A 55,980-nucleotide genomic window follows, 5' to 3' on the forward strand; every position below is an offset into this window, starting at 1 on the left:
AGGACGACTTCTCGGACGGCGCAGGGGACGAGTAGCGCACCGGAGGCCGTCGCCCCGCGGCCGGTTCCGGAGTCGGTCCCGTATTTTCAGCACGAGCCGCTGAACCACTGTTTTCCGGGCGAGACGCTACGCGGTTCGAGCGTATTTCGCGGGCACGAACGCGGGGACCCGCTCGTCCGCGGACGGCTCACTCGTCGTCGCGTTCGATGATAATGGTCCGCCCGGTGAGTCGGTCGGGGACGAACCGGTAGAGGTCGATGTCGAGGTCGGACTTCCCGTCGGCCCAGATCTCGAAGAGGGGACGGCGGGTCTCCCCGTACTGCGCGATCGTCTCGGGCGTGAGCTCGTCGAGGTCGACGCGGCGGAGCGTCCCGACGCCGACGACGCTGCCGTACTCGTCGCCGTCCTCTTCGTACACCACGATCCGCGCCTGCGGGTCCGAGGCGAGGAACTCGCGCTTCTCGCTGTCGGGCGTCGACACCAACCGGAGGAAGGCGTCGCGCGACTCCTCGTCGAAGCCGTAGGAGACGGGGATCGCGTACGGGGTCTCGTCGCGTGCGAGCGAGAGCACGCCGGTCTCGTGGCGCGAGAGGAACGCGTCGACCTCCGCGTCGGTCATCTCGACCTCGCTGTTCGTCGCCATACCCAGGGAGTTGGCGTACGCCGGGATAAAGGACACGAGACGGATCGGTCGCTCGGGGGGCCGCGGGAGCGATCGACGACGGGGATCCCTACGCGGTCTGCGGGTCGGCGATGTCGCTCTCGGAGACGGGCTCCCCGCAGACGACGCAGCCGACGTCGAGCAGCGTCGCCCGCATGGCGTCGTCCACCTCGATCGACCGACGGCACTTCGGGCAGACGAACGTGTGGGTCCCAGGACTCGTCATGGCCTCAGGTACGACACAAACACTCATGAAGGATGGTTCGGATTCTTGAAGTTTTAAAATCCGGTCAACGGGAGCGCCGGGCCGCCCCCGCTCAGTCGAGCAGCGTCGAGAGCAGCTTCCGCTGTGCGGCCGCGATGTGCTCGCTGAACGTCGAGCGGTCGATGCCGAGCGACGCGGCGACCTCGCCGGCGTTGGCCCCCTTCGGGTGATCGAAGTAGCCGGCGTCGTAGGCGGCCGCGAGCACCTCCCGCTGGCGCTCGGTGAGGTCGCTCCGGTCGACGGTGACCAGGTCCGACTCCTCCGGCGTCGACGACGACTGCAGGAGCCGCAGCACCTCCATCCCCGGAGAGCACTCTCGGAACGCGTCGAGCACCGACCGGAGCGTCGGGAGGTCGGTCGCGTGGAAGGTGAGGAGGAGGCGTCCGTCGCGGATGGTCGTCTCCGACACCGGGAGCCCGTAGCGGTCGAGCACCGCGAACGGCGAGTCCTCCTCGCAGTCGGTCTCGAACCGGTAGGCCGCCTTGGCGCCGTAGTCGAAGACGACGTCGACACCCTCGGGGACGGACAGGTCGGCGTCGGCGATGAACTCGAAGACGACCGTGCCCGCGCTCTCGTCCGGCGAGCTTCGCGCGACGCTGTAGATCGGCGTCGACCCCTCGGCGACTCCCTCGAACGGCGACGGCGCCCCCGCCGGGAGCGAGACCTCCGCCCTGATGCCGGATCCCATCTGATCCGTTCGTGGCCGTCCCCGGGCAAAACGTTGACGCCGTGGGCCCGTCGGGAGTCCCGGCCGCCGGCCTCGGAGCCCGCGGCGCACCGGCGGGCGTCCCGCCGCGTGGTGCGGGAAGAGATTACGCTTCGTGTAATGTGAGGCCACGCGTCGTGTAATGAGAGCCCACGCCGCGTGCGGTAAGCATTCACGTCTCGTGTGGCAAGATATTGCGGCACGTGTGGTAAGAGATAGCGACGCATGAGGGCCCGAGACCGGCGAATCCGGCACCCCTTATAAAACACCCCTCATATGCAGGGGCGATGTTGGGGTGACTGGAGCCGGTACCTACATCCATGAAGCGACAGGCCTCGTACGCGACCGGACCGACGACGGCGACCGAGGGAGACGAGACGCTCGACGCGACCTTCGACGTCCTCTCTGACTCCGACTGCCGGGCGATCCTCGGCGCCGCCGACACGCCGATGACGACGAGAGAGCTGGCCGACGCGTGCGACATCGCGCTGTCGACGGCCTACCGGAAAGTCGAGCGCCTGAGCGAGACGCCGCTTCTGGTCGAGGGCGTCCGCTTCGATCCCGAGGGAGACCACGCCGCGGAGTACAGCCGCGGCGCCACCGACGCGGCGATCGAGCTCGGCGACGACGGCGTCACGCTGACGGTCGAGGACGCGGCGGTCGACTCGCTCACTCCGGCCGCAGAAACGACCGGAATCTCGGCCGACTAACCGGACGAACGGTTTTTCCCTCGTGATAATCGGGCGATCAGCCTTATATACCGGCTGGCGAACCCGTTCCGTATGCGCGACGGACCGGACCCTGAAACCCTCTTGGACCTGGCTCAGGACAAGGTCGTGGTCCTCGACGAGGACGGGGTCTACCGTCACCTGAACGCGGCCACGGCCGACGTCATCGGGTTCGACCCGGACGAACTCGTCGGAAGGAACGCGTTCGATCTCGTCCACCCCGACGACGAGGAACGGCTCCGAGAGGCGTTCGCCGCGATCGTCGCCGGCGGGACAGCGCCCGACGAGCCGCTCGAATACCGCTACGGCACCGCCGACGGCGGGTGGACGTGGCTCCGAACGCGAGTTCACGCGCCCGCCTCGACGGGGGTCGACGGCTACGTGTTGACCTCCCGCGACGTGACCGACGAGGTGGAGTCGCGGCGGCGGCTGGAGACGATCGCCTCGGTGTCGCCGGACGTGTTCTGGATGTTCTCCGCGGACTGGTCGGAGCTGCTGTTCGTCAACGACGCCGTCGAGCGGGTGTTCGGCGTCTCCGAGGAGTACCTGGAACGGAACCCGGAGAGCTTCCTCGACGCGGTCCACCCCGACGACCGGCCGTACGTCGAGCGGGCGATGGAGCGGCTCTCCGCCGGCGAGTCGACGGTGATCGACTACCGGCTCGGAACGGAAGACGGGGCCACTCGGTGGGTTCGGGTCCCCGGCGACCCGGTCGTAGAGGGCGGCGAGGTGGTCGCAGTCACCGGGTTCGCTCGGGACGTCACCGACGAGTACCGCCGGGAGCGGCAGCTCGCCGTGATGGACAACCTGCTCCGGCACACGATCCGCAACGACATGAACATCGTCGACGGGACCGCGGAGCGGATCGCCGACCGCGCGGTCGCCGCCGAAGCGTTCGACCCGGAGGCGTGGGAGATCGACGGGGCGGAGGCAGCGCTCGACGGTCCGGCCGAGCTGGCGGAGCTCGGCGCGGAGCTCGCGGAGGACGCCGAGACGATCCGGCGGGTCGCCTCCGATCTGTTGACGAGCGCCGAGAAGCAGCGGGAGGTCATCGACCTGCTGCGCCAGCGCGGCTCGCCGCAGTCGGTGGAGGTCGCGCCCGTCGTCGAGGAGGCGCTCGACATGGTCGTCGACGACTGCGACGGCCGCGGGGAGATCGACATCAGCTACCGCGGACCGGCCGACGACGGATCCGCCGCCGACCCGACCGCCGACGAAGCGCCCGGCGACGATCCGACCGACGACGAGTGGCGAGACGACAAATCGGGAGACGACGAATCGCGCGACGACGAATCGCGCGACGACGGCAACCCCACAGCGAGCGTCTCCGTCTCGTACCCGCGGAACGTGGAGGCGTTCACGCATCCGGAGCTGGACTACGCGATCGCCGAGCTCGTCGAGAACGCCATCGAGCACGCGGAGTCGACACCGCGCGTCCGGGTCGACGCGACCGAGACCGACGGAACCGTCGAGATCTCGATCCGCGACAACTGCCCGCCCATCCCGGCGGAGGAGCGGTACGTCATCACCGACCGGTGGGAGATGGACGACCTGCGCCACACGGGGGGAATGGGTCTGTGGCTCGTGTACTGGGTCGCGAACCGGTCGGGCGGCAACCTCTCCTTCGACACCCATCCGAACGGGAACGTCGTCACGCTCAGCGTCCCGACCGCCAGCCGGGAGGCGGCCGAGGGTCTCTCGGCGCCGCCGGCCCGACCGCGAACGGCGGTGGGACGCGCGAACGGCGGGATCGACGCGGGTGAACGTGGCGGAGCGGACCCGGAAGTGGGGGCCGGGACGGAGACGGACTGATAAGGGAGAGACGGACTGATAAGGGAGAGACGGACTGATAAGGGGGAGACGGAGGGCGCGGATCTGTCGATCCGAGCGGTCGCGAGCCGGCGAGAGGAGATCCACCGATCGAACCGGCCGACTCCCGACCGATCGTTCGTTATTGACTCGGCTACCGAAAACGCTCCCACGGATCTTAAGCCACCGGTTTACGTAGGACAATAGTGATGGGTACGCTCAACGAGCTGTTCGACCCGGATCGGGTCGCCGTCGTCGGTGCGACCGCCCGCGAGGGAGCCGTCGGTCGCGCCGTCACGTCGAATCTGCTCGACGACTTCGACGGCGACACCGTTCCCGTCAACCCGAACTACGACGAGGTGCTCGGGACGCCCTGCGTCGACGAGGTGGCCGACGCCGACGCGGACGTGGCCGTCGTCGTCGTGCCGCCCTCGATCGTGCTTGACGCGATCGAGGCGTGCGGCGAGGCGGGCGTCCGGAACGTCGTCGTGATCACCGCCGGGTTCGGCGAGACGGGAGAGGACGGGGCGGCGAGGGAGCGGCGCCTCGCGGAGATAGCCGACGAGTACGACCTCAACCTCGTCGGCCCCAACAGCCTGGGGATCATGTCGACCCCCTCGGGCATGAACGCGACGTTCGGACCGGAGAACGCCCTTCCCGGCGGGCTCTCCTTTATGAGCCAGTCGGGCGCGTTCGTCACCGCGGTCCTCGACTGGGCCAACGACAACGGGATCGGCTTCAAGGACGTCGTCTCGCTCGGGAACAAGGCCGTCCTCGACGAGACCGACTTCGTCGACCACTGGGGATCGGACGAGGAGACCGACGTGATCATCGGCTACCTCGAGGGGATCGAGGACGGCCGCGAGTTCATCGAGGCGGCCCGCGAGACGACGCAGGACACCCCGATCGTCGCCGTGAAGTCGGGGCGAACGAGCGCCGGCGCGCAGGCCGCCTCCTCGCACACCGGCACCCTCGCCGGCTCCGATAAGGCGTACGAGGCCGGCCTCGACCAGGCGGGGGTCATCCGCGCCGAGTCGGTCGACGAGCTGTTCGACTCGGCCGGAATCTTAGGCAGCCAGCCGCTCCCCGACACCGACAGCGTCGCCATCGTCACCAACGCCGGCGGCCCCGGCGTGATGGCGACCGACGCCGTCGGCGACGCCGACCTCGACATGGCGTCGTTCACCGGCGAGACGACCGACGCCCTCGCCGAGTCGATGCCCGGCGAGGCGAACATCCACAACCCCGTCGACGTGATCGGCGACGCCGACGTGGAGCGCTTCCGCGAGGCCTTGGAGATCACCGTCGCCGACGACAACGTCGGGGCCGCCCTCGTGCTGGCCGCGCCGACGGCGACGATCGACTTCGCGGACCTCGCGGACGCCATCGAGGCGGTCAGCGAGGAGATGGACGCGCCCGTCGCCGCCTGCCTGATGGGCGGCGACCGGACGCGCGAGCCGAAACAGCAGCTGCAGGCGCGGGGGATCCCCTGCTACTTCGACCCCGCCCGCGGGATCGAGAGCGTCGCGACGCTCGCGCGGTACCGCGACATCAAGGAGCGCGAGTACGCGGCGCCGATGTCGTTCGACGTCGACCGCGAGCGCGCCGCGGAGATCCTCGGGACGGTGCGCGACCGCGACGACAACCGCCTCGGCGTCGAGGCGATGGAGCTGCTCGACGCGTACGGGATTCCCACGCCCGCCGGCGAGATCGTCGACTCGCCCGAGCGCGCCGCCGAGGTCGCGGCCGGGATCGACGGCGACGTCGTGATGAAGATCGTCTCGCCGGACATCCTGCACAAGTCCGACATCGGCGGCGTCGCCGTCGGCGTCGAGGACGCCGAGGTGGCGGACACCTACGAGGACCTGATCACCCGCGCGCGCAACTACCAGCCGGACGCGACCCTGCTCGGCGTGCAGGTGCAGGAGATGGTCGACCTCGACGACGGGGTCGAGACGATCGTCGGCATGAACCGCGACCCGCAGTTCGGCCCGCTGCTGATGTTCGGGCTCGGCGGCATCTTCGTGGAGGTGATGGAGGACACCACCTTCCGCGTCGCGCCCGTCTCGGAGCCGGAGGCCCGCGAGATGACCGAGGAGATCCAGTCGGCGCCGCTGCTGCGCGGCGCCCGCGGCCGCGACCCGGTCGACGTCGACGCCGTCGTCGAGACGATCGGTCGGCTCTCCCAGCTGGTCACCGACTTCCCGGCCATCTTGGAGCTCGACATCAACCCGCTCGTCGCACTGCCCGACGCCGACGGCGGCACGAACGCCGCCGCCGTCGACGTGAGACTCACCGTTGACCCGGAGGAACTCGACTCATGACAGACACCACCACGACACTCGTCACCGCGACCGGAGAAGGCGCCGGAAAGACAGCGATAACCGTCGCGCTCGCGCGGCTCGCCGCCGACCGCGACCGCAGCGTCGGCTACATGAAGCCGAAGGGGACCCGGCTGCAGTCGAACGTCGGCAAGACGCTCGACCAGGACCCCATGCTCGCCCGCGACGTGCTCGGCCTCGACTCCGAGATGCACCAGATGGAGCCCGTCGTCTACTCGCCGACGTTCGTCGAGGGCGCGATCCGCGGCACCGAGGACCCCGACGCCCTCAGCGACCGGATCCGCGAGGAGTACGAGGAGCTCGCGGCCGACCGTGACCACATGTTCGTCGAGGGCGCCACCAGCTGGACCACCGGCGGCGTCGTCGACCTGACTGACGTCGACATCGCGGAGCTGCTCGACGCGCGAGTGGTGCTCGTCGCGGGGTACGGCTCGCCGAACGACCTCGACGACGTGCTCGCGGCCGCCGACGCCTTCGGCGACCGGCTCGCCGGCGTCGTCTTCAACAAGGTCTCCGACGACGCGTTCGACTCGCTGGACCAGGACGGGATCCCGTTCCTCGAGTCGCGGGGGATCACCGTCTTCGGCGCGATCCCCCACGAGAAGGAGCTCGCCGGCGTCACCGTCGGCGAACTCGCCGACGAGCTCGGCGCCGAGCTGCTCACCGACGCGCCGACCGACGGCTTCGTCGAGCGCTTCCTCGTCGGCGCGATGGGCGGCGACGAGGCGCTGCGGTACTTCCGGCGCGCCCGCGACGCCGCCGTCATCACCGGCGGCGACCGGGCCGACGTCCAGACCGCGGCGCTCGAGGCCTCGGGCGTCGCGTGTCTCGTCCTGACCGGCGGCCACCGCCCCTCCGGCGCGGTGCTCGGGAAGGCGGCCGACGCGGGCAAGCCCGTGCTCGCGGTGAACACCGACACCGTCACCGCGATCGACCGCGCCGAGGGGATCGTCCGCAGCGGGCGGACCCGGGACGCGCGCACGGTCGACCGGATGGCGGAGCTGCTCAACGCGAACGTCGACATCGGCGCGCTGGTCTAGGCGGGGGTCCCGGTGTCGGTCGCGGCGACGACGCTCCCGACCCGCCTCGTCACCCCCGCTCCGTCCCCCGCCGCGGGCGAACGTCTGACATACTGTTTTCAGGGAGGACGACGTAGGCCGCGTATGACCAGTCTCTCGGAGGCGTACGGCGGACGGGGGCGCTCCGAGGTCGACCCGCGTCGGCTGTACCTCGGCGTGGGCTCGTTCGTCGCCGGAACCCTCCTGCTCGTCGTCGGGCTCCTCGTCGCCGCGGAGGTCACTCTCCCGAGCGGCTACAGCTCCGGCGAAGCGCGGCGGCTCGGCGGCGTGCTCGGCGGCGTGGGCGTCCCGTTGGTGTTACTCGGCGTGATGACCGTGCTCCCCGCGGACCGCAACACGCGCGTCGCGGCCGTCGTCGGGGCGAGCGTGATGTGCCTCGGCGTCGCGCTGTTCGCGTACGCCTACCCATACCACTGGGTCAGCGGGCCGCGGCCGGAGCTGACCGACCTCACGCTGCCGACCGCGGGGCTGTACTTCGTCGGCGCCGCGACGACGCTGTGGAGCGTGTTCATCGGCGTCGCCAACTTCAAGACGCGAAACGACCCCGGCGGCACCGTCACGATGGAGGTGACCCACAAGGGCGAGACGAAGATCATCGAGGTCGGCCGCGACCAAGTCGAGGGGATGGGCGGCGTCGGCCTCCTCGGCGGCACGCCCGACGGAGACGTCGAGACGCAGACGAACCGACCGGACCGCGACGATCGGACCGCCGCGCCGACCGGGAGCGGCCGCTCCGCCGGCAACGGGTCGACACCCGGGAACGGATCGCCGGCTGGCTCGGGAACGGGGACCGGCGTCGGCACGGGCTCGTCCGCGAACGTCTCGGGCGACCGCGGCGGCCGGAGCGCGCGAGGGAGCGGTGCCGCCGGCGTGAGCGACGGCGGCGAGGCCGGGACCGATATCCGTTCGCCCATCAACGACGCGGGAAAAGCGGCCGGACCGTCCGGACCCGCGGGGACGGGATCGGAAGGGCAGGCCGGCGGCGAGGGCCCCGACATCTCGCCCGGCGTCGACGCCGCCGCCCGCGACGGCCCCGGCGACACCTACTGCGGGAACTGCGCCCACTTCGACTACGTCCGGACCGATCAGGGAATGCAGCCGTACTGCGGCCACTACGACGAGCTGATGGACGACATGGACGCCTGCGAGGAGTGGACGCCGCGGTAGCGCCCCGGACGCCTTTTAAATATCGCCGCGCCGACTAGCCGCTCTTCCGCTCGCCGACGCCGGCCGTCGACGGGAGCTGCGACTCCGCGACGGCGAACGCGAGCGTGCTCAACACGGCGGTGAGCGTCCCGGCCGCGAGCGCCATCGCGAGGTCGGAGAGCCCGAGCGACGTGACGCCCTGCGCCTCGGGCAGGAAGAAGCCGGAGACGGCGTACAGCACGACCGCGATGGAGAGCACGTAGAAGGGGGCGTTGAGGTACCGCCACCGGAACCGCCCGCCGAGGTACTCGTCGGTGATCTGCCCGAGGCTGGAGGTGACGCCGGCGACCGCGAGCCACTGGACGAAGCCGTGGACGAACGCGGCGAGGGTCACGCCGGCCGTGATCGACCCGCCGCGGACCGCGGTGACGGCCTCGATCGTCTCCATTCCCTGGACGCCGCCGACCACGATCAGCGCGAGCGCGACGACGTAGGTAACGAGGGTCACCCGCCCCGTGTAGAGGACGTTCCGCACCGTCGAGGCCGCCCCGTCGACGGTCTCCTCCAGTCCGAGCCCGCGGAACAGCGAGTAGAGGCCGACGATGCCGGAGAGGATCCCGAGGACGGCCGCGCCGGCGACGTCGAAGAGGTTCGCGACGACGACCAGCGGGTAGATGAGGAGGAGGACGCCGAGCGGCACCAGGATCGTCCCGCGGGTCTCGGGGTCCGCGAGCACCTGCTTGATCGTGTAGTAGAGCGATTCGAGGTCCTGCGCCTGTCGGACGACGACGCGACGCATCCCGTCGATCGGCATCCGCGAGCGGATCACCGGGAGGACGGACTCGTCTTGCGCGCCGTCGGTGATCACGACCGCGGAGACCTCCTCGCCGGTCGACAGCTCGGCGAGGACGCGGTCGACCTCCTTGCCGACCGCGCGGTTCGCCTTCACGTCGGAGCCGTCGACGCCGGTGACGGCGGCGACCTCGACCGCCTCGCCGCCGGCCGCCAGCTCGTCGTGGACGTTCACTCCCTGGAAGAGGACGTTCACGTCCGAGTCCTCCGGGTCGGCCGTCGCGAGCGCGACGGCGGCCTCGGTGACGTCGTCGGCGCCGATCACCGGGGTGGGGATCCCCGTCTTCCGGCCGAGGTCGTCGTCGAGGTCGACACAGAGGACCAACAGCATTACGCGACGCTAGGCGAGGGGCCGTCATATGTTTTCGGCTCGGGGCGGCGGCGCACCGGGCGGGAGTGTCCGGCCCGTGTGCCGGCCGCGTCTCCTCGACCGGCTCCGCTCAGTCGCCGTCCGACGCCGGCTCGTGTTCGATCCCGTTCATCATCTGGCGGACGTTCTCGCCGTCGCTGAAGGTGGTCGGGTACGCCGCGAGCGGGAGGACGAAGTCGTCGCCGGCCGCGACCGGCTCGCCGATGTGGAGCTCCAGTTCCGTGCTCGCGCCCGTGCCCTCGATCTCGGCGTCGGCCGTGTACACGACGACGTCGGCCTCGGCGTCGAGGACCGTCGTCGAGTACTCCGAGCCGCGTTCCAGATCGCCGACGTTCTCGTAGCGGCTCAGGATGATCTCGGCGCGCTCGCGGGTCCCCATCTCGGCGATCGGATTGAGCGCCCGTCCGAGGACCTGTATCTGCGGCGTCGTCACCGCGGCAAAGACGGCGGCCTGGTAGCGCTGGCCGAACAGCTCGACCGCCTTGTCGTACTCCGCGACGGTGTTCGTCACGCGGACCTCGCGCGTCTGGCCGGCGACCTCGACCTCTCGGGCGAGCGTCTCGTCGGTCACCTCGTTGAGCTCGTAGCCGCTCTCCGAGAGCGTCGCGTCGGCGACCGTCGCGGTCCCGGCGGCGAACTCCGCGGGCTCGTCGCCGCTGACCACGTCGTACGCGGTGCAGCCGGCGAGGCCGGCGAGCGCGACCGCGCCGCCGGCGGCGAGGGCGCGACGGCGAGTGAACGACTCCGCGTCGGCTGACTCGGCTCTCTCGTCTGCGGTCGGCTCTCTGGTCATGCCCGTCCTCGCGCGGGCGGCGGTACATACTTTGTGTTCGTTTCGGGGGCGGAAACGGCGGGGGCGCCCCCGCGGAGCGCCACTGTGAGAACACCATCGTGAGAACACCACCGTGAGAACGCCTCTCCCGGGAGCGCATGGTTCGGACGCTTTTTCAGGCCGCGGCCGGTATGGACGGGTAGATGATCTCCAAGGGCTGCGAACAGTGCGCCAAAGGCGGCAAGATGGTGCTGTTCGTCTACGGCTACTGCGACCAACGGGACTGCTTCTACTGCCCCCTCGGAGAGAACCGGAAGAACGTCACCGACGTGTACGCCAACGAGCGGAAGGTCGAGTCCGACGAGGACGTGATCGCGGAGGCCAAGCGCATGAGCGCGCTCGGCACCTCGATCACCGGCGGCGAACCGCAGGAGGCGATGGCGAAGACGACGCGCTACCTCGAGCTGCTGAAAGACGAGTTCGGCGAGGACCACCACACCCACCTGTACACGGGTATCACCGGCGGCCGCGAGAACATGCGCCGGCTCTCGGAGGCGGGGCTCGACGAGATCCGCTTCCACCCGCCGCTGGAGCTGTGGGGCGACATGCACGGGACCGAGTGGGAGGAGATCCTGTACATCGCCCGCGAGGAGGGGCTCACGCCCGCCTTCGAGATCCCCGGCATCCGCGCGGAGCCGGAGTTCCTCGACTTTTTGGACGAGGGCGCCGCGGAGTTCTGTAACATTAACGAGTTCGAGATGTCCGACGGCAACTACCGCCGGATGCAGGAGGAGGGGTTCGAACTCCAGGAGGGGCACATGTCCGCCGTCGAGGGGTCGAAAGACGACGCCATCGTCTCCGAGATGGCGAGCCACGAGAAGGTGTACTTCTGTACGTCCGTCTTCAAGGACGCCGCCCAACACCGGAACCGGCTCAAGCGGATGGCGGAGAACATCCGGCGCGAGTTCGACGAGGTGACCGACGACGGCACCCTCGTCTACGGGAAGGCGTTCGCCGACCCCGACCGCTTCGAGGCGCTCGGCGTCCCCGAGCAGTTCTACACCGTCAAGTCGGACCACGTCGAGGTCGCGTGGTGGCTCCTCGAGGAGATGGTCGAGGACGGCGACCTCGCCCGCGGCGAGATCGTCGAGCAGTACCCGACCGCCGACGGCACCGTCGTCGAGCGGACGCCCGTGGCCTGAGTCGGGCCGTTCTCGTCGGTGTTGCGTCGACACAGGGCGATTCACGGCTGTCGTGTGTCGGGTTCACGTACCACACTTATGAGGGAGCGGCTCGTACCGCCCGCACATGGCCTCCGAAGAACCCGTATTCGCCGACGTGAGCATCGGACAGACCGTCTACGACGAGGACGGGGACCAGCTCGGGACGGTTCGCGGAGTCGACGACGACGGCTTCTACGTCTCGTCGCCGTCCGGGTCGGAGCCGCTGACGCTCACCGACGCCCGCGACGTGTTCGGCACCGCCTACGTGATGTGGCGCTGCTGGGAGTGCGGCGAGATGGGCGAGATCGGCAAGGAGCTCCCCGAAAACTGCCCGAACTGCGACGCGCCGCGCGAGGAGCTGTACTACTGGGCGGAGGACTGACCGGGAACATCGAAGGGGGGAGCGAGCGGCTCAGAGAGGCGGTGCGGGATTTATGCCGGGGGTGAACCGTTAGCGGGTGGTGTTTATAAGCTGTCGACAACTCTGCGGTGAACACTGCCAAAAGCCCCAGCCGCTCGCTTATAATAGCTGACTACAGATCGGTGGGGACCACCTCCAAAGCCCCAGCCTCGCGGTTCGCGCTCTCCGAGCGCTCACCGCGTCCCTCGCGCGGCGCTCCTCGCGGCCGCCGAGGGCGGCCGCTCGGAGGCGCGCGCCACCGCCTCCTTATTTATAAGCGATCGTCGCCGTCGCGCTCGTCTTTCTGCCTCGGTTCGTCCTCCACCTTCTCGCGGAGTCGTTCGACCTCCGCCTCCAGCTCCGCGATGCGGTCGGCGTCAGCCTCCTCGCCGTCCGAGCGCAGTTTGAGGAACAGCACCGCTCCAGCGATGACGACGAGGGGAACGCCGAAGAGGAGGACGGCGATTAGCATGATGATCACGAGCTCTGGGCCGGCGGGGACGCCGCCGAACGCGGGGACCGTTGGAACCATGCGCCACCCACTCGGCGCCGCGACTAAAGCGCTCGGGCGGGGTCGTTCCGCGGTGTTTGCCGTCTCACCCGGCGTCGACGAAGTCGCCGAGGTTCGCTTGGAGCCCGGCGGCCATCGTCGATTTTCTGCGGAGGCGACCGAGCGAGACCGGGAGGTGCTCGGCGACGCCGCGGACAGCCTCGCCGAACGTTTCGGCGGTGCCGCGCTCCCCCTCGAAGGCGTTTCGGACGGCCTCGCGCACCTGCCAGACGCCGACGGGACCCCAGTAGTCGTCGGAGACGTGGCGCAAGACGAGCGCCTTCGCCTGTCGCCCGCGATCGTCGAGGTGTTCGAGGACGCCCAGCCGGGCCGCGTAGTAGGCGCCGGCGGTCTCCTCGACGTAGCCGGTCCGCCCCTCGCGGCCCTCGCTGGCGGCCGAGAGGGAGACGCCCGCCTCGGGGTCCGGGTTCCAGATGGAGCCGGGCGACTTCATCTCGACGAGCTCGTACTCCCACCGCCCCGGCACCAGAACGACCCAGAAGGCGTTGCCGAGGTACTCGTTCCGGTGGACCTCGACCCGGTCGACCGTCGGACTGTCGCGGATCGACCCGCGGAGGAACTGGCCGACCGTGTCGTCGACCGCCGTGATCGACCAGCGCGTCGGGACGAGTCGCCGGTTCTCGCCGCGGCCGAGCGCGCCCGCCGAGAGGATCGTGTTGATCTCGTACACGTCGAAGCCGCGGCGGTAGAGGTACGTCATCGCCCCCTCCGCGCGCCAGTCGTCGTCTTCGAGGGTCTTCTGTACGGGTCGCGGGACGTGCGGGTTCTCCCCGAGTTCGGCCGTGCGGGCGGCCGCGCGCGGTCCGGTCGGCGTCTTGATGTCCTGCGTCCCGACGTCGAAGTCGAGGTCCGGCCGCCCGTCGAGCCCGATCTCGACGTCGACCGGGCGGTCGGCGATCGCGACCTCGCGCTGGACGCCGAGCCAGCCGTCCCACGCGTCGTGGACGCTCGCGGCGGGACCGCTGCTGCCCCCGATCGACTTCACCCCGCCGGTCGCGCCGGCGTCCCTCACGTCGACTCCCTGCGCCGAGTTGAGCAGACTCGTCCGGCGGTCGAACACGTCCGCGATGGAAACGCCCTCGTCGTACCACGCCGCGGAGGTCTCGAACGCGTCCGCCCGCTCCTCGCGGCCGACCGGCGAGAGCAGCCCGGTCGAGACGTTCGGGTAGTCCGAGCGACCGACGAAGATGGAGGGAGAGACGCTACCGACCACGGCGTCGTCGGAGACGTGCTCCTCGAAGCGCCGCTCGAAGGAGTCGAGGTGGTCGAGGATACCGTAGTCCTTCTCGGCGGCGAGGCGCCGCCGCTCGGCGCGCTCGTTCGCCTCGAACTCGATGAACTCGTCGAGCCGCATTCGACCGAACGTTGACGGCGCGGCGGCTTGAACGTTGCTGGCGAGCGAGCGGATTAAAAAGAGTCCGGAGCGGAGAGAACGACCGAGTCGGCGGCGCCTAGCTGTGGATCCCCATCGCTTCGATCTGCTCTTGGTACCGGTTGCGGATGGTGACCTCGGTCACCTGCGCGACGTCGGCGACCTCGCGCTGGGTCTTCTTCTCGTTACAGAGCAGGGAGGCCGCGTAGATCGCTGCGGCCGCGTACCCGGTCGGGGACTTCCCGGAGAGGAGCCCCTGCTCGGCGGTCGTCTCGATTATCTCGTTGGCCTTCGACTGGACCTCCTCGCTCAGATCGAGCTCGGAGGAGAAGCGGGGGACGTACTTCTTCGGGTCGACCGGACGCATCTCTAAGCCGAGCTCCTGAGAGATGTAGCGGTACGTCCGGCCGATCTCCTTGCGGTCGACCCGGGAGACGTCGGAGATCTCCTCGAGCGACCGGGGGATCCCCTCCTTGCGACAGGCGGCGTAGAGCGCGGCGGTGGAGACGCCCTCGATCGAGCGGCCGCGGATGAGGTCCTCGTTCAAGGCCCGTCGGTAGATGACCGAGGCGACCTCCCGGACGGAGCGCGGCACCCCGAGCGCGCTCGCCATGCGGTCGATCTCCGAGAGCGCGAACTGGAGGTTGCGCTCGCCCGCGTCCTTCGTCCGAATCCGCTCCTGCCACTTCCGCAGCCGGTGCATCTGTGACCGCTTCTTCGAGGAGATAGAGCGGCCGTACGCGTCTTTGTCCTTCCAGTCGATCGTCGTCGTCAGCCCCTTGTCGTGCATCGTCTTCGTCGTCGGGGCGCCGACGCGCGACTTCTCCTGGCGCTCCGAGTGGTTGAACGCGCGCCACTCCGGGCCGGGATCGATCTGCTCCTCCTCGATGATCATCCCCGTCTCCTCGTGTATCAGTTCCCCGTCGGCCGTCCTCGTGAGCTCCTCCGGATCGAAGTCTTCGGGGTCCAACTCGTCCGCGTCGACCCCCTCGGCGTCGGTTTCGGTCTCGTCGGCGTCCTCGTCCCGCACACGCTGCCGGTCGTGATCCCGTTGCCGGGTTGGCCGTGTCATCGCATTTATATACTATCCAAATGGTTTGACTTAAAAGTTCGTGAGTATGCGGGTTTGTAGCACGGAGTCGACGACCTCCGTTCCGAGGTCGGAGAGACGCGATGACGGCCCGGACGGACAGCCCTTTGTCCCGCGAGCGCGGAGCCCGACCGAATGCCGACGATCGACTGTGATCCGGCGACCGCGCGGGCCCGTCTCGAGGACGCCGGCGTTCGGATCGAGCCGGGGAACACCGCCCACGAGCGGTGGCGCGCCGAGCGGGAGGGGGCCGTCGCCGTCGCGTACGACGACAAGGTCGTGGTACAGGGAAGCGACCCGACGCGGCTGACGAACGTCATCCGCGAGGGGGGCGGCCGCGCGCACGTCTACTTCGACGGCGCGTCCCGCGGGAACCCCGGCCCGGGCGCGGTCGGCTGGTGTCTCGTCACGTCCGACGGCGTCGTCGCCGAGGGCGGCGAGCGGATCGGGCGGGTCACCAACAACCAGGCCGAGTACGCCGCGCTGATCCGGGCGCTCGAAGCCGCCGATGAGTACGGCTTCGACGAGATCGACGTCCGCGGTGACTCCGAGCTGATCGTCAAGCAGGTACGCGGGGAGTGGGACGCCAACGACCCCGAGCTGCGAGAGAAGCGGGTCCGCGCCCGGGAGCTGTTGGAGCGGTTCGACCGCTGGTCGATCGGCCACGTTCCGCGAGAAATAAACGCGCGCGCCGACGATCTGGCGAACGAGGCACTCGATGACGCGAACTAACGACGAACCCCCGGAGTGGGCGAAGGAACGGGCGCGGGAGATGATGGCCGCCGAAACGGCCGAGGGCGACGCCGCGGCCGACGATGCCGGGGGCGACGAGACGGGTGACGGCGACGGCGCCGAGAGCGGCGACGACGACGACCGCGTCCCGGACGTGCCCGTCGACGTCGTCGACGAGGCGGAGCGGCTCACGCGGCTCGCCCGGCGGACCGAGGACGACGCGGCCGCCGCGTTCTACCGCGAGCGACGCGACGAGCTCGTCTCGGGCCACGACTACGTCCCGCGGCTCCGCGAGGACGACGACACCCTCGTGTTGTACCCCGACGAGTGGATGGCCGACGGGACGGTCCAGCTCGACCGGATCGAGACCACCGACCGGGCCGTCGAGGTGTCGCTGTCGGGGCCGGGCGACGCCGACCGGTACGACGAGATCGCCGCCTACAACGAGGCGGTCGCCGACGCGGTCGCCGAGCGCCACGACGCGGTCCACGCCGACACCGCCCGCAGCTTCGCGGCGTTCATGAGCAACCACTACGTCCGCGCGGTCGACGACGCGACCCTCGAAGTGCGCGAGGAGTTCCGCGAGGAGTACCTGCCGCGCAACGGCTGGCCGACCGACGAGCAGCTCGCCGTCGTCGAGGAGTCGCTGACGGTGATCGAGTCGGTCGCCGCCGACGTCGACGGACCGGAACAGTCGTAGTCGACGGACCCGAGCCGTCGTAGTCGACGGAGCGGCGGCTCAGCGGGTCGAAGTGCGCGGTTTTCACCGCGCGTGTGTGCCAAAAATCGCGTCGGTTTCGCGTCGATGCGTCCCGCGGTGTCCTCGGAAGTTACTCGTCGAGGAGCGCCCGGATCTCGTCGGCGCGCGCCTCGTCGGTGACGAACCGGTCGAGGACCCACTCCAGCTGGCCGAGGACCGCGTCGTGCCCGGCCTCGGTCAGCTCGTACTGGTTCGTCCGCTTGTCGAGCTCGCTCTTCTCGACTAACCCGTCCGCGACCAGGTCGTCGAGGTTCGGGTAGAGCCGGCCGTGGTTGACCTCGGAGCCGTAGTACGATTCGAGCTCGCGCTTGACAGCGAGCCCGTACATGGGTTCCTCCGAGAGGATTGTGAGGATGTTCTGTTGGAACGCCGTCAGTTCCGCCGCCGACCGCGGTGCCTCCGCATCAGTGACTGTTTGTGCCTCTGACATAGATATCTGAAGGGTAGCCGAACTTATAACCTTTCTCAAGGTTCATCAGTATTTAAATATCAAACTCTCCCGGAACCCCCGAGCAGTTGCCGATATCGGAGACTACGGCGACGAGACCGGAGATTCGGGCAAAGGGCCGTATTCGACTGATTACCGATTGAGACGGCAAATACGTGACGATTCGTCGGAAATGCGGTGGTTTTCGAACAGGATGTGACACCCGGTCAACCGGTTGATCTCGCCGAAAGCGGTCGACAACGTGGGGGAGACGCTCGGCGCGCCGCCGCTTCGTCGGCGCCGAGAACCCGAAAGGACTTTGCTACCCATGGACCGAATGTCGGTCACATGGTCAACCTCTGGGAGGAGCTCGAAACGGGGCCGGACGCGCCCGACGAGATCTACGCGGTCGTTGAGTGCCTCAAGGGCGAGCGGAACAAGTACGAGTACGACAAGGACATTCCCGGCGTCGTCCTCGACCGCGTGCTCCACTCGAACGTCCACTACCCGTACGACTACGGATTCATCCCGCAGTCGTACTACGACGACGGCGATCCGTTCGACGTGATGGTGCTCGTCGAGGACCAGACGTTCCCCGGCTGCGTCGTCGAGGCCCGCCCCGTCGCGCTCATGAAGATGGACGACGACGGCGAGCAGGACGACAAGGTGATCGCGGTGCCTACCGAGGACCCCCGCTTCGACCACATCGAGGACCTCGAGGACATCCCCCAGCAGATCCGCGACGAGATAGACGAGTTCTTCTCGACCTACAAGAACCTCGAGCCCGGCAAGGAGGTCGAGACCCTCGGGTGGGAGGACAAGGCGACCGCCAAAGAGGCGATCGAACACGCGCAGGACCTGTATGCGGACGAGTTCGGCGAATAACTCCGAGACATACCCGTCGGCGGACGGGATGCGTTATGCCCATGGGTAATTTTTAGTCGGGTCGTCGCCTACGCGTATACAGAGCCATGAGCGCGAGCACCCCCTCCGTCGGCATCGACCACCCGACGGTCGTCCCCGCCAACTTCGACCGCGACGCCGAACCGGACGACGCTACCGACCGCGACGCCGGACGAGGTGACACTCCCGACGGCAACGAGGGCCAATCGGACGCGTAGTCGGTCGAGCGTGACAAGCGGAGTGTAACAGGCGGAATGTAACAGGCGGAATGTAACAGGCGGAATGTAACAGGCGGAGCGTAGCGGCCGCCGAATCAGGCGTTCTCGAGGACTGCGGACAGTTTCCGAGCCTCGGCCACGAGCGACTCGAACCGGTCGTCGACCCACTCGACCACCGTCGAGTCGGTGGACTCCAGCACGCACCGGGGGTTGTTCCGCCGGTCGTACGCCGTCACGCAGGCGACGTCGTCGCGCCTGAACAGCCCGTACTCGACGGGGTCGGGCGAGACGTACACCGTCGCGTCGTCGTCGTCGAGCGCGCGGTCGGTCGCCGGACCGAAATCGGAGATCGACGCCTCGACCACGTCGCGGTCGATGACGAGTTCGACCTCCGCGCCGGCGTCGAGCGCGGCCGCGGCCGCGCGGTTGAACTGCTGGATGACGATCGGCGAGACCGCGCGGATCTCGGTGCCACAGCCCTCTCGGAGGAGCTCGGTGATCCGGTCGACCGCGGCGAGCGGATTCTGGTCGCTTGCGACGGTCAACTTGCCGGCGTCGACCGCCTCCGCGGGGAACCCGGCGTCCACGCGCTCGAGGTCGGCGGCGAACCCCCCGTACCGGTCGGCCAGTTCCACCTCGTCGAGCAGGGCCTCGTACGCGTCGTGAACGCGTTCCCCCGTCGGCGTCACGTGGTAGGCCGCGTCGCGCTTGACGACCCAGTCGCGCTCGCGGAACCCCCCGAGGATCCGCTGGACCGTCGTCCGGGTCGCGTCGACCGCGTCCGTCAGGTCCGCCGGACGGCGCGGCTCCCGCCGGAGCGCCCGGAGGACCGCGACCCGGACCGGCGATCCGGCGAGGTACTGTGCGCCGTCGTGTCCGTCGTCGGACGTCATCGTTCGACCGTCAAGTAGGGGTACCGCACGCTTAATCGTACCGCGTCACGGGCGGTGCTGGAAGGAGACGACGGTGCCGATGGTGTCCTCGCCGTCGATCGTCTCCGTGCTCACGGTGACGCCGACGACGGCGTCCGCGCCGAGCGCCTCCTCGATCACCGCGCGGAGCGCGTCGGGGTCGGCCCCCTCCTGGAGGACCGGAACGCGCACCTGCTGCCGGTTGACCGCGACGTCGCCGAGGTCGTAGTCGGTGTGCTCGAACGCGTCCCGTATCGTGGCGGGGATGTCGGTCATGGAATCAACTCAGTCGCGGGAGGTGAAAAAACGGCGGGGCAGACGAGGCGGTCGAGACGACCGGGGCGATCGCGGCGCGTCGCCGGCGGTCAGGCGTACGCGTCGTACTCCGTCCCGAACAGCGCGAAGTACGCGACGCCGACGAGCCCGATCGCGCTCGCGAGCCCGAACGCGACGACGGGGTCCCCCGCGACGGAGACGTCGGTCCCCGGCACGGAGAACCCGCCGTAGATCAGTCCGCCGAGCGCCGCGCTCGGGATGACGACCGCGTTGCGGAGGAGGTAGTACGACCCGGAGACGCGGCCGCCCGTGTCGCGCTCGGCGGGCCCGACGATCAGCGCCTTGTGCGCCGGGAGCCCGGCGAACCGCAGCCCCGAGAACGCGAACAGGACGACGACGAGCGGCGCGGTCAGCGGCGTATCGGCCGGGACGTTGATGAGCAGCACGGGGAAGACGGCGTACACGAGGAAGCCGAGCGCGACGACCGGCTTGAGCCCCACTCGCTCGGCGGCCCGCGCCGCGGGCGGCATGGAGACGAGCGCGACCAGCATCTCGATCGCCAGCAGCACGCCGAAGAAGGCCGCCGGCGACAGCGACAGGGGGCCGACGTCGAGGCCGACCTCGAGGAACTGCGTGATCACGATGACGAAGAAGACGTACACCATCCCGTTCGCGAACCGCACGAGGGTGTCGCCGACGAGCAGCGGGCGGAGCTCCGGCGGGAGGCTGCGGAGGTCCTCGATCACCTCGCTCACTCCCGCGAACTCCTTGCCGAGCGTGTCCGCCTCGGCGTCGTAGAGGACGTGTTGGAGCGCGGTGGCGACGACGCCGAACAGGAGCGCCACCGCGAGCACGTACTGGAAGCTCACTGTGAAGTCGGCCGCGTACTGGATGATCCCCGCCGCGATCAGCGGGCCGATCAGGAACGCGGTCCGGCGGAACACCTCCGTGCTGGCGAACCCGCGCGCCAGCCGCTCCGGCGGGACCGACTGCTTGACGATCGCGAACGTCGCGCCGAGGCCGAACGACTTCCACGCCTGCGCTAAGAAGAGCCCGACGAAGATCCAGATCCACGGCTCCAACGCGACGCCGCCGACCGTCACGGTCCCGAGGGTCGGCGCGACGAGCCACACGCCGAACCCCAAACTCGAGAGGAGCCCGAACAGCGTGAGCGCGACCCGCGACCCGATCCGGTCCGAGAGCCGCCCGCCCGGGTACGGGTACACCGCGCCGATGACGTTGCCGACGCTCCCGAACAGCCCGATGACGAACGCGCTCGCCCCCAGCGCCGACATGTACTCCGGAACGTACCGGTTCGTCATCTGGAACCCGAGGCTGAACGCGAACATGGCGAGCGACAGCACGAGCACGTCCCGCCGCAGCGAGAAGAACTGGCGGAACGGGTCCAGGATGTCGACGTCCTCCGACTCGCCCATATCCGTACGTCCGACGAAATCCCCTTCAACGCACCGGTGCGTACGGGTTAATAGGCGATTTATCCGTCCGCGGTGAGCTATTAATTCTCAGTTTCAAATGTTCAAATATCCGTAACTAGTTGCCGCAGAACAACGTGTGATTTAATTACACGCGATATTTGATGTAATATGCACGAAAGTGTTGCAGACTACGTGGCAGAGCACCCGAAGATGGCCGGCGTCCTGTTCACCGCGCTCCTCCTGCTGACGCAGGCGGCGCCGGCGTCGGCAGGCGTACTCTCGTCGACCGCCGGGCCGTAATCAGTCGAATTCATCGCTCCAGACGAGTCCCGTTTCGGTGAAGACCGGTACTACCTCAAGGTCGAGGAAATTCTTTAGCTGGGATTCGGTGACATCGCACAGATCGATGTCACCCGGAACGTAATGGTTGGATGAAACCGATGCAATAGTCGGCATCGTCAGCGTTCCTGAGCCGTAGGGGCCGTTCGGATACGCCTTGACCGAGAGGTCCCACGGCGGACCCTCGTGACGTACCTCGATCACCGCAGCCGCCCCGCTCTGGCTCTGACAGATCGTCGCCCCGCCGTCGCCGACGACGATGTACTGGTGCCCGGTGATCAGTTCACGCTTCGCGACGTTTAGCGCGGTGCGGAGATTGAAGCCGCCGTTCATCAGCCGCGCGATGATCCGACCGAGCTGGGTCGCCGGCGAATTCGCCACGTCGGAGAGGGTGACGATGCCGCCGCGGGAGCCGCGGTGGACCAGCGCCTCGCCCTGCCGGTACGACTGGCAGGCGTTGAGCAGGAAAGCGCTGATTCCGACGTCGAGCTCCTCGTCGGTCAGGTCGAGGTAGTCGTCGGTACACTGCATCCCCCGCTCGTCGACGTGGCCGACGTAGTGGAGGAAGTCGACGTCGGACTCGAGGACGTCGCGCATCTCCGCGCGGGTGAGGTCGTGGCGCACCTCGATGTCGAACTGGACCATGTCGCGGAGGCCGTACAGGTCCGCCACCTCGCCCTCCTCGCGCATCTGCTCGTCGTTGCAGACGACGAGCACGGAGATCCGCGACTGCTCGACCTGACCGGCCTCCAGCCGGCGGTAGTACGCGTCGAGCGTGGCCTTGTTCGCGTCGAGCGGGACGCCCTCGCCCACCCACGCGTGCTCGACGGTGTCGACCGATTCCGGCTGCACGAAGTCGGCGTCCGCGGGGACCGCGCTGCGGTCGGTCGAGGCGTCGGCGCCGCGGGAGACGCCGGCGTCCCGAACGGACTCGGTCCCGGCGCCGCCGCGAACGAACTCGTCGGGACCGAGCGGCGCCGAGCGGGGAGCCGAGTCGGCGCCCGGCGTGCGGAAGAGACCGACTCCGCCGCCCTCATCCGCGGTCACCGGGGTGACCGTCTCGGGAGACCGGACGACCGACAGCTCCCCGGCGACGAACGGGAGCATCTCGACGTTGCCGGGGTCGGGTCGCACGTCGGTCGTCAGCGTCCACTGCGGGAGTTCGGGCTCGACGCGGTCGAAGGGCACGTCGAGGTACTCGCCGAGGCGCTCCGCGAGCGGCAAGTCGTACAGGCGGCCCCAGTCGAGGTCGATATCGGTCGTCTCGCGCTCGTGGAGATCGACCGGATAGAACCCCTCGGTGCGGGCGAGGCAGTCGAAGTGGAACGACTGCCGGAGGACCTCGGCGGTCCGGCGCTCGAAGTCGGGCTCCAGCGGGTACGTCCAGCCGTCGCCCTCGATCCGGGGGGCGTCCCCGGGCACGACCTCGGCCGCGAAGTAGTACGCCAGCGAGACGACCGGGTAGAGGTGCTCGTACGTCGGCGGCACGACGATGCGGACGCCGGAGTCGGGCGACTCGATCCGGTCCGGCACGCGGAGCTCGTCGCCCGGCTCGATCAGCGGCGGGTGTCCCCGGAGGGTGGGGAACGACCGCTCGGGGCTCGTCGTCTGGAGCGCGGAGCCGAGCAGCGACACCGCCTCCATCAGCGACTCGGGGTCGGTGGGCGTCTCGATCGTCCCGGCGGGCAACTGGTGGAGCGACCGGAACCCGAGCGCGATTTCGGCGGGCGCGTCGAGGTCGATCCGGGTGGTCCGGTCCGTCGTCGACACCGAGAACCCGGAGTCGAACGCGAGGTACAGCTTGGTCGGCGCGGGGTCGATACCGACGTGGTACGTCCCGTCGGGCATCTCGTAGGAGTCCCCGCGGGTGAGGAGGGTCCCGTCGCCGGCGCGCGTCTCGACGATGGTGACTCGGGGGATCTCGACCGACGCGGTCTCGATGGTGACACTCGTGTCGACGGGGAAGTAGTGGGCGCCGTCGGGACTCGCGACCGGCTCGACGGCACGGTCGGTGTACACCTCGAACTGGGTGTTCTCGATGTGGTCCGTGACCGTGAGGCCGGCGTCGTCCGACAGCGGGTCGATGTCGATGCTCATGTGTGTGGGACCGCACCCGACCGCCGGCCGGGATGCCGGATCGCCGGGGTCGGGTCCGGCGCGACGGAGCGCGTGCCGGTCCCGAGCGCTCGGCGAACGCGGCGTTCGGTACCGGTTTGTCGACCGAGACGGCGATAAAGCTTGTGTCGGGTGATCGCCGCGGACCGAACGGATAAAGGGCCGGCCGGCCCACGTTCGCGTAATGATCACCCTTGGAACGGCCCGCGCCCCGCCGGGCGAGACGGACACGGGCCGTCTCGAAGTGGGCGAGACGCGGGACGGGAGCCCCGTTCGGCTGCCGGTCGCCGTCGTCAACGGCGCGACCGACGGGCAGACGCTGTACGTGCAGGCGGTCAGCGACGGTGACGAGCTCAACGGGCTTGGGGTCGTCAACCGCGTCGTCCCGCGGATCGACCCGACGGAGCTCTCCGGCGCGGTCCTCGTCGTCGGCATCGTCAACTACTTCGGATTCCAGGTCGCGGAGCACCGGAACCCGATCGACGATCGGAAGATGAACCGGGGATACCCCGGCGACGAGGACGGGACGACCAGCGAGCGGATCGCCCACGCGACGTTCCAGGCGGCGAAGCGCGCGGACCTCATCTTAGACCTGCACCAGGGGTCGACCAGCCGCATGATAAACGAGACGCGGGTTCGGTGCGGGGTCCGGCACCACCTCCACGGCGACTGCCTGGAGCTCGCGAAGGTGTTCGGCTGCGGGCACGTCCTCGACATCAAGGGCCCGGACGGCCAGCTCGCCCGGGCCGGACCGGAGCACGGGGTCCCGACCATCGACCCGGAGCTCGGGGGCGCCGTCGGCTGGGACGAGGAGTCGATCCGGTACGGCGTCGACGGCGTGTTCAACGTGCTCCGCCACTACGGCTTCCTCGACGGCGACGTCGAGACCGAACGGCAGGTCCGCGCGCGCGGATTCGACCAGTACGGGTCGCCCGCGGGCGGGCTCGTCCGGTTCGATCGCGACCTCGGCGAGCGCGTCTCGGCCGGTGATCTCCTTTTTAAGGTGACCGACACCTTCGGCGAGCTGAAGGGGCGCGTGACCGCCGACGCCGACGGCGTCTTCTGGCGCACCCGGCGGCTCCCGCAGGTCGCCGCCGGCGAGTACGTCTGCTCGGTCGGCACCAACGTCGACCGCTACTGATGTCGGACGGCGACGATCCGACGGGAGGGACGGACCCAGCGGGAGCGGACGCGAGGGACGCGGACGCGACTCCGAGACGACTCGTCTGCTCCGAGTGCGGGACGGTCGTCGCCGACCGGTGGCGCTGCGAGTGCGGCGCGCCCCTGAACTTCGCCGACCCGCCGATCCCGGACCGACCGGAGCCAGACCGGTTGTCGACGGATCCGGCGGAGGAGGAGTCACTCGGCGCCCGCGACGGGCTCTGGGCGTTCGCGGAATTCCTCGCCGTCGGCGATAACCCGACCGACCGCGTGACGCTGGGCGAGGGAATGACGCCGCTCGTCGACGCCGACGGTCCGCGGAGCGGTGCCCGAGCCGACGGAGCGGAGTGGAACGCAGAATTCAAGCTGGAGTACGTCTTCCCCACCGGCTCATTTAAGGACCGGGGCGCGACGACGACGCTCACGCGCGCCAGAGAGCTCGGCGTCGACCGCGTCGTCGAGGACTCCTCCGGCAACGCCGGCGCGGCGATCGCGACGTACGCGGCCCGGGCGGGGATCGACGCCGCGGTGTACGTCCCGGCCGACGTCAAGGAGTCGAAGCTCCGCGCGATCCGCCGCGCCGGGGCCGAACCGGTCCGGATCGAGGGGAGCCGGAGCGACGTGACGGACGCCTGCGTCGCCGCGCTCGGGGAGGGCGATTCGTGGTACGCCAGCCACGCCTGGAACCCGGCGTTCTTCGAGGGCACCGCCACGGTCGCCTACGAGATTGCCGCCCAGCGCGGCTGGGAGGCCCCGGACGCGGTCGTCACCCCGCTCGGCCACGGGACCCTCTTCCTCGGCGCGTACCGGGGGTTCCGACGGCTCGAACGCGCCGGCTGGATCGACGCGGTCCCCCGGCTGTTCGGCGCGCAGGCGGCCGGCGTCGCCCCGGTCGTCCGGGAGCTCCACGGCCCCGAGGCGGCCGACCCCGGCGGGCGCGTCAACGACGCCGCAGACGGGATCCAGATCGCGGAGCCGGTTCGCCGGGCGGAGATCCTCGACGCGATCGCCGAGAGCGACGGGGACGCGCTCGCGGTCGCGGAGTCGGCGGCGGAGCGCGAGCTCGACCGGCTCCACCGGGCGGGCTTCTACACCGAGCCGACCTGCGCCGTCGCGCCGGCCGCGCTCCGGGAGCTCCGCGAGCGCGGGACGCTCGCGCCCGACGACGACGTCGTCGTCCCCCTGACCGGGAGCGGGCTCAAGGGGTGACCGAGGCGGCGCGTCGTCGCCGTCGCGGCCCGGAACCGCCGCTGCGCGGCGGCCCGCGCCACCGCCACGCCTTTTCAGTCGCGTCCCGTGGGAGCACACATGGAGGTCCTCGTCTACGGCGCCGGCGCGCTCGGCAGCCTGATCGGCGGGCTGTTGTCCCGGGTTCACGACGTCACCCTCGTGGGACGAGACCCGCACATGCGGCGGATCCGCGAGGACGGGCTCCGGATCGACGGGGAAATCGACGCGCGCGTTCACCCGCGAGCGCTCACGGACGGGACGCACCGCGCCGCCGACCTCGCCGTGGTCACGACGAAGGCCTACGACACGGACGCGGCGGCGCGGGCGCTCGCGACGGGCGAGTACGACGCGGTCTGCTCGCTCCAGAACGGGCTCACCGAGGAGCGGCTCGTCGCCGCGCTCGACCCGACGGTACTCGCGGGCACCGCGAGCTACGGCGCTCTCCTCGCCGAACCGGGCCGGGTGACGTGTACCGGGGTCGGCGAGGTCGTCGTCGGCTCGCTCGCCGGCGGCCCGGATCCCCTCGCCGAGCGCGTGGGCGCCGCGTTCGACGAGGCCGGGATCGAGACGACGGTCGCCGCCGACATGCCCCGGCGCCGGTACGAGAAGCTCGCGGTCAACGCGGGGATCAACGGCCCGTCGGCGCTCGCCCGCCTCTCGAACGGCGCGACGCTCGACGGGCCGGGCGGCGAGGTGGCGCGCGAGGCGGCCCGGGAGGTGGCTCGCGTCGCGCGCGCCGACGGCGTCGATCTCGGCGACGACGAGGCGGTCGCGGCTGTCGAGCGCGTCGCCGCCGACACAGCCGACAACCGCTCGTCGATGCACGAGGACGTCGCCGCCGGGCGGCGGACCGAGGTCGACGCGATCTACGGCGCCGTCGCCGACCGCGCCGACCGCTTCGGGGCCGCGGCGCCGACGTGTCGGACGATCGCGTCGCTGATCCGGGCGTGGGAAGTCGGAGAAGGGGTCCGCGGACCCGCGTGACCGCGGCCGGCCGGAGGGCGGGACGGCCGCCGCCGGTCGTCGAGCGACTACCGAATCAGCACCACTCTTCGAGGACGGTCGCGTCGGTCTCGTCGACCGAGACCCACGCGTTCTCCCGCGAGACGTCCGCGATCACCAGCTCCGGTCGCGACGCCGACGAGTCGATCGACGCCATCACGTCCGGGGAGTCGTCGGCGTCGAGCGTCGGATCCGTGGGCAGCGCCGTCCGACGGTGATCGGGGTCCGGGTCGTCCCAAGGAGTGGAACTCCGTGACATGATTGTGAATTGTTCACAGTAGGTATAAGGGTTCCGGACCGGAGCCGTCCGCCGTCGGTGGATCCCCGCATCGAGCAACGGAATCAACGGTTGAACCGGTCTTACGCCGTCGATCGGACGGGTATCAGCTGCGTTGCGCGTCGATCCGACGGACGGGTTGAATCGGTGTCGTGTGCGTCCCGCCTCGGAGGGTCGAACCCCGCCGGCGAGCGCCGAGCTTCCCCCGCGCCGTCGCCGACCACCTTCGCAGTATACAAGAGGTGCCACGCTGAAAGACGGTGCATGAACGTATCAGACGCCATGACGCCGCGGTCGGATCTCGTCGTCGTCGAGATCCCGGGGAGCCGGAACGACGTGCTGGAGTACATCCAAGAGTACGGTTTCTCCTCGGTCCCCGTCGTGAAGGACGTCGACGGCGACGAGGTGTACCGCGGGCTCGTCAGCCGGGACGACCTCATCGAGCAGCCGGACGAAGACCAGCTCGCGCTGCTGATGCGGGAGGTCCCGACGGTCGGCGCTGACGACGACATCGTCGGCGCCGCGGCCACGATGGTCGCCGAGAGCTCCCGCCGGCTCCCGGTCGTCGACGGCGATCGGATCGTCGGTATCCTCACGGTCACCGACGTGGTGCGGGCGATCGCCCGCGGCAAGATCGACGGTGACACCGAGGTCGGCGGGCTCGCGACCACGGCGGTCAACGCGACCCACACCGAGACCCCGCTGCCGGTCGCCGAGCGGGAGATCGGGCTCGCGAACGTCCCCTACGCGGTCGTACTGGACGACGACGCCGCGATCGCGGGCATGCTCACCGAGGTCGACATCCTCGAAGTCGCCCGCGTCGTCGAGGGCGAGGCGAGCACGGGCGACTCCATCGCCGAGCAGGACTCCGAGTGGTCGTGGGAGGGCATCAAGGCGACCGGCGCGCGCTACCTCCCGACCCGCAACGTGGAGCTCCCGGCCGGGGCGACCCGCCACTTCATGACCGCGGACCTGATCACGGTCAGCCCCACCCGGACGGCGAAGGAGGTCGCCCAGGAGCTCATCAGCAACGACATCGAGCAGGTCCCCCTGGTCAACGGCACCGACCTCGACGGCATCGTGCGCGACGTGGACCTGCTGGAGGGCCTCTAGATGGCCGCGGGCGACCTCGTCGAGCTGGCGAAGCGGCGCGGCTTCTTCTTCGGCTCGAACGGCGCGTACGGGGGGACGGCCGGCTTCTACACGTTCGGTCCGCAGGGCGCGGCGCTGAAGCGGAACTTAGAGGACGCGTGGCGCGACCGGTTCACCATCCGCGAGGGGAACCGCGAGATCGAGGCGCCGACGGTGATGCCCGAGCCCGTCTTCGAGGCCTCAGGTCACCTGGAGGGGTTCGACGACATGCTCGTCGAGTGCGGCGAGTGCGGCGAGTCCCACCGCGCCGACCACCTCGTCGAGGCGGTCACCGACATCGAGGACGCCGAGGCGCTCCCCGGCGACGAGGTCGAGGCCCTCATCGCTGACAACGACATCGCCTGCCCCTCCTGCGGCACCCCGCTCGCGGGCGAGCCGGTCGAGGACTTCAACCTCATGTTCGCGACCGACATCGGGCCGGGCGACGGCCAGCCCGGCTACCTCCGGCCGGAGACCGCGCAGGGGATCTTCGTCGAGTTCCCGCGGCTGAAGGAGTACGCCCGCGGGAACCTCCCGTTCGGGATCACCCAGATCGGCCCCGCCTACCGCAACGAGATCTCGCCGCGCGGCGGGCTCCTCCGCCTGCGCGAGTTCACGCAGGCCGAGCTGGAGCAGTTCATCGACCCGGAGGAGGACGAACCACCGCTGGACCGCGTCCGCGACGTCGGCGTGCGGCTGTACCCGGCGACCGAACAGGAGGCCGAGGACGGCGAGTACGTCGAGACGACGGTCGGCGAGGCGGTCGACGAGGGCGTCATCGGCTCCCCGTGGGTCGGCTACTACCTCGGCGTCGCCAAGGAGTGGTACGAGCGCGTCGGCGTCGACACCGACCGGTTCCGGTTCCGCCAGCACCTCGCGGGCGAGCGCGCCCACTACGCGGCCGACTGCTGGGACGCGGAGAGCGAGGTCGACGGCGACTGGATCGAGATCGCCGGGTTCTCCTACCGCTCCGACTACGACCTCTCGAAGCACGGCGAGTACGGCGACGATTCCTTTACGGTGTTCAAGCGCTACGACGAGCCGAAGACGGTCGAGCGCGCGACGGTCGACCCCGACATGTCGGTCCTCGGCCCCGAGTTCGGCGGCGACGCCGGCGCGGTCGCCGACGCGCTTGAGACGCTCGCCGAGCGCGACCCCGACGCCTTCGACGGCGAGACGGTCTCGGTCGACGTGAACGGGGACACGCGTGAGGTCGACGTCGACGTCGCGAACTTCGCGGTCGAGGAGACCACCGAGAGCGGCGAGCACATCACGCCGCACGTCGTCGAGCCCTCCTTCGGCGTGGGCCGCACCGTCCAGACGCTCCTCGCGCACTCGTACCGCGAGGACGAGGTCGACGACGAGGCCCGGACGTACCTCTCCTTAGAGCCCGAGATCGCGCCGCAGGACGCCGCGGTGTTCCCGCTGGTGACCAACGACGACCGGCTCGTGGAACTCGCGGACCGGGTCGCCGCCGACCTGCGCGCGGCCGGCCTCGCGGTGGCGTACGACGACTCCGGCTCGATCGGGCGGCGCTACCGCCGGCAGGACGAGGTCGGCACGCCGTTCTGCGTCACGGTCGACCGCGACGGGATCGAGGGTGACGGCCCCGACACCGTCACCGTCCGCGAGCGCGACTCGGCGGCGCAGGTCCGGGTCCCCGCCGACGAGTTGGCCGGCGAGCTGGCCGCGCTCCGCGCGGGCGAGTCGTTCGACGCGCTGCTGGACCGGTACGAGACGGTCGAGACCGACGTCGAGACCAGCTGAACCCGTGCCCCTTCCGGCGGCGGAGTGGCGGACCGAGGTGGAGTTCGAGCGGCGGCTGGTCCACTCCGGGGGGACCCTCTACCCGGTGCCGTACCTGCTCGGCTGGTTCACGTGGACGGAGACGCGCTACTTCCTCGTGGCCGCGCTCGCCGTCGTCCTCGCGTTGGAGTTCCTCCGGCTCGTGATCGGCCTCAACCACTGGCTCTACCGGAAGCTCACCCGAGAGTACGAGACCGACGCGCTCGCCGGCTACGCGCTGTACCAAGTGAGCATGACCGGCGCGGTCCTCCTCTTGGAGCCGACGCTCGCGATCCCCGCGATGTGGATGCTCTCCGTGGGCGACCCCGTCAGCGGCGCGCTCGGGGACAACGACGCCACGGAACCGAAGCGGCCCGCCGCGTGGGTCGCGATGTTCCTCGTCTGCTTCGGACTCGCCGTCCCCTTCACCATCCCGACGTTCGGCCCCGACGTGGGCGTCGTCGTCGCGATGGCGGGCGCCGCCCCCGCCGCCGTCGCCGACGGGCTCCCGCCGATGATCCGCGGCGTCGCCGTCGACGACAACCTCACTATCCCGCCCGCCGCCGCCGGCGGGATGCTCCTCGCGCTCGCGGTGTTGGGATAGGTCGTGGGGCGGGTAGCCGCTCGATAACGAGCGAAGGGCGCGGTGGTTATTTATAAATCAACAGTTGTGGTGGCGCGCGCCTCCGAGCGCTCGCTTATAAGCGAGCGCGAGGAGCGCCGCGCGAGGGAGTCGGTCGCCCGGAGCAACGTGGAGGGCGACCGACGAGGTTGGGGAGGCGTGAGGTGCGGTGCTGTGCGGTCAGGGTGGGACTCAAAGGGGCAGCCGTGAGGCGGGCGCAGGCGACGCAAGCACTGGAAGGAGCGAACGAAGTGAGCGACTGAAGCGCGCAGCGAGCGTGCGTCCGCCTCACGGCTGGGGCTTTGAAGGCGTTCACCGTCGATCTGTTATCCCGCACGTACAGCCGAGCGGCTAGGGCTTTGGAAGCGTCTGTCAGAGATTACTAGTCAGCCATTTATAAAGAATCAGTGGCCATTTATAAAGAATCGACCCAGCGATCGTCGGAGACGACGCACACGTAGCTAACAGACCCAACCGAGCCGCAGAGAACCGATTACGGAACGATCGCTTACGTCGCGCGGCGTTCCTTCGCCTTGGGGCGGAGGTTCTTGTAGCCGCACTTGCGGCAGCGCTTCGCGTCGGAAGAGTTGCGAGCGTTACAGCGCATGCAGATCTGCCGGTCGAGGTTGCGGCGTTCCGCGGCGTCGAAGCTGGCCATACGGCTACTGTCGCGGCGACGCTGTAAAAGGTTGCGAGACGCGGCGGCGGATCGGCGACCCGCTCCGCCGCCGTTTCGGGCGTGCGTGCCGAGCCTCAGGCGCCGGCCTCGGACAGCGCGGCCTCGATGTCCTCGCGCTGGGTGACGCCGACGAATCGGTCCACGACGCCGTCGTCGTTCTCGATGATCAGCGTCGGGAGCGAGCGTACCTGATACTGGTTGGCGACGTCCTGCTCCTCGTCGACGTTCACCTTCTGGAGCTCGAAGGCGTCGCCGAGGTCCTCCTGGATCTCCTCCAGGATCGGGTCCTGCGTCTTACACGGGCCGCACCAGTCAGCGTGAAAATCCAGCAGTCGAACAGTCATTATCCGGGCGATTCTACCGTCGGACCGCGCATAAGGGTTTCCCACTCGGCGATACGCGGGGGCTGTCGGTCTCGGGTCGCCGACCGCGGCCGCGGCTCGTCGACCGCGAGCGAAACGTTTAGAACGACGCGCGGACCACGCTCGGGTATGAGCAGTGGTTCCAACTCCGGCGGGCTGATGTCCAGTGCGGGACTGGTCCGCTACTTCGACAACGAGGACCGGAACGCGATCTCGATGAGCCCCAAGACCGTCCTCGCGTTCTGCGTCCTCTTCGGCGTCTTCGTGCAGGTCCTCTCGCTGACCGTCGCGTAACGGTCCGACCCCCGTTCGAACGCTCTCCGCCCACCGACCGGTAGCGCGCCCTTTTTGCCCGTCCCCGACCGAGTCGATCACATGAAAGCAGGCGTCATCGCCGTGCAGGGCGACGTGGCCGAGCACGCCGCCGCCGTCCGGAACGCCGCGGCCGCCCACGACGAACCCGCGGAGGTCGTCGAGGTCCGCGACGCCGGGATCGTGCCCGACTGCGACGTCCTCCTCATGCCGGGCGGGGAGTCGACCACCATCTCGCGGCTGATCCACCGAGAGGGGATCGCCGCGGAGATCCGCGACCACGTCGCGAGCGGGAAGCCCGTGCTCGCCACCTGCGCCGGGCTCATCGTCTGCTCGCGGGACGCGAAGGACGACCGGGTCGACGCGCTCGGGCTCGTCGACGCCTCCGTCGACCGCAACGCCTTCGGCCGACAGAAGGACTCCTTCGAGGCGAAGATCCCGGTGACCGGGCTCGACGACCCGTTCCACGCCGTGTTCATCCGCGCGCCGCTCATCGACGAGGTCGGCGCGGACGTCGAGGTGCTCGCGACCGTCGACGGCCGCCCGGTCGCGGTGCGCGACGGGCCCGTCGTCGCCACCGCGTTCCACCCGGAGCTCACCGACGACCCGCGGATCCACGACCTCGCCTTCTTCCCCCAGCGCGAGGTGATCGCGTGAGCGACCCCGAAGCGGGACGCGACGAGGCGGGCAGAATCGAAGAGACGGGCGGAAGCGGCGAGGCCGTCCTCGACGAGCTGTTCGCCACCATCGAGTCGCGCAAGGCGGAGCTCCCCGAGGGGTCGTACACCGCCTCGCTGTTCACCCACGAGAAGGGCGAGAACGCCGTCTTAGAGAAGATCGGCGAGGAGTCGACCGAGGCCATCCTCGCGGCGAAGGACGACGACCTCGAGGAGCTCACCGCCGAGAGCGCCGACCTTGTCTACCACCTCCTGGTGCTGCTCGCGATGAAGGACCTCGACCTCGAGGACCTCCGCGGCGAGCTCCGCGATCGGTTCTGACTAAAACACTATATAGCTCACGCGGAAACGGACTTACCCGACCGAGAGGTGACTCAGTATCCTTCGTATTGAATTCCGGACGTCGCTCTCGGGCGTCATCGGCGAGATCGCCGAACGCGTCCCCGACGTGCGGTCGATCAACTTCGAGAACGCCTTCTACGCGGACGACGGCGACTGGATCGAGTCGCTGCTCGTCGCGTCAGCGTCGCCGTTCGACCCCGAAGCGGCGTTGGCGGACCTCTCTCGCGTCGAACTGTTCCACTGCGAGCAGGTGGTGGACGGATCGACGGAGCCGACCTATCGGCTGACCGTCGTCGCACACGAACCCTACCCGTTCCTCCTCGGCGTCGTGCTGCGTGAGAACGCGATCCCGAACCGGTTGGAGTTCCTGAACGGTCACCTCCGCGGAGTCGTCACGGTCACCGAGTGGGAGTCGTTCCGGACGCTCGCGGACAGGATCCAGGAGCAGTTCGGCGAGTTCGAGCTCCTGAGCGTGAACCAGGTCGAGACGACCGGCGAACCGCTCGGAAGCGGACAGCTCGGACGAGCCCTGCGGAACGAGCTCTCGCCCGAACAGCTGACCGTGCTGCGGACCGCCCATCGGATGGGGTACTTCGACGCGCCGCGGCGAGTGTCGGCGGACGAGATCGCCGCCGAGCTCGACATCGCGCAGTCGACGCTCAGCGAGCGGCTGCGACTCGCAGAGAAGCGGCTGTTCGATCTCGTCTTCTCCGTCCCCGACGAGTCGTCGACCGACGCCGCCGACAGATAGCTAGCGACCGGGGACTCGGAATCGAAACTGCGCGACCGCTCTCGATCGGCGGAGACGGTGAACCCGCCGCGATCGGCCTCGGATCTCGTATCCCTAATAAAGAATGATGAATATTGTGCGGTATCGGGGGTAGGTACAACGGAGTTACGGGGATACGTACGGGTGGAATGTCGCAAGACAAGAGCTTCGAGATCGAGACAGGCACGAAATCACGGCGGCGGTTCATCCAGATCGCCGGCGCGGCCGGGATGGCGGGGATAGCCGGCTGTGGCGGTGACGGCGGCGACGGCGGCGACGGCGGCGACGGCAGTGACGGGAGCGACGGCAGCGACGGCAGCGACGGCGGAGGCGGCGGCGCGGCGTCGATCGAGACGCAGTTCTGGGAGGAGTGGCCGGTCGAGTCGAAGGGGTCCGACGTCAACGACGAGGCGATCCAGTTCGAGTACACCGCGGTCGAGGGGGAGACCGTCCCCCAGGTGGACACCCACTTCGCGCAGGCCGAGACCCCGTGGATGCGGGAGTTCGCGCTCCTCGTCCAGCAGTCGATGAACGACATCGGCGTCGGCGTCAACCTGATCAACGTCCAGCCGAGCACCCGGTACGGGGAGTTCTGGCGGGCCGACATCGGGCATCCGGTGCCGATAACGATGAACCTCCACGGGCCGGACCCACAGCGCGGGCTCGACCCGAACCCGTTCCTGATGCGGGCGCACCCGGAGACGGGCGGGAACTACTACAACTACAAGAACGACGAGGTCACGGAGCTGTTAGACGAGCAGGCGTCGACGATCGGCGACACGGAGGCGCGCGCCGAGATCTGCCACGAGATCCAGCGCAAACTCAACGAGGACGCCTACCTCATCGCGGCGAACTTCCCGGAGGTCATCACGGTGGCCAACACCGCCGACTGGGAGGGGTACGTGCCGACCCCCGGCAACGGGACCACGCGCGACTCGTTCATCTGGACGCAGGTCAACCTCCAGCCGCAGGGCGACTCGACGACCTGGGTGAAGGGGGTCACCTCGGGGATGCAGGGGACGAACCTCCCGTTCTCCAGCGGCGGTCAGGAGGAGAAACGGCTCCTGAACGTCTACGACGGGCTCTTCGACGCCTCGCCGCAGCTCGAGATCGTCCCCGCCCTGGCGACGAACGCCGACGTCGTCGACGACACCACCGTCGAGATGGACCTCAGAGAGGGCGTCGAGTGGCACGACGGCGAGTCGTTCGGCCCGAGCGACGTGAAGTTCAGCGTCGAGTTCTACAAGGAGCACAACGCGCCCCAGCAGGCCGCATTCATCCGGACGATCGACTCCGTGGAGGTGCTCTCGGAGACCGGCGGCGGCCGCGTCCGGTTCAACCTCACGGAGCCGGACGCCGCGTTCCTTACCCAGCGGGTCGTCCGCAGCGCCATCATCCCCGAGCACCGCTGGTCGGACGTCGACAGCCCGAGCGAGTACAACCCCGAGAACCCGGTCGGGACCGGGCCGTTCTCGTTCGTCAACTGGGAGCAGGGGGCGGAGCTCCGCTTAGAAAAGCACGAGAACAACTGGATGTGGGACGACGACGTCCGCGAGGAGCTGCTCGGGGAGTACTTCGTCCCCGGCGACGGGATCGACGAGATGGTCCACGCCAACGTCGGGAACGTCTCCACGCTCATCGGCGCGATGCAGTCCGGCGACATCGACGCCATCGGGACGACGGTCTCGAACGCGCAGGCCGACCGCGCGGCGAACCCGAGCGGCGTCGAGAAGCAGACGTCGCGGAACTACGTCCCCACGGACGTCCACCTCAGTCACCTCGTCCCGCTGTTCCGGGACAAGACGTTCCGCGTGGCGCTGTCGCACGCCTTCGACAAGGAGGGGTTCGTCGAGAACACGCTCGGCGGTCGCGGCGAGGCGATCGAGGGGCAGAACCTGATCACGCCGCTTTTGACCCCCTACCACGGCGAGACCGAGCCGTACGAGTACGACGTCGACGCCGCTCGAACGATGCTCCAAGAGGCCGGGTACACGTTCGACGGCGACGACAACCTCGTCTGGCCGGAGGGCGACGCGTGGGACGCCTTCGCCGAGCGCGTCGAGAACGGGCACGCGTCCCGCGCTGACCTCGACCAGCCGGACTTCTCGTAGAGGACCTCCAACTATCCATGAGTTTTCGACGATTTTTAATAAAGCGCACCATCATCGCGGCGTTGCTGACCCTGATCGCCGTCAGTATCATCTTCGCCACGCTGCGCCTGCTGCCCGCCGACCCGTTCAGCGCGCTCGTGGCGTCGGGGTCGTTGACGCCGGAGGAGGTCGAACAGATACGGGCGATGTACGGGCTCGACGACCCGATATACGTCCAGTACCTCAGGTACGTCCAGAACCTGTTCACGTTCGAGTTCGGGATCTCGCTCACCCAGCAGCGGCCGGTCGGCGAGATCATCATCCCCGCGCTGGTCAACACGCTCGTGCTCCTGCTGCCGGCGCTCGTCGCGACCGCGATAGTCAGCTCCCTCGCCGGGATGTACGCCGGCTGGAACCGCGGGTCGTGGTTCGAGCAGTCGAGCATCGTCGTGACCACGGTCTTCCGGGCGACGCCGATCTTCGTGACGGGGATCTTCCTGCTCATCATCTTCTCGTACGGGTTGGGGTGGCTGCCCGCCTTCGGGATGCGGAGCTCGCTGGCCAACCCCGACGGGTACGTCGAGACGTTCGTCTCGGTTGACTTCCTGCGACACTACATCCTCCCGTTCACCGCGACGGTGCTGTTCTACAGCGGCGACTTCCTGATGCTCGCGCGCAACTCGGTCGTCGAGCGGAAGGGGTCGGAGTTCCTCATGCTCCACCGCGCGAAGGGGCTCTCTGAGATGGCGCAGCTGGGCCGGGCGGGGCGGAACTCGCTGCTCCCGCTCGTCACCTACTTCGCGCTCCGGACGGGGATGCTGTTCCAGGGAGTGATCACCTTGGAGGTGGTCTTCGCGTGGCCTGGGATCGGTCGCGCGCTCGTTCAGGCGATCCTCAACCAAGACTACCCGACCGTCCAGGCGGCGGTGTTCATCATGGCGCTCGCGGTCATCGTGATGAACCTCACCGCCGACCTGGCGTACGCGAAACTGGACCCGACGGTCGAGGCAGGTGACGTCTAATGTCAGGATACACCATCGACACCGACACGGCGAGGGAACGGATCCGCTCCGAGCTCGAGCGAGCGGGACGCACGCTGCGCTTCGTGCTGCGCGACAACGCGGCGAAGGCCGGCTTCGCCGTCATCGTGGTCTTCGGGTTCCTCGGCGTCTTCGGCCCGTACCTCGCCCCGTACCACCCGATCGAGGACACGCTCCAGCAGGGCGGGTCGATGATGCGGCTCCAACCCCCCGGCGGGAAGGCCCTGTTCGGAACGACGTCGTTCGGAAAAGACGTGTTGAGCCAGTTCCTCGCCGGCGCGCGGCCGACGCTGATCGTCGGCCTGTTCGGCGGCGTCGGGACGGGCGTCCTCGGCTTCCTGGTCGGGCTCACGAGCGGCTACTTCGGCGGCCGCGTCGACGAGTTCCTGATGCGGCTGACCGACCTCACCTTCGCGCTCCCGTTCCTGCCGATGGCGCTGGTGATCCTCTCGTTCGTGACGCCGAGCGTCTGGCTCATCACCGCCGTGCTCGTCGTCTTCCTGTGGAAGATGCCGGCGCGGGTCATCCGCTCGGAGGTGATGACGGTCAAGGAGCGGACGTTCGTCAAGTCGGCCCGCGCCAGGGGCGCCGGCCACATGCGGACGATGTTCCTCCACGTGGCGCCGAACGTCCTCGGGATCGGGTTCCTCTACACCGCGTACGCCGTCGGCTGGTCGATCGTCGCCGGGGCCTCGCTCGCGTTCCTCGGCTTCGGCGACCCGACGACGACCTCCTGGGGGCGGATGCTCCAGCAGGTGTTCCGGTCGGGCGCGATCCGCGTCGCATGGTGGTGGGTGCTGCCGCCGGCCATCGGTATCGGCGCCGTCACGACGGGCGTCTTCCTGGTCGGACGGGCGTTCGAGGAGATAGTTAACCCCGACCTACAGACGGAGCAAGAATGAGTCTACTCGAAATCAACGACGTGAAGATCACGTATCGGATGCCGGGCAACGACGTCCACGCCGTCAACGACGTCTCGTTCTCGATCGACGAGGGGGACAACTACGGGCTCGTCGGCGAGTCCGGCTGCGGGAAGTCCACGCTGGCGAAGTCCGTCCTCGGACTGTTAGACGACAACGGCGAGGTCCGCCGAGGGAGCATCCGGTTCGATGGGCGGGAGCTGCTCGACCTCTCCGAGCGGGACTGGCAGTCGGTCCGCTGGGAGGACATCGCCTACATCCCGCAGAGCGCGATGGACTCGCTGGACCCGGTGATGACGGTCGGCGCGCAGATCCGACAGGCCATCCGCGAACACCGGGACGTCTCGAAGCGAACGGCGAACGAACGCGTCGCCGAGGTGTTCGAGATGGTCGGTCTTGACCCCGACCGAACCGGGGACTACCCGCACCAGTTCTCCGGCGGGATGCGCCAGCGCGTCACCATCGCGATGGCGCTCGCACTGGACCCCGACCTCCTCATCGCCGACGAGCCGACGACCGGGCTGGACGTCATCGTCCAGGACAAGATCATCGACAAGCTCATGGAGATCCAAGCGGAGATCGGCAGCTCCCTGCTCCTGATCACTCACGACGTGGGCGTCGTCGCCGAGACCTGCGACGAGATGTCGGTGCTGTACGGCGGGAAAGTGATGGAACAGGGCGACACGGACCGGATCTTCAGGGCGCCGACCAACCCCTACACGATCGGGCTGAAGAACGCCTTCCCGGAGGTCGACGAGTTCGACGAGCAGGCCATCTCGATCCCCGGATCACTCCCGGATCTCACCCAGGAGCCGACGGGCTGCGTGTTCCGCAACCGGTGTCCCTTCGCCACCGAGGAGTGCGAGCGGAGCCACCCGCCGCTGGCCGAGGTCGGCGGACAGCTGTCCGCCTGTCACTACGCCGACCGGGCCGACGAGATGCGGGAGGAGGCCGCCGACCCCGCAACGTGGGGGATCGACGTCCGCGACGAGAGCGACAGGTCGAGCGGCGTCGGGGATACCATCCTCGAGACGCGGGGGCTCGAGAAGTGGTTCCAACAGCCGCAGGGCATCTTCGACGACCTGCGCGGCGCCGATCCCGACTACGTCAAGGCCGTCAACGGCGTGGACCTCACCGTCCGCGAGGGCGAGATCGTCGGGGTCGCCGGCGAGTCCGGCTGCGGGAAGTCGACGCTGGCGGAGGTGATCGCCGCGCTCCAGGACCGGACTGGCGGCGAGATCCTGATCGAGGGGACGCCGGTCGACGAGCTCCTCGGGAGGAACACGAAGGAGTTCCGCTCGCGGGTGCAGTTCATTTTCCAGGACCCGTTCGACTCGCTGAACCCCCGCCAGCGGGTTCGCGCCGCGGTGTCGGAACCCCTGAAGATCCAGGGCCACGACCGCGAGACGATCGACCGGCGCGTCAGGCAGACCGTCGAGGACGTCGGCCTCGAGCCGGCCGAGAAGTACCTCGACCAGCTCCCGGCCCAGCTGTCGGGCGGGGAGCGCCAGCGCGTCGCGATCGCGCAGGCGCTCGTGCTCGAACCGACGCTCTTGATCTGCGACGAGCCGGCGTCGATGCTCGACGTCTCGCTGAAGGCCAACATTCTCAACATCCTCAGAGAGAAGGCCGACGAGCGCGACATCGGGATCGTCTACATCTCGCACGACCTCGCGAGCCTCACGCAGATCGCCGACCGCCTGGCCGTGATGTACCTCGGTCGGATCGCCGAGATCGGGGCGACGAAAGACGTCGTCACGGACCCGAAACACCCCTACACGGCGTCGCTGCTGGCGGCCTCGCCGAAGACCGACCCCGACGTCGACAGGCAGCGGGTGCTGTTACCGGGGGAGCCGCCGAATCCGGTGAACCTCCCCGACGGGTGCAACTTCGCGCCCCGGTGTCCGAAGGCCGACGAGACGTGTCGCGGCGAGGAGCCGACGCGGTCGACGTTCGCGGACGAGGGGCACGAGGCGGCCTGCTACCACCCGGTAGAGGACGTCGAGTCCGAGCTGTTGGACCGCTACGCCGAGGCCAGAGAGGAGGAGGTCGGCGAGATCGTCGAGGAGGAGCTGACGCTGTAGTCCGCCGCGGCGGCGATCGTCTCGCTTCCGTTTCGGTTTTCACCGCTTCTCCGTTCGAGCCCCGAACCCCGCTCACTCGCTCGTCCGGACCAGCGCGTCGACGGCCAGGGGGCCGTCGGGCGTGACGACGACCGGGTTGAGGTCGAGCTCGGCGACCGCGTCGACCGAGGCCGCCAAGTTCCCGACGTTCACGAGCAGGTCGACGACCGCGTCGACAGAGAGCGGCGCGTCCCCGCGCCGGTCGGTCAGCAGGTCCGCGAGCGCCGTGGCCTCGACAGCGCGGCGCGCGTCGGCGCGCGAGAACGGTGGGACGAGCGTCGCGGTCTCGTCGAGCGCCTCCACGAGGACGCCGCCGGGCCCGACCGTGACCAGCGAGTCGAACACGTCGCCGGAGGCGACGCCGAGGATCGCCTCGACGCCGTCGCCGGCCATCGGCTGGACGAGCACGCCGGCCACGTCGGCCGCGTCGACGCGCGCCAGCGCGGCGTCCGTCACGTCGTCGTACGCCTCCCGGACCGCCGCGGCCGAATCGAGGCCGAGCTCGACCGCGCCGGCGTCGGTCCGGTGCGGGAGCGCCGGCGAGTCGACCTTACAGACGACCGGAAAACCGATATCGCGGGCGGCCGCGACGGCCTCGTCGGCGTCCGTCGCCACCCGGGTCTCGACGACGGGGACGTCGTAGGCGTCGAGGAGCGGCTCGGTCTCCCGCCACGTCAACACGCGTCCCCGGGGGAGCTCCGAGTCGGGCGCGTCGACGCCGCCCTGCGCTTCGAGGGCGCTCGCGAGGGCGGCCCTGGACGGCCGGTCGGCCAGCCGGTCGCGGTCGGCGGCGTACTCGGCGGTCGAGGCGACCGCGTCCAGACAGCGTCCCGGGTCCTCGTACACCGGCACGGACTCCCGCAGGCGGGCGTACGGCGGCGTCGCCGTCGGGTCGTCCGGCTCCTTCCGCCCGGTCCAGAGGACGTACACCGGGTCGTCGGCCTCGGCGGCGATCGCCTCGAGGTCCGCGGCGATCGTCTCCGCGCGCTCGTCGACGCCGGGCAGCCCGATCGCGAACACGTAGACGTCGAAGGCGTCGTCGGCCAGCACCGCGTCGGCGATCTCGGGGAGCACCTCCGCGCCGTACCCCCGGATGTCGGCGGGGTTGTTGAACCCGCCGTACGTCAGGAGCTCCTCGATCCCGAGCAGCGTCCGCTCGGTCTCGCCGTCGATGGCCGGCAGCGACAGGCCGCGCTCGGCGGCCATGTCCGCGAGCAGGCTCGCGAGGCCCCCGCTGGTCGAGGCGACGCACACCCGGTCGCCGTCGGGCGTCCCGTACGCGGCGTGCGCGCTCGCTCGCGAGAGCAGATCCGGAACGTCCGGGACCCGCTGGACCCCCGTTTGGTCGAAGGCCGCGTCCCACGCGTCGTCGCGCCCGGTGAGCGATCCCGTGTGCGACAGCGTGGCCGCCTCCGCGAGGTCCGACCGGCCGACCTTCACCGTCAGCACCGGCGTCCCGTTTCGGACCGCGCGCTCGGCGACGCGCATGAACCGCTCCGGCTCGTCGATCCCCTCGACGTAGGTGCACACCACGTCGACGGTCTCCCGCTCCGCGAGGTACGCCACGTAGTCCGTCAGCGTCAGGTCGGCCTCGTTGCCCGTCGAGACGATGTGGCTGAAGTGGAGGTCGCGGTCGGCCGCCCGCTCGAAGAAGGTCGTGAACGCCAGCGCGCCGGACTGGCTAACGAGCCCGATCCGGCCCGGTTCGGGCTCGCGCGAACACGTCGAGGTGAGCGTCGCGCCGCGCGAGTTCATCACGCCGATGCAGTTCGGCCCGACGACGCGGATCCCGGCGTCGGCGGCGGTCGCGGCCAGCCGCGCCTCGAGTTCCGCTCCCTCGTCGTCGGCCTCCGAGAACCCGGCGGAGAGCACGAGCGCGACCGGGACCCCCCGCTCGCCGGCCGCGGCGACGACGTCGACGACGTACTCCCGCGGGACGCTCACGACGGCCAGATCGACGGTTTCGGGCACGTCGGCGACGCGGTCGTAACACCGGCGGCCCCACACCTCCTCTCGGTTCGGGTTGACAGGGTACAGGTCGCCGTCGAACCCGTAGTCGAGGAGGTTGTTCACGAGGTTGCCCGAGTAAAACGAGTCGGGGCTGGCTCCCACGACCGCCACCGACTCCGGATCGAAGAGCGGATCCAGGTCCGGCACGGCGGGCGTCGCGTCGGCGCTCGACTTGACGACCGAGGCGTCGTCTCCTGACATGCACGTCGATCCCACGGGAATCCGCCTGAACCTGTTCCCGAACGCCCCCAATATTCATCATCCTTTATTATAGTCGGGAGTCACGTCGGAGGGAACGACATGGAGATACGCACCGTCGAGGCGATACCGCTCCGCCGGGAGCTCGACGAGCGGTTCGCGAACGCCCAGAAGTGGATCTCCTCGCGCGAGTACTGTCTGGTGCGGGTCGAGACCGCGGACGGGGCCGTCGGCTGGGGGGAGTGTTGGGGACCGATCGCCGGCACCCGCGAGGTGATCGACGAGCGGATCGCCGCGCTGCTTCGCGGGCGCGACGCCGCGGCCGTCGAGTCGATCCACGAGGACCTGGTCTTCGACCTCCGGTCGGCGTACCACTCGACGGTCCCGGCCGGCGCCGTCAGCGGCGTCGACCTCGCGCTGTGGGACCTCCGCGGGAAGGCGGCGGGCGCGTCCGTCGCGACGCTGCTCGGCGGCGCGCGCCGCGACGCGGTCCCCGCCTACGCCACCGGGCACTTCTGGCCCCCGGTCGACGAGTTCGACGAGCTCGAGGCGGCGGTCGTCGCGGAGGCCGAGTCGCACGTCGACGCCGGGTTCGACGCGCTCAAGCTGAAGATCGGCACGGAGCGCCACTTCGGCTGGGGGCCGGACGCCGACGTGGAGCTGGTCCGAGCCGTGCGGGAGGCCGTCGGAGACGACGTCGCGCTGATGGCGGACGCGAACCACGCGTACGACCTCCCCGCCGCCCGCCGGGTGGCCAACGGGCTCGCCGAGCTCGACGTGCGGTTCTTCGAGGAGCCGCTTCCGCCGGAGCGGATCGAGGCGTACGCGCGGCTGAACCGAGACGCCGAGGTTCCGATCGCCGGCGGGGAGTGCTGGGCGTTCGCGCCCGATTTCAGACGCGCGGTGAACGCCGGCGCGGCCGACGTCCTCCAGCCGGACGTGACCAGCGCGGGCGGGCTGACGTCGGCACGCCGGGCGGCGGAGATCGCCGACGCCGCCGGCCTCGCGACCTACCCGCACGTGTTCGGGAGCGCGGTCGCGCTCGCCGCGAGCCTCCAGCTGCTCGCGACGCTGCCGGGGTCGCCCCGACTGGAGTTCGACCGCACGCCGAACCCGATCCGCGAGGCGCTCGCCGTCGGCCCGATCCGGAACGAGGGCACCGAGGTCCCCGTACCGGACGGGCCGGGGCTCGGGGTCGAGATCGACCCCGAGACGCTGGCCGAGTTCCGGGTCGACTGAGGCGGCGGGGGTCGACTGAGGCGGCGGAGCTACTCAAACAGCCAGAGGACGACCGAGATGCCCGCCGCGACGGCCAGCGTCGCGGTGAGGAGCCAGAACGCCGGCTTGAACCCGGCCGTCTCCGAGAGGTAGCCGACGAGGGCCGGAGAGGAGGCGCCCGCGATCATCAGGAGCGTGCGCACCGCCCCGAGGCCGCCGCCGGCGACCGACGCGGGAAAGACCGACATCAGGTACGCGCTGCGGACCGGTCGGTAGCCGTGCGACCCGAGTCCGAGACAGACGATCGCCGCGCCCAACAGGACCGGGTCTCCGAGGTCGGTCAGGAGGATGACCGAGCCGAGGCCGGTCGCCGCGAGGCCGAGCGTGAACGCGATCATGGGCAGCTCTCCCGTCCGGTCGCTCAGCTCGCCGGTGAGCAGCTGGACCAGACTCACCGCGAACAGCGCGCTGAACAGCAGGTTCGCCGTGGTCGGCTCGAGTCCGGCCTCGCGCGTGAGGTACAGGGGGAGGAAGGCGAACGCGGCGTTGAACGCGAACGAGAACAGGACCGTCACCGCGACGAACGCCGAGAACCGCGGGTTCCGAAAGAGTGCCGCGTACTCGCGGACGGGGACGTCCCCGCCGCCGCTCGTCGCCCCGCCGCCGTCGGTCTCCGAGATCCGTGTGGGGACCCGGACGACGAACGCGGCGGTCACGAGTATCCACGCGACGCCGGACGCGAGGAACGTCGTCCGCCAGCCGGCACCGAACACGCCGGGAAGCCCCGCGAACGCGACCACCGCGGCGGGGGCCGCGACGCCGCCGAGGCTGCCGAACGTGTCGAACACGCCCAGCGTCCGTCCGGTCCGGTCGGGATACGCCCGCGAGAGCAGCCGCACGCCGACCGTCTTGAGCGTGCCCGTGCCGGCCCCGATAATCAGCATCCCGGCGACGAGCACGGCGAACGGCGCGTCCACGGCGAGCGCGAGCGCTCCGACGGCCGCGAGCGCCGACCCCGAGGCGAGGACGATCACGGAGCCGAACCGGTCCGCGAGCAGCCCGGACGGGAACTGGAGGACGGCGTAGACGAAGAGGAGCCCGCTGAACAGGGTCCCGAGCCCCGCCGCCGAGATCTCGTAGACGCCGGCGATCCGCTCGAAGAGCGGCGGGAACGCGAAGCGGACGAACTTCCCTAAGAACCACAGCGTCGACGTGAGGACGACCGCGTCGAACCGCCCGAGCCGACCGAGCGCCGATCGGTCCACGTCTCGTCACCACCTCCGCTCCCGCGGACCGGCGTCGGTCTCTTCCCCGGCGTCCAGCGGACCGAGGGATCGGCGACGGCCCTTCCGCCTCTCGATCGGACGGACGGAGGGCGGTCGCTCGACGGGCATCGTGGCGAGCGGTTCGACCCCAGCGTTCATAATGGTACTGAATGCTATGATCGTCCGTGATGGTTTCGCGCGAGCGCAGGGGATCGACTCTCGCGACGGGCGAGGTCGGTCGCCCGAGCCGTGACACCGCCAGACCGATCGGGGGAGCGTCCCCGTGACGCTCCTCGACGTCGACGATCTGACGGTGCGATACGAGGCGCAGGACGGGACGCTCCACAGCGTGACCGGCGTGTCGTTCACCATCGACGACGGAGTCAACTACGCGCTGTCCGGCGAGTCGGCGTCCGGGAAGTCGACCACCGCGAAGGCCATCCTCGGTCTGCTCCCCGACCACGCGGTGATCGAGTCGGGCGAGATCGAGTTCGAGGGGCGGGACCTGCGGTCGCTGACGCCCTCGGAGCGACAGGACCTCCTCTGGGAGGAGATCGCGTTCATCCCCCAGACGGCGATCGACGCGCTCGATCCGGTGATGTCCGTCGGCGCGCAGATCCGACAGGCGATCCAGACCCACCGGGAGATCTCGGAGCGGAACGCCCGCCGCCGCGCGCAGGAACTGTTCGAGACGGTCGGCCTCGACCCCGACCGAGTCGGCGACTACCCGCACCAGTTCTCGGACGGGATGCGCCAGCGAGTCGTAATCGCGATGGCGCTCGCGCTGGAGCCGAAGCTCGTCGTCGCGGACGAGCCCACGACCGGGCTGGACGTCATCGTCCAGGACAAGATCATCGACAACATCCTCCAGATCCAAGCGGAGACCGACAGCTCGCTGCTGTTGATCACCCACGACCTGAGCGTCATCGCGGAGACCTGCGACGAGATGTCGGTGCTGTACGGCGGGACGGTGATGGAGCAGGGTCGCGTCGAGAACCTCCTCCTCAACCCGTCGAACCCCTACACGATGGGGCTGAAGAACGCGTTCCCCGCGCTGGACGACGACGCCGACGGGCTGGTTTCGGTCCCGGGGAGACCGCCGCAGCTGGACGCGAAGCCGACGGGCTGCGTCTTCGAGCCGCGCTGTCCGTTCGCGAGCGAGGAGTGTGAGACGACGACGCCCGACCTCCGCGAGCTCCCCTACCGGAAACAGCGCGTCGCGTGCCACAACGCGGAGCGAGCGGTCCCGATGCGACGGGAGGCCGAGGACGCCGCCACGTGGGGCGGCGCCGCGGAGGGGTCCCGCCCCGACACCGACGACGCCATCCTCGAGGTCGAGGGGTTACGCAAGTGGTACGAGAGCTCGGAGTCGCTCCTCGGCCGGCTCCCCGTCGACGGCGTCTCGCCGACGGTGACCGGGTTCACGAACAGCCTCAGCCGGTGGTACGACCAGCGCGGCGAGATCCTCCGAGACGTGCTCGGCGGGGGCTCGCACATCCGCGCCGTCGACGGGGTCTCCCTGTCGGTCTCGCGCGGCGAGATACTGGGCGTCGTCGGCGAGTCCGGCTGCGGGAAGTCCACGCTCGGACAGACGCTCGCGCTGCTCGAGGAGCCGACGGACGGCGGGTTCACGTTCGACGGGCGGTCGCACGAACACTACCGGGACGGGAACCTCCAGTCGTTCAGACAGAAGCTCCAGATCGTCTTCCAGAACCCCTACGAGTCGCTGAACCCCCGGATGACGGTCGAGACTCTGGTGAAGGAGCCGCTCGCGATCCACGGGTATCGGACCGACGAGCGCGACGCGGCGGTCCGAGAGACGCTCGAACGGGTCGGGATGGCCCCCGCCGAGCGCTACCTAGACAAGTACCCGAACGAGCTCTCCGGCGGCCAGCGCCAGCGGGTCGCCATCGCCCGGGCGCTCGTCATCGACCCCGAGTTCCTCATCTGCGACGAGCCGGCGTCGATGCTCGACGTCTCGCTCCAAGCGGAGGTGCTCAACCTCCTCCGCTCGCTGGCCAACACCGAGGACATCGGCGTGCTGTACATCTCTCACGACCTCGCGAGCCTCACACAGATCGCCGACCGGCTCTCGATCATGTACCTCGGGCGGTTCGCGGAGACGGGGCCGACGGAGCAGATCGTGACCGACCCCAAACACCCGTACACGGAGGCGCTGCTCGCGGCCGTCCCGGAGACGGATCCGCGAGGGAGCCGCGACCGGGTCACCCTCGAGGGCGAACCGGCCGACCCGGAGGGGTCACCGGAGGGATGTCGGTTCGCTCCCCGCTGTCCGAAGGCCACCGAGCGCTGCCGGGAACGGGAGCCCGCACTCGGCGCCTGGGTCGGCGACGACCACTTCGCCGCGTGTTTTCACCCGAGCGAGGAGTCGAGGATCGACGAGCCCGCCCGGGTCGACGAACCGATCGACGTCGACTGACCACCCGAGCGGCGTCGACTAACCACTCGGTCGGCGTCGACTGGTGGCGTTCGGCGCCTCGCCGTGGGGATCACCGGGTCGCCCGGACGAGCAGTTTGAGGTTGGCGAACGACTCGATCGTCCCGTCCTCGCGGGTTATCTCGAAGGTCTCCGCGGCACCGGGGGGCGCTTCCTCGAAGGCGGCGGCGACCCGCTCGCGGCGTTCGGCCGGCGCGTCGACGTTCGCGATCCACTCGTCGAACTCGAGGCGCTTGGTCACGACGCTCGACGTCTCGACGGCGAACCCGGCGTCCTCGAGCCACTCGATCCAGTCTGCGACCGCGTGTGACCGGACGTGCGTCGGGTCCCGGAGCCGCTCGACGGCGTTGAGGAAGTCGTCGAGAGCGTCGTCCGCGGGGGCGACGTTGTCCTCGAAGGCGAAGGTCCCGCCCGGTTCGAGGACGCGCGCGACCTCGTCGACGAACGCGGTCGGCGACGGGAAGTGGTGGGCGGCGATGCGGCAGGTCACCGCGTCGAAGCTCGCGGCGGCGAACGGCAGCCGTTCGGCGTCGCAGACGACGCCCTCGAGACCGGGGAACGCGGCCGTCGCCGTGGTCACCATGGCGGGCGCCGCGTCGGCCGCGACGACCCGGTCGACGCCGGCGTCGAGGAGCGCGCCCGCGGTGTGGCCGGCGCCGGTGGCGACGTCGAGCCCGCGCTCGGCCGACGCGCACCACCCGGCGAGCCGGTCCAGGTCGTCGCCGGCGCGGTGGACGTCGCTGTCGAGGTACTCGGCGGCGCGGTCCCCGAAGCGCGCCGCCGCGGACCGCTTTCGGTCTCTCGACTCTCGCATGTTCCGTCCGTCCGGTCGCCCGGCGAAAGGCGTTCCGGTCGGTTCACTCCCGGGATGTGTCGGTTCACCCTCGAGATGTGTCGGTTCGCCCCTGGGATTTTCGTGGCGGGCGGGCGTGGGGCCGGCATGGTCCGTCGATCGCTGCTGTACTGCCCGGGCGACGACCGAGAGATGATGGAGAAGGCTGTCGAGACGGCTGCCGACGCGGTCATCTTCGACCTCGAAGACGCCGTCGTCCCCGACGCGAAGGCCGAGGCACGGCGAACCGTCCGATCGATGCTCGACTCGCTCGACGACCCGGCGCCCGACGTCACCGTTCGTATCAACCCGTACGGCCGGTCCGGGCCGGAGGACGTGGACGCCGTCGTCGGCGAGGCCGATTCGCCGCCCGACGGCGTCGTGCTGCCGAAGGTGAACGGGGCCGAACCCGTCGAAGCGCTGTTCGAGCGTCTCGGTCGGCTCACGAACGAGCCCGTCGGCATCGTTCCGCTCATCGAGACGGCCGCGGGCGTCGTGGCCGTCGACGAAATCGCGGCGGCGTCCGGCGTCGACGCCGTCGCCTTCGGGGATCAGGACTTCACCGCCGACATCGGAGCGACGGTGACCGACGACAAAACCGAGTCGCTCTACGCGCGACAGCGGGTCGTCGTCGCGGCGGCCGCGGCCGGCGTCGACGCGTTCGACACCGTCTACACCGACATCCGGGACCTCGACGGGCTGCGAGAGCAGGCCGAGTTCGCCGCCGAGATCGGGTTCGACGGGAAACTCGCCGTCCACCCCGACCAGATCCCGGAGATCAACGGCGCGTTCACGCCCGGGGCGGACCAGCTCGAGTGGGCCGAGACGGTGCTCGCCGAACGGGAGCGCGCCGAGGAAGCGGGCGCCGGCGCGTTCACCGTCGATGGACAGATGATCGATCCACCGCTGATCGAGCGCGCGGAGACCGTCATCGAGCGCGCCGAGGCCGCCGGGATCCGCTGATCACCCGACGACGTCGACGGTCGCGTCGTCAGAAGACTTATTCGCCGCTACGGTCGTAAACTAGTGAAATGAACATGGAGTCGCGGTCCCCGACGAACGGTCCGGGTCCGGACGGCCGGGAGGGTCGCCCGTGACCGACCGACCCGCCCCGGACGGCGACCGTCGGACCGTCGGCCGGCGGACCGTCCTCGGCGCGCTCGCGGGCGCCGGGAGCGCCGCGGTCGCCGGCTGCTCCGGCTCGGAGCCGGACGACGCCGCGACGATCGACTTCGAACAGGAGCGGCTCGACGAGCTCGCGGCCCGGTTCGCGCCGACGCTGTACTTCGATTCCGCGGAACCGTGGTTCCCGACCGATCCGCGACCGTACGCGGCCGAGGAGGACGGCGAGACCGTCGTCGACGGGTTCGCGGCGTTCGACGGCTACCACGAGCGGTACGAGGAGGCGGGCGAGCCGCCGAACCCGACGGTGTTCTACAACGGGGTCCGGTACGAGGACTCGCCGCTCGCGGTCGTCCAGTTCTGGTTCTACTCCGCGTTCGACCAGTTCACCGCGAACTTCCACTGGCACGACTGGGAGGTCCTCCACGTGTTCGTCGACCTCGACACGGGCGACCCCCAGCTGTACGTCGCCAGCTCGCACTCCCGGAGCGTCCCGAACAACGAGTTCCTCGACCCCGACCCCGACGTGGTCCCGCGGATCCTCCCCGAGCTCGGCTCGCACTCCAGCACACTCTCGGTCAACGAAGACCCCGATCAGTTCCAGCGCGTCGGCGAGGAGGGGCTGCTCGCGGACATCACGAACACGACGATAGACACCGTCGAGGACCTCCTCGGGGTCCCGATCGCGTACGGGCTCCCCCGTGACGAGGGGATGCGGCTCCCGTTCGTCGTCCCCGAGTACGAGGGCGCGCCGATCTACGAGCACCCCGACCTCCCGTCGGTCACCGAGGGCTCCCTGGTCGACGGGGCGCTGACCGTCCGGTCGCTCGACGCGCTGCGGTCGCCGCCGACCGACCTCCCGCTCCGGGAGACGGGGGTCGCCTTCCGACACGCCGACCGCGAGGACCCGATCGCGGACGAGACCGTCGACGAGGTCGTCGGCTACGAGCTCGTCGAGAGCGCCGAGTTAGAGGATATCGCCGCGTTCACCGGACCGCAGCTCAGCTTCGAGTTCGCCGTCCCGGAGGTCGTCGAGGACGCCGTCGCGAGCCACATCACGACGACGGGCGTCCCGTGGGAGCAGCCCCGCTACGAGAACCCCGCGCTCGACGTCACCGCCGGGAACCACCGCGCGGAGCTCGCCGACCGGTACGAGGCGATCGCCGAGGACGAGTCGTACGGGGCCGAGGCCGCCGGCGCGCTCGACGCCGTCGTCGCCCGCGTCACGACGGCGACCGAGACCGACGAGGCCCCCGACGGCGAGGGGCTGACGACGACCGAGGCGAGCGTCGAGTCGTTCGTCCTGATCGAGAGCGACCCCGAGGCGGTCCCGACGTTCGCCGGCGGGGTCGCCGTCGCGAACGGGGTGCCCGAGGGCGACCACCGCCTCACGGTCAACGGCGCCGGCCAAGCCCCGCACAGCGAGCAGCTGACCGTCGCCGCCGACGAGCCCGTGACGACCGCCGGCGCCGAGGGCGAGATCCCGCTCGTCGCCCGCGAGAACGCGCAGAAGGTGGAGCTGTCGGACGCGGAGAGCGACGCCGACCTGACCCGGACCGCGGTCGAGGACGACTTCGCCGGCCGGATCTACGACTCCGCGATCGACGGGAGCGACGCGGTCTACGTCCACGCCGGCGGCGCCTACACGACCGAGGTCCGCGACGCCGACGACGAGGTCGGCGCGTACCGCGTGAACCCGGACCCGCCGGGGTCGGGGGACGACTCGGACGACGGAGACGACGGCGGGGGGCGCCCGCCGATCCGGATCGAGCGCCCGGAGACCGGGGCGGCCCCGCTCGCCGGCTACGTCGCCGACGTGGCCGAGGAAACCCGCGCCGCGGTCGCGGCCGCGGCGGCGGAAAGCGACGACGGCGACAGCGACGACGATGACGGCGGAACCGGCGGCGGGACGAACGGCGGCTCGGGCGGCGGGAACGACACCGACGGCGGCCCGACGAACGCGATAAACGGCCTCGAACGCGCGCTCGCCGCCGCGGTCGAGGCCGCGAGGAGAGCCGAGGAGCGCGCCCGCGAGGGCGACGGCGAGGGGACGGACCGTCAGCTCGAGAACGTCGCCGACCGGATCGCCCGGATCGAGGAGCGGCTCGCGGCGGCGCGCGAGGGGCTCCCGCCCGGGCTCGCGAACGCGACCGGGAAGCGGATCGAGCAGGCGACGAAACGCGTCGAGCAGGCCCAGAACGCCGGGAAGCTGTAGGCGGGCGACCCGTTTTCTCCTGCCCTGCTCCCGCCCGCGAGCCCGTGTGCCACGGCACACCAGTGGATGGAAAGCTATACGACGCCGACCCGACCACGAGTATATAAGCAGATGTCTCAGGAGGGTTACGACCACAGCGCGGTCGAGAATCGGTGGCAGGAGGCGTGGGACGACGCCTCCGTGTATCACACGCCGGACGAGGCCGACGACCCGACGTACGTGCTGGGGATGTACCCGTACCCGTCGGGCAAGCTCCACATGGGCCACGTCCGCAACTACACCATCACGGACGCGTACGCCCGGTATCGCCGGATGCGCGGCGACGACGTGCTCCACCCGATGGGGTGGGACGCGTTCGGGCTCCCCGCCGAGAACGCCGCGAAGGAGCGCGACACCAACCCCCGCGACTGGACGTTCGACTGCATCGACACGATGAAAGGGCAGATGCGGTCGATGGGGTTCGGCTACGACTGGGACCGCGAGATCACCACCTGCACGCCGGAGTACTACAAGTGGAACCAGTGGCTGTTCAGCCGCTTCGCCGACGCCGACCTCGTGGAGCGGCGCGACGCCGAGGTGAACTGGTGTCCCTCCTGCGAGACCGTCCTCGCCGACGAGCAGGTCGAGGGCGACGCCGAGCTGTGCTGGCGCTGTGACACGCCCGTCGAGGCCCGCGAGCTGGACCAGTGGTTCCTGGAGATCACCGAGTACGCCGACGAGCTGCTGGAGGCCATCGACGACCTGGAGGGGTGGCCCAACTCGGTGCGCCAGATGCAGCGGAACTGGATCGGCCGCCAGTACGGGACGACGCTGGACTTCGAGGTCATCGAGGCGCGAAGCGCCTCGAACGGACGCGGCGAGGGGACCGAGCCGCGGGAGTACGGCCCCGTCGAGGCGTTCACCACCCGCGTCGACACCGTCCACGGCGCGACGTTCTTCGCGCTCGCGCCGGACCACCCGATCAGCGAGGAGCTGGCGGCCGAGGACGACGCGGTCCACGAGTTCGTCCACCACGAGGCCGATCCCGAGGGCGACGAGCCGAACGGCGTCGAGACCGACCTCACCGCGACCAACCCCGCCACGGGCGAGGAGATCCCCGTCTTCGTCGCCGACTTCGTCCTCTCGGACGTGGGGACGGGCGCACTGATGGCGGTGCCCGGCCACGACGAGCGCGACCACGCGTTCGCCGAGAAGATGGGCGTCGACATCGAACCCGTCGTCGCGCCGGAGCCGGACGACTGGGACGGCGAGACGGTCCCGGAGGCGCCCGACGTGAGCGAGGAAGCGTTCACCGACGACGGCGTCCTCGTCAACTCGGGCGAGTACAGCGGCCTCGACAGCGAGACGGCCCGCGAGCGGCTCACCGCTGACATCGAGAGCGCCGAAGAGAGCACCCAGTACCAGCTGCGCGACTGGGGGATCTCCCGCCAGCGCTACTGGGGCACCCCGATCCCGGTCGTCCACTGCGACGACTGCGGGCCGGTGACGGTCCCCGACGAGGACCTGCCCGTGGAGCTGCCGGAGTTCATCAACACTACCGGGAACCCGCTGGACGCCGCCGAGGAGTGGAAGGCGACGACCTGCCCGGAGTGCGGCGAGCCGGCCACCCGCGAGACCGACACGATGGACACGTTCGTCGACTCCTCGTGGTACTTCCTGCGCTACGTCTCGCCGGACCTCGACGACGCCCCGTTCGACTTAGAGCGCGCGAACGACTGGATGCCGGTCGACCAGTACGTCGGGGGCATCGAGCACGCCGTGATGCACCTGCTGTACTCCCGCTTCTTCACCAAGGTGCTGGCCGACGAGGAGGGGCTCGACCACCGCGAGCCGTTCACGAACCTGCTGGCGCAGGGGATGGTCCAGCTGGAGGGCGAGAAGATGTCGAAGTCGAAGGGCAACGTCGTCTCGCCCCAGCGCATCGTCGACGAGTACGGCGCCGACACGGCGCGCCTGTTCATGATGCAGGCTGCCCAGCCCGAGCGCGACTTCGACTGGTCCGAGGAGGGCGTCAAGTCGACGCACCGGTTCCTCTCGCGCCTGAGCGATCTGGTCGAGGCGTACGCCGCGGGGGACGTGGCGGGTGACGAGGCCGCCGCGGACGGCCCCGGCGCGGCGACTGCCGGCCGCGATACGATCGACGACTACGTCGCCGACGAGGTCGACGCCGCCGTCGCCATCGCGGGCGACGAGTACGACGACCTGACCTTCAACGTCGCGCTCCGCGAGGCGCAGGACCTCGTGGGGACGCTCCGGAGCTACCGCGAGCACGCCGACCCGGACCCGGACACCTACGAGCGCGGGCTGGAAGTCGCCGTCCGCCTGCTCGCGCCGGTCGTCCCGCACCTCGCCGAGGAGCTGTGGGAGGCGCTCGGCCGCGACGGGTTCGTCGTCGAGGCCGACTGGCCGACCGCGACGGTCGACCGGGAGACGGTCGAGAAGCGCCGCCGGCTGGTGGCGAACACCCGCGAGGACGTGCGCGACATCGTCGAGGTCGCCGGGATCGAGGACCCAGAGCGGATCGACGTCGTCGTCGCCCCCGACTGGAAGTACGACGCGCTGGAGATCGCGATCGACAGCGACGCCGACAACCTCATCTCCGAGCTGATGGGGGAGAGCCACATCCGGGAGCGGGGCGACGACGCCGCCTCCTACGGCCAGGACCTGCAGGCGAACCGCGAGGCGCTGCAGGCGACCCTGTCGGACGACGACGAGTACGAGGCGCTGCGCGCGGCCGCGTGGCTGATCGAGCGCGAGTTCGACGCGCCGGTCCGCGTCGAGCGCGCCGCGGACGCCGACGACGCGGTGGTCCAGAAGGCGGAGCCGGGGCGACCCGCGATCGACATCGTCGAGTAGCGGTCCGCGGTCCCTTTTAACTACCACCGGCCGTTTGGCGCGTCTCGATCCGGGCGGCCCGGAAGCGATTAGTCGACGGCGGTATCCGAATCCGTATGGACGACCCTTACGCCCCCGCCCGCGACGCGCTCGACGGCGACGGGCTGGCCGGCGGCGCTGGCGACGGCAGCGATGGCGACGGTGGCAGCGATGGCGACGGCGACGCGCGCGACGACGCCGGTTCCGACCCCGCCGTCCTCGCCGCCCGCCTCGACGACGCCGACCCGCTCTCCGCCTTCGCCGACCGGTACCGCGTGCCCGACGGCGTCTTATATATGGACGGCAACTCGCTCGGGCCCGCGAGCGACGCCGCCCTCGCGAGCCTCGACCGCGTCGTCGACGAGTGGCGCGACCGGCTCATCGCGGGGTGGACCGACGCCGACCCGCCCTGGTTCTCGGTCGGCGAGCGCCTCGGCGACGCGCTCGCACCACTCGTCGGCGCCGACTCCGCGGAGGTCGCCGTCGGCAACTCGATCACCGTCAACGTCCACACCTTGGTCGGCACCTTCCTCGACGAGCTGCTGGCGAGCAACGGCCCGGAGCGGGAGGGGATGGCACGGGCAGACGGCGAGTGGGACCGGAGCGTTGAGCCCGCGGTCCTCGTCAACGAGCTCGACTTCCCCTCCGACCACTACGCGATCCGGGCGCAGCTCCGGGGGCGCGGGATCGACCCGGACGAGAAGCTCCGGGTCGTGGAGAGCCGCGACGGGCGGACGATCGACCCCCGAGACGTCGAGGCCGCGCTGGCGGCGCACGACGATATCGGGATCGTCTTCATGCCGACCGCGCTGTACCGCTCCGGCCAGCTGTTCGACGTCGAGCGGATTACCGAGGCCGCCCACGAGGCGGGCGCGTACGCCGGCTTCGACGCGGCCCACTCCGCGGGGGCGGTCCCCCACCAGTTCGACGCGGCCGGCGTCGACTTCGCGGTGTGGTGCACGTATAAATACCTCAACGCCGGCCCCGGCGCCGTCGGCGCGCTGTTCGTCGCCGCGCGCCACCACGGGCTCACGCCCGCCCTGGCCGGGTGGTGGGGCCACGAGAAGGCGACGCAGTTCGAGATGAACATGACGTACACCCCCGCCGACTCGGCCGGCGCGTGGCAGATCGGGACGCCGCCCTTGCTGTCGGCCGCGCCCCTCGAGGGCTCGGTAGAGCTTCTGCGGGAGGCGGGGATCGACCGCCTGCGCGCCAAGTCGCTCGCGCTCACCGACTTCCTGATCGCCCTGGTCGACGACCGCCTCCCCGAGGTCGCGGTCGGGACGCCCCGAGAGCACGCCTCCCGCGGCGGCCACGTCGCCCTGGAACACCCCGACGCGGAGCGGCTGAGCGCGGCGCTCAACGACCGGGGCGTGGTCGTCGACTTCCGGCCCCCGAACGTGGTGCGGGTGTGTCCGGCCGCGCCGTACACCTCCTTCGCCGACGTGTTAGCGGTCGTGGACGAGATCGAGGCGATCCTCGAGTCCGGGGCACACGAGGCGTACGCGACGGGCGAGGGCGGTGTGACGTAGGCGACGGGGGATCCCCGAATCGGCACCGATTAAACCCTACCTGTCTAATCGATGAGTATGAGAGAGCGGCAGGAACCGACCGTGGAGTCCGGTTCCGACCCCGTGGCCGACGGCGCGGACAGGGGTATCTACGAGACGATCTTCTGTGAGATGGAAGACGCGGTGTTCCTGATCGACGTCGAGGAGGCGGGCGGCTCCTACAACTTCCGGTTCAGTCGGACCAACGCCTCA

Annotated in this window: 53 protein-coding genes (2 of these 53 running past the window's edge); 34 read left to right on the plus strand and 19 right to left on the minus strand. The window is 69.9% G+C overall.

Annotated elements, in window-relative coordinates:
• Positions 1-35: the end of a zinc ribbon domain-containing protein gene (locus tag Hrr1229_RS04740; protein WP_123113955.1), read on the plus strand. It extends 115 nt beyond the left edge of the window; only the last 35 of its 150 coding nucleotides appear in the window; the start codon falls outside the window, past its left edge; the stop codon is at positions 33-35.
• A gap of 152 nt (positions 36-187) precedes the next feature.
• Here Hrr1229_RS04740 and Hrr1229_RS04745 read toward each other — a convergent pair whose 3' ends face one another.
• From Hrr1229_RS04745 to Hrr1229_RS04755, 3 genes are all read right to left on the minus strand, one after another.
• On the minus strand, positions 188-643 hold the full coding sequence (locus Hrr1229_RS04745) for a pyridoxamine 5'-phosphate oxidase family protein (protein WP_123113954.1): 456 nt from the start codon (positions 641-643) through the stop codon (positions 188-190).
• Between the two features lie 88 nt (positions 644-731).
• Positions 732-887 (minus strand): hypothetical protein, encoded by a 156-nt coding sequence (locus Hrr1229_RS04750; protein WP_176329361.1) that lies wholly within the window; start codon positions 885-887, stop codon positions 732-734.
• Between the two features lie 91 nt (positions 888-978).
• Positions 979-1,614 carry a helix-turn-helix domain-containing protein gene (locus Hrr1229_RS04755; RefSeq protein ID WP_123113953.1) on the minus strand — a complete coding sequence of 212 codons (636 nt, stop codon included), beginning with the start codon at positions 1,612-1,614 and terminating at the stop codon, positions 979-981.
• 338 nt (positions 1,615-1,952) lie between these two features.
• Between Hrr1229_RS04755 and Hrr1229_RS04760 the strand changes: the two genes are divergently transcribed.
• The 5 genes from Hrr1229_RS04760 (at position 1,953) to Hrr1229_RS04780 (ending at position 8,757) form a co-directional block, all read left to right on the plus strand.
• Positions 1,953-2,342, plus strand: a complete 390-nt coding sequence (locus Hrr1229_RS04760; protein WP_123113952.1) for a helix-turn-helix domain-containing protein — start codon at positions 1,953-1,955, stop codon at positions 2,340-2,342.
• A gap of 72 nt (positions 2,343-2,414) precedes the next feature.
• Positions 2,415-4,172 (plus strand): PAS domain S-box protein, encoded by a 1,758-nt coding sequence (locus Hrr1229_RS04765; RefSeq protein ID WP_123113951.1) that lies wholly within the window; start codon positions 2,415-2,417, stop codon positions 4,170-4,172.
• A 206-nt stretch (positions 4,173-4,378) separates the two neighbouring features.
• Positions 4,379-6,493 (plus strand): acetate--CoA ligase, encoded by a 2,115-nt coding sequence (locus Hrr1229_RS04770; protein WP_123113950.1) that lies wholly within the window; start codon positions 4,379-4,381, stop codon positions 6,491-6,493.
• A complete protein-coding gene (locus Hrr1229_RS04775; protein ID WP_123113949.1) occupies positions 6,490-7,551 on the plus strand; it encodes a phosphotransacetylase family protein in 1,062 nt (353 codons plus the stop codon). Before Hrr1229_RS04770 ends, Hrr1229_RS04775 begins: the two co-directional genes overlap by 4 nt.
• Positions 7,552-7,674: 123 nt before the next feature.
• On the plus strand, positions 7,675-8,757 hold the full coding sequence (locus Hrr1229_RS04780; protein WP_123113948.1) for a hypothetical protein: 1,083 nt from the start codon (positions 7,675-7,677) through the stop codon (positions 8,755-8,757).
• A 34-nt stretch (positions 8,758-8,791) separates the two neighbouring features.
• Here the strand turns inward: Hrr1229_RS04780 and Hrr1229_RS04785 are convergent, their stop codons facing one another.
• Together Hrr1229_RS04785 and Hrr1229_RS04790 are read right to left on the minus strand one after the other, a co-directional pair.
• Positions 8,792-9,919 (minus strand): DUF373 family protein, encoded by a 1,128-nt coding sequence (locus Hrr1229_RS04785; protein WP_123113947.1) that lies wholly within the window; start codon positions 9,917-9,919, stop codon positions 8,792-8,794.
• A 109-nt stretch (positions 9,920-10,028) separates the two neighbouring features.
• Positions 10,029-10,751, minus strand: coding sequence for a DUF6517 family protein (locus Hrr1229_RS04790; RefSeq protein ID WP_123113946.1), 723 nt, complete (start codon positions 10,749-10,751; stop codon positions 10,029-10,031).
• 182 nt (positions 10,752-10,933) lie between these two features.
• On the opposite strand from Hrr1229_RS04790, the gene Hrr1229_RS04795 reads away from it, so the two are divergent.
• Entirely contained in the window at positions 10,934-11,932 is a 999-nt protein-coding gene (locus tag Hrr1229_RS04795; RefSeq protein ID WP_123113945.1) for a radical SAM protein, read from the plus strand.
• A 106-nt stretch (positions 11,933-12,038) separates the two neighbouring features.
• A complete protein-coding gene (locus Hrr1229_RS04800) occupies positions 12,039-12,335 on the plus strand; it encodes a hypothetical protein (RefSeq protein ID WP_123113944.1) in 297 nt (98 codons plus the stop codon).
• 289 nt (positions 12,336-12,624) lie between these two features.
• Here the strand turns inward: Hrr1229_RS04800 and Hrr1229_RS04805 are convergent, their stop codons facing one another.
• From Hrr1229_RS04805 to Hrr1229_RS04815, 3 genes are all read right to left on the minus strand, one after another.
• Positions 12,625-12,885 (minus strand): preprotein translocase subunit TatA, encoded by a 261-nt coding sequence (locus tag Hrr1229_RS04805; protein ID WP_123113943.1) that lies wholly within the window; start codon positions 12,883-12,885, stop codon positions 12,625-12,627.
• 64 nt (positions 12,886-12,949) lie between these two features.
• Positions 12,950-14,278 (minus strand): DNA repair protein NreA, encoded by a 1,329-nt coding sequence (gene nreA, locus Hrr1229_RS04810; protein WP_123113942.1) that lies wholly within the window; start codon positions 14,276-14,278, stop codon positions 12,950-12,952.
• A gap of 97 nt (positions 14,279-14,375) precedes the next feature.
• A complete protein-coding gene (locus tag Hrr1229_RS04815) occupies positions 14,376-15,368 on the minus strand; it encodes a transcription initiation factor IIB (protein WP_123113941.1) in 993 nt (330 codons plus the stop codon).
• A gap of 153 nt (positions 15,369-15,521) precedes the next feature.
• Between Hrr1229_RS04815 and rnhA the strand changes: the two genes are divergently transcribed.
• Together rnhA and Hrr1229_RS04825 are read left to right on the plus strand one after the other, a co-directional pair.
• On the plus strand, positions 15,522-16,118 hold the full coding sequence (rnhA, locus tag Hrr1229_RS04820; protein ID WP_123113940.1) for a ribonuclease HI: 597 nt from the start codon (positions 15,522-15,524) through the stop codon (positions 16,116-16,118).
• The gene (locus tag Hrr1229_RS04825; protein ID WP_123113939.1) at positions 16,105-16,818 is read left to right on the plus strand and encodes a hypothetical protein; all 714 of its coding nucleotides are present in this window, start codon (positions 16,105-16,107) and stop codon (positions 16,816-16,818) included. The genes rnhA and Hrr1229_RS04825 overlap by 14 nt, the downstream gene beginning before the upstream one ends.
• A gap of 130 nt (positions 16,819-16,948) precedes the next feature.
• Here the strand turns inward: Hrr1229_RS04825 and Hrr1229_RS04830 are convergent, their stop codons facing one another.
• Positions 16,949-17,308 (minus strand): PadR family transcriptional regulator, encoded by a 360-nt coding sequence (locus tag Hrr1229_RS04830; RefSeq protein WP_123113938.1) that lies wholly within the window; start codon positions 17,306-17,308, stop codon positions 16,949-16,951.
• A 345-nt stretch (positions 17,309-17,653) separates the two neighbouring features.
• Here Hrr1229_RS04830 and Hrr1229_RS04835 point away from each other — a divergent pair, with 345 nt between their 5' ends.
• Both Hrr1229_RS04835 and Hrr1229_RS04840 read left to right on the plus strand, forming a co-directional pair.
• Positions 17,654-18,190 carry an inorganic diphosphatase gene (locus tag Hrr1229_RS04835; RefSeq protein ID WP_123113937.1) on the plus strand — a complete coding sequence of 179 codons (537 nt, stop codon included), beginning with the start codon at positions 17,654-17,656 and terminating at the stop codon, positions 18,188-18,190.
• Positions 18,191-18,276: 86 nt separating this feature from the next.
• Positions 18,277-18,426, plus strand: coding sequence for a hypothetical protein (locus Hrr1229_RS04840; RefSeq protein WP_176329363.1), 150 nt, complete (start codon positions 18,277-18,279; stop codon positions 18,424-18,426).
• A gap of 95 nt (positions 18,427-18,521) precedes the next feature.
• Here the strand turns inward: Hrr1229_RS04840 and Hrr1229_RS04845 are convergent, their stop codons facing one another.
• The 3 genes from Hrr1229_RS04845 to Hrr1229_RS04855 form a co-directional block, all read right to left on the minus strand.
• The gene (locus Hrr1229_RS04845; RefSeq protein WP_123113936.1) at positions 18,522-19,319 is read right to left on the minus strand and encodes a transcriptional regulator; all 798 of its coding nucleotides are present in this window, start codon (positions 19,317-19,319) and stop codon (positions 18,522-18,524) included.
• Between the two features lie 45 nt (positions 19,320-19,364).
• Positions 19,365-19,613, minus strand: coding sequence for a hypothetical protein (locus tag Hrr1229_RS04850; RefSeq protein WP_123113935.1), 249 nt, complete (start codon positions 19,611-19,613; stop codon positions 19,365-19,367).
• An 89-nt stretch (positions 19,614-19,702) separates the two neighbouring features.
• A complete protein-coding gene (locus Hrr1229_RS04855) occupies positions 19,703-21,049 on the minus strand; it encodes an MFS transporter (protein ID WP_123113934.1) in 1,347 nt (448 codons plus the stop codon).
• Positions 21,050-21,217: 168 nt separating this feature from the next.
• On the opposite strand from Hrr1229_RS04855, the gene Hrr1229_RS18130 reads away from it, so the two are divergent.
• On the plus strand, positions 21,218-21,349 hold the full coding sequence (locus Hrr1229_RS18130) for a hypothetical protein (protein ID WP_255212561.1): 132 nt from the start codon (positions 21,218-21,220) through the stop codon (positions 21,347-21,349).
• Here the strand turns inward: Hrr1229_RS18130 and Hrr1229_RS04860 are convergent, their stop codons facing one another.
• On the minus strand, positions 21,350-23,485 hold the full coding sequence (locus tag Hrr1229_RS04860; RefSeq protein ID WP_123113933.1) for a caspase family protein: 2,136 nt from the start codon (positions 23,483-23,485) through the stop codon (positions 21,350-21,352).
• A gap of 202 nt (positions 23,486-23,687) precedes the next feature.
• On the opposite strand from Hrr1229_RS04860, the gene Hrr1229_RS04865 reads away from it, so the two are divergent.
• The 3 genes from Hrr1229_RS04865 to Hrr1229_RS04875 all read left to right on the plus strand — a co-directional run bounded on the left by Hrr1229_RS04865 (position 23,688) and on the right by Hrr1229_RS04875 (position 26,878).
• Entirely contained in the window at positions 23,688-24,644 is a 957-nt protein-coding gene (locus tag Hrr1229_RS04865) for a succinylglutamate desuccinylase/aspartoacylase family protein (RefSeq protein ID WP_123113932.1), read from the plus strand.
• On the plus strand, positions 24,644-25,873 hold the full coding sequence (locus Hrr1229_RS04870; RefSeq protein WP_123113931.1) for a threonine synthase: 1,230 nt from the start codon (positions 24,644-24,646) through the stop codon (positions 25,871-25,873). Before Hrr1229_RS04865 ends, Hrr1229_RS04870 begins: the two co-directional genes overlap by 1 nt.
• Positions 25,874-25,972: 99 nt before the next feature.
• On the plus strand, positions 25,973-26,878 hold the full coding sequence (locus Hrr1229_RS04875) for a ketopantoate reductase family protein (protein ID WP_123113930.1): 906 nt from the start codon (positions 25,973-25,975) through the stop codon (positions 26,876-26,878).
• A gap of 55 nt (positions 26,879-26,933) precedes the next feature.
• Here Hrr1229_RS04875 and Hrr1229_RS04880 read toward each other — a convergent pair whose 3' ends face one another.
• Positions 26,934-27,155, minus strand: a complete 222-nt coding sequence (locus Hrr1229_RS04880; RefSeq protein WP_123113929.1) for a hypothetical protein — start codon at positions 27,153-27,155, stop codon at positions 26,934-26,936.
• Between the two features lie 282 nt (positions 27,156-27,437).
• Here Hrr1229_RS04880 and Hrr1229_RS04885 point away from each other — a divergent pair, with 282 nt between their 5' ends.
• The 3 genes from Hrr1229_RS04885 to Hrr1229_RS04895 are packed head-to-tail and all read left to right on the plus strand — an operon-like array spanning position 27,438 to position 30,693.
• Positions 27,438-28,286, plus strand: coding sequence for a CBS domain-containing protein (locus Hrr1229_RS04885; protein WP_123113928.1), 849 nt, complete (start codon positions 27,438-27,440; stop codon positions 28,284-28,286).
• Positions 28,287-30,071, plus strand: a complete 1,785-nt coding sequence (gene glyS / locus Hrr1229_RS04890) for a glycine--tRNA ligase (protein ID WP_123113927.1) — start codon at positions 28,287-28,289, stop codon at positions 30,069-30,071.
• Positions 30,072-30,075: 4 nt separating this feature from the next.
• Positions 30,076-30,693 (plus strand): dolichol kinase, encoded by a 618-nt coding sequence (locus Hrr1229_RS04895; protein ID WP_123113926.1) that lies wholly within the window; start codon positions 30,076-30,078, stop codon positions 30,691-30,693.
• A gap of 526 nt (positions 30,694-31,219) precedes the next feature.
• Here the strand turns inward: Hrr1229_RS04895 and Hrr1229_RS04900 are convergent.
• Together Hrr1229_RS04900 and Hrr1229_RS04905 are read right to left on the minus strand one after the other, a co-directional pair.
• A complete protein-coding gene (locus Hrr1229_RS04900) occupies positions 31,220-31,369 on the minus strand; it encodes a 50S ribosomal protein L40e (protein ID WP_123113925.1) in 150 nt (49 codons plus the stop codon).
• 95 nt (positions 31,370-31,464) lie between these two features.
• A complete protein-coding gene (locus Hrr1229_RS04905; RefSeq protein WP_008002506.1) occupies positions 31,465-31,734 on the minus strand; it encodes a thioredoxin domain-containing protein in 270 nt (89 codons plus the stop codon).
• A 147-nt stretch (positions 31,735-31,881) separates the two neighbouring features.
• Between Hrr1229_RS04905 and Hrr1229_RS04910 the strand changes: the two genes are divergently transcribed.
• From Hrr1229_RS04910 to Hrr1229_RS04945, 8 genes are all read left to right on the plus strand, one after another.
• Complete coding sequence (locus Hrr1229_RS04910) at positions 31,882-32,046, plus strand: preprotein translocase subunit Sec61beta (RefSeq protein WP_123113924.1); 165 nt, start codon at positions 31,882-31,884, stop codon at positions 32,044-32,046.
• A gap of 81 nt (positions 32,047-32,127) precedes the next feature.
• Positions 32,128-32,721 carry a pyridoxal 5'-phosphate synthase glutaminase subunit PdxT gene (gene pdxT / locus Hrr1229_RS04915; RefSeq protein ID WP_123113923.1) on the plus strand — a complete coding sequence of 198 codons (594 nt, stop codon included), beginning with the start codon at positions 32,128-32,130 and terminating at the stop codon, positions 32,719-32,721.
• A 35-nt stretch (positions 32,722-32,756) separates the two neighbouring features.
• A complete protein-coding gene (gene hisE / locus Hrr1229_RS04920) occupies positions 32,757-33,062 on the plus strand; it encodes a phosphoribosyl-ATP diphosphatase (RefSeq protein WP_123114915.1) in 306 nt (101 codons plus the stop codon).
• A gap of 127 nt (positions 33,063-33,189) precedes the next feature.
• On the plus strand, positions 33,190-33,834 hold the full coding sequence (locus tag Hrr1229_RS04925; RefSeq protein WP_255212562.1) for a helix-turn-helix domain-containing protein: 645 nt from the start codon (positions 33,190-33,192) through the stop codon (positions 33,832-33,834).
• A gap of 167 nt (positions 33,835-34,001) precedes the next feature.
• Entirely contained in the window at positions 34,002-35,963 is a 1,962-nt protein-coding gene (locus Hrr1229_RS04930; RefSeq protein WP_123113921.1) for an ABC transporter substrate-binding protein, read from the plus strand.
• 17 nt (positions 35,964-35,980) lie between these two features.
• Positions 35,981-36,964 (plus strand): ABC transporter permease, encoded by a 984-nt coding sequence (locus Hrr1229_RS04935; protein ID WP_123113920.1) that lies wholly within the window; start codon positions 35,981-35,983, stop codon positions 36,962-36,964.
• The gene (locus Hrr1229_RS04940) at positions 36,964-37,884 is read left to right on the plus strand and encodes an ABC transporter permease (RefSeq protein ID WP_123113919.1); all 921 of its coding nucleotides are present in this window, start codon (positions 36,964-36,966) and stop codon (positions 37,882-37,884) included. The genes Hrr1229_RS04935 and Hrr1229_RS04940 overlap by 1 nt, the downstream gene beginning before the upstream one ends.
• Positions 37,881-39,986 carry an ABC transporter ATP-binding protein gene (locus Hrr1229_RS04945; RefSeq protein WP_123113918.1) on the plus strand — a complete coding sequence of 702 codons (2,106 nt, stop codon included), beginning with the start codon at positions 37,881-37,883 and terminating at the stop codon, positions 39,984-39,986. The genes Hrr1229_RS04940 and Hrr1229_RS04945 overlap by 4 nt, the downstream gene beginning before the upstream one ends.
• A gap of 72 nt (positions 39,987-40,058) precedes the next feature.
• Here Hrr1229_RS04945 and Hrr1229_RS04950 read toward each other — a convergent pair whose 3' ends face one another.
• Positions 40,059-42,236, minus strand: coding sequence for an acetate--CoA ligase family protein (locus Hrr1229_RS04950; protein WP_123113917.1), 2,178 nt, complete (start codon positions 42,234-42,236; stop codon positions 40,059-40,061).
• Positions 42,237-42,335: 99 nt separating this feature from the next.
• Here Hrr1229_RS04950 and Hrr1229_RS04955 point away from each other — a divergent pair, with 99 nt between their 5' ends.
• Positions 42,336-43,472: a mandelate racemase/muconate lactonizing enzyme family protein gene (locus tag Hrr1229_RS04955; protein WP_123113916.1), complete on the plus strand. Its 1,137-nt coding sequence runs from the start codon at positions 42,336-42,338 to the stop codon at positions 43,470-43,472.
• A gap of 29 nt (positions 43,473-43,501) precedes the next feature.
• Here Hrr1229_RS04955 and Hrr1229_RS04960 read toward each other — a convergent pair whose 3' ends face one another.
• Positions 43,502-44,716: an MFS transporter gene (locus Hrr1229_RS04960; RefSeq protein WP_123113915.1), complete on the minus strand. Its 1,215-nt coding sequence runs from the start codon at positions 44,714-44,716 to the stop codon at positions 43,502-43,504.
• Positions 44,717-44,999: 283 nt separating this feature from the next.
• On the opposite strand from Hrr1229_RS04960, the gene Hrr1229_RS04965 reads away from it, so the two are divergent.
• Positions 45,000-47,156 carry an ABC transporter ATP-binding protein gene (locus Hrr1229_RS04965; RefSeq protein ID WP_123113914.1) on the plus strand — a complete coding sequence of 719 codons (2,157 nt, stop codon included), beginning with the start codon at positions 45,000-45,002 and terminating at the stop codon, positions 47,154-47,156.
• A gap of 70 nt (positions 47,157-47,226) precedes the next feature.
• Here Hrr1229_RS04965 and Hrr1229_RS04970 read toward each other — a convergent pair whose 3' ends face one another.
• Positions 47,227-47,988 (minus strand): class I SAM-dependent methyltransferase, encoded by a 762-nt coding sequence (locus tag Hrr1229_RS04970; protein WP_123113913.1) that lies wholly within the window; start codon positions 47,986-47,988, stop codon positions 47,227-47,229.
• A 126-nt stretch (positions 47,989-48,114) separates the two neighbouring features.
• On the opposite strand from Hrr1229_RS04970, the gene Hrr1229_RS04975 reads away from it, so the two are divergent.
• The 5 genes from Hrr1229_RS04975 to Hrr1229_RS04995 all read left to right on the plus strand — a co-directional run.
• Positions 48,115-48,969, plus strand: a complete 855-nt coding sequence (locus tag Hrr1229_RS04975; protein ID WP_123113912.1) for a CoA ester lyase — start codon at positions 48,115-48,117, stop codon at positions 48,967-48,969.
• A 130-nt stretch (positions 48,970-49,099) separates the two neighbouring features.
• Positions 49,100-51,343: a hypothetical protein gene (locus tag Hrr1229_RS04980; protein WP_123113911.1), complete on the plus strand. Its 2,244-nt coding sequence runs from the start codon at positions 49,100-49,102 to the stop codon at positions 51,341-51,343.
• A 111-nt stretch (positions 51,344-51,454) separates the two neighbouring features.
• Complete coding sequence (gene leuS, locus Hrr1229_RS04985; protein ID WP_123113910.1) at positions 51,455-54,199, plus strand: leucine--tRNA ligase; 2,745 nt, start codon at positions 51,455-51,457, stop codon at positions 54,197-54,199.
• A gap of 95 nt (positions 54,200-54,294) precedes the next feature.
• Complete coding sequence (gene kynU, locus Hrr1229_RS04990) at positions 54,295-55,749, plus strand: kynureninase (protein ID WP_123113909.1); 1,455 nt, start codon at positions 54,295-54,297, stop codon at positions 55,747-55,749.
• Between the two features lie 150 nt (positions 55,750-55,899).
• Positions 55,900-55,980, plus strand: the start of a protein-coding gene (locus Hrr1229_RS04995; protein ID WP_255212580.1) for a PAS domain-containing protein. 2,094 nt of this gene lie beyond the right edge of the window; the window shows 81 of its 2,175 coding nt (coding positions 1-81); the start codon lies at positions 55,900-55,902; the stop codon falls past the right edge of the window.

It is taken from the genome of Halorubrum sp. CBA1229, from assembly GCF_003721435.2.
Taxonomy (GTDB): domain Archaea; phylum Halobacteriota; class Halobacteria; order Halobacteriales; family Haloferacaceae; genus Halorubrum.

Excerpts from the sequence above, each read along its gene's own strand:
- Hrr1229_RS04745 (WP_123113954.1), bottom strand. The coding sequence starts at position 643 with ATGGCGACGAACAGCGAGGTCGAGATGACCGACGCGGAGGTCGACGCG.
- Hrr1229_RS04750 (WP_176329361.1), bottom strand. The coding sequence starts at position 887 with ATGACGAGTCCTGGGACCCACACGTTCGTCTGCCCGAAGTGCCGTCGG.
- Hrr1229_RS04755 (WP_123113953.1), bottom strand. The coding sequence starts at position 1,614 with ATGGGATCCGGCATCAGGGCGGAGGTCTCGCTCCCGGCGGGGGCGCCG.
- Hrr1229_RS04760 (WP_123113952.1), top strand. The coding sequence starts at position 1,953 with ATGAAGCGACAGGCCTCGTACGCGACCGGACCGACGACGGCGACCGAG.
- Hrr1229_RS04765 (WP_123113951.1), top strand. The coding sequence starts at position 2,415 with ATGCGCGACGGACCGGACCCTGAAACCCTCTTGGACCTGGCTCAGGAC.
- Hrr1229_RS04770 (WP_123113950.1), top strand. The coding sequence starts at position 4,379 with ATGGGTACGCTCAACGAGCTGTTCGACCCGGATCGGGTCGCCGTCGTC.
- Hrr1229_RS04775 (WP_123113949.1), top strand. The coding sequence starts at position 6,490 with ATGACAGACACCACCACGACACTCGTCACCGCGACCGGAGAAGGCGCC.
- Hrr1229_RS04780 (WP_123113948.1), top strand. The coding sequence starts at position 7,675 with ATGACCAGTCTCTCGGAGGCGTACGGCGGACGGGGGCGCTCCGAGGTC.
- Hrr1229_RS04785 (WP_123113947.1), bottom strand. The coding sequence starts at position 9,919 with ATGCTGTTGGTCCTCTGTGTCGACCTCGACGACGACCTCGGCCGGAAG.
- Hrr1229_RS04790 (WP_123113946.1), bottom strand. The coding sequence starts at position 10,751 with ATGACCAGAGAGCCGACCGCAGACGAGAGAGCCGAGTCAGCCGACGCG.
- Hrr1229_RS04795 (WP_123113945.1), top strand. The coding sequence starts at position 10,934 with ATGATCTCCAAGGGCTGCGAACAGTGCGCCAAAGGCGGCAAGATGGTG.
- Hrr1229_RS04800 (WP_123113944.1), top strand. The coding sequence starts at position 12,039 with ATGGCCTCCGAAGAACCCGTATTCGCCGACGTGAGCATCGGACAGACC.
- Hrr1229_RS04805 (WP_123113943.1), bottom strand. The coding sequence starts at position 12,885 with ATGGTTCCAACGGTCCCCGCGTTCGGCGGCGTCCCCGCCGGCCCAGAG.
- nreA (WP_123113942.1), bottom strand. The coding sequence starts at position 14,278 with ATGCGGCTCGACGAGTTCATCGAGTTCGAGGCGAACGAGCGCGCCGAG.
- Hrr1229_RS04815 (WP_123113941.1), bottom strand. The coding sequence starts at position 15,368 with ATGACACGGCCAACCCGGCAACGGGATCACGACCGGCAGCGTGTGCGG.
- rnhA (WP_123113940.1), top strand. The coding sequence starts at position 15,522 with ATGCCGACGATCGACTGTGATCCGGCGACCGCGCGGGCCCGTCTCGAG.
- Hrr1229_RS04825 (WP_123113939.1), top strand. The coding sequence starts at position 16,105 with ATGACGCGAACTAACGACGAACCCCCGGAGTGGGCGAAGGAACGGGCG.
- Hrr1229_RS04830 (WP_123113938.1), bottom strand. The coding sequence starts at position 17,308 with ATGTCAGAGGCACAAACAGTCACTGATGCGGAGGCACCGCGGTCGGCG.
- Hrr1229_RS04835 (WP_123113937.1), top strand. The coding sequence starts at position 17,654 with ATGGTCAACCTCTGGGAGGAGCTCGAAACGGGGCCGGACGCGCCCGAC.
- Hrr1229_RS04840 (WP_176329363.1), top strand. The coding sequence starts at position 18,277 with ATGAGCGCGAGCACCCCCTCCGTCGGCATCGACCACCCGACGGTCGTC.
- Hrr1229_RS04845 (WP_123113936.1), bottom strand. The coding sequence starts at position 19,319 with ATGACGTCCGACGACGGACACGACGGCGCACAGTACCTCGCCGGATCG.
- Hrr1229_RS04850 (WP_123113935.1), bottom strand. The coding sequence starts at position 19,613 with ATGACCGACATCCCCGCCACGATACGGGACGCGTTCGAGCACACCGAC.
- Hrr1229_RS04855 (WP_123113934.1), bottom strand. The coding sequence starts at position 21,049 with ATGGGCGAGTCGGAGGACGTCGACATCCTGGACCCGTTCCGCCAGTTC.
- Hrr1229_RS18130 (WP_255212561.1), top strand. The coding sequence starts at position 21,218 with ATGCACGAAAGTGTTGCAGACTACGTGGCAGAGCACCCGAAGATGGCC.
- Hrr1229_RS04860 (WP_123113933.1), bottom strand. The coding sequence starts at position 23,485 with ATGAGCATCGACATCGACCCGCTGTCGGACGACGCCGGCCTCACGGTC.
- Hrr1229_RS04865 (WP_123113932.1), top strand. The coding sequence starts at position 23,688 with ATGATCACCCTTGGAACGGCCCGCGCCCCGCCGGGCGAGACGGACACG.
- Hrr1229_RS04870 (WP_123113931.1), top strand. The coding sequence starts at position 24,644 with ATGTCGGACGGCGACGATCCGACGGGAGGGACGGACCCAGCGGGAGCG.
- Hrr1229_RS04875 (WP_123113930.1), top strand. The coding sequence starts at position 25,973 with ATGGAGGTCCTCGTCTACGGCGCCGGCGCGCTCGGCAGCCTGATCGGC.
- Hrr1229_RS04880 (WP_123113929.1), bottom strand. The coding sequence starts at position 27,155 with ATGTCACGGAGTTCCACTCCTTGGGACGACCCGGACCCCGATCACCGT.
- Hrr1229_RS04885 (WP_123113928.1), top strand. The coding sequence starts at position 27,438 with ATGAACGTATCAGACGCCATGACGCCGCGGTCGGATCTCGTCGTCGTC.
- glyS (WP_123113927.1), top strand. The coding sequence starts at position 28,287 with ATGGCCGCGGGCGACCTCGTCGAGCTGGCGAAGCGGCGCGGCTTCTTC.
- Hrr1229_RS04900 (WP_123113925.1), bottom strand. The coding sequence starts at position 31,369 with ATGGCCAGCTTCGACGCCGCGGAACGCCGCAACCTCGACCGGCAGATC.
- Hrr1229_RS04905 (WP_008002506.1), bottom strand. The coding sequence starts at position 31,734 with ATGACTGTTCGACTGCTGGATTTTCACGCTGACTGGTGCGGCCCGTGT.
- Hrr1229_RS04910 (WP_123113924.1), top strand. The coding sequence starts at position 31,882 with ATGAGCAGTGGTTCCAACTCCGGCGGGCTGATGTCCAGTGCGGGACTG.
- pdxT (WP_123113923.1), top strand. The coding sequence starts at position 32,128 with ATGAAAGCAGGCGTCATCGCCGTGCAGGGCGACGTGGCCGAGCACGCC.
- Hrr1229_RS04930 (WP_123113921.1), top strand. The coding sequence starts at position 34,002 with ATGTCGCAAGACAAGAGCTTCGAGATCGAGACAGGCACGAAATCACGG.
- Hrr1229_RS04935 (WP_123113920.1), top strand. The coding sequence starts at position 35,981 with ATGAGTTTTCGACGATTTTTAATAAAGCGCACCATCATCGCGGCGTTG.
- Hrr1229_RS04940 (WP_123113919.1), top strand. The coding sequence starts at position 36,964 with ATGTCAGGATACACCATCGACACCGACACGGCGAGGGAACGGATCCGC.
- Hrr1229_RS04945 (WP_123113918.1), top strand. The coding sequence starts at position 37,881 with ATGAGTCTACTCGAAATCAACGACGTGAAGATCACGTATCGGATGCCG.
- Hrr1229_RS04950 (WP_123113917.1), bottom strand. The coding sequence starts at position 42,236 with ATGTCAGGAGACGACGCCTCGGTCGTCAAGTCGAGCGCCGACGCGACG.
- Hrr1229_RS04955 (WP_123113916.1), top strand. The coding sequence starts at position 42,336 with ATGGAGATACGCACCGTCGAGGCGATACCGCTCCGCCGGGAGCTCGAC.
- Hrr1229_RS04970 (WP_123113913.1), bottom strand. The coding sequence starts at position 47,988 with ATGCGAGAGTCGAGAGACCGAAAGCGGTCCGCGGCGGCGCGCTTCGGG.
- Hrr1229_RS04975 (WP_123113912.1), top strand. The coding sequence starts at position 48,115 with ATGGTCCGTCGATCGCTGCTGTACTGCCCGGGCGACGACCGAGAGATG.
- leuS (WP_123113910.1), top strand. The coding sequence starts at position 51,455 with ATGTCTCAGGAGGGTTACGACCACAGCGCGGTCGAGAATCGGTGGCAG.
- kynU (WP_123113909.1), top strand. The coding sequence starts at position 54,295 with ATGGACGACCCTTACGCCCCCGCCCGCGACGCGCTCGACGGCGACGGG.